This is a genomic window from Conexibacter sp. CPCC 205762 (assembly GCF_030646155.1).
GTDB lineage: Bacteria > Actinomycetota > Thermoleophilia > Solirubrobacterales > Solirubrobacteraceae > Conexibacter.
In genome coordinates this window covers 1-56,126 of sequence record NZ_JAUTDN010000039.1, presented here as the reverse complement: position 1 = coordinate 56,126, position 56,126 = coordinate 1, and the positions used below count along the sequence as shown (strand labels likewise).

The following is a 56,126-nucleotide window of genomic DNA, read 5'->3' as shown; positions in this document are numbered from 1 at the left end:
ACGGAGACCAGCTGGGCGAGCGCGTCGCCGATCCGATCGTGCAGCGACGTGGCGAAGACAGGCAGGCTCATCGGCTCACGCGCCGCTACTGACACGCCTCGCACTCCTCGCCGTTGCGCATCGCCTCGATCGAGCAGGCGAGCGCGGCGGCGTCCTGCACCGGAGCCTCTGCCAGCGCCGGCGCGGCCACCGTCGCCTTCTCGATCGCGCTCGCGCCGAGCGTGCGCAGGTAGTAGGTCGTCTTCAGGCCGGCGCGCCAGGCGCGGCGGTACATGTGGCTCATCGCCTTCATGTCGGGCGCCGCCAGGAAGAGGTTGAGCGACTGCGACTGGTCGATCCACTTCTGCCGGCGGGCGGCGGCGTCGATCAGCCGCTCGGGCTCGATCTGGAAGGCGGTGCGGTAGAGCGCGCGCAGCGCGGCCGGGATCTCCGGCACCTGCTCCAGGTCGCCGTCGACCGCTTTCAGCCGCTCCGCCAGCGCACGCGACCACTGGCCCGCCGCCTTCAGGTCGCGCACGAGGAACGGGTTCAGCACGACGAAGTCGCCGGACAGGTTCGACTTCGCGAAGAGGTTCTTGTACATCGGCTCGATGCACGGCGAGGTGCCCATGATGTTCGCGATCGTCGCCGTCGGCGCGATCGCCATCACGTTGCTGTTGCGCATCCCCTGCGCGGCGATCTTCTCGCGCAGCGGTGCCCAGTCCATCACGCCGCCGCGCGCGACCTCGACCGACTCCCCGCGCTCCTGCTCCAGCAGCTCGACCGTGTCCTGCGGCAGCAGCCCGCGGTCCCACTTCGAGCCCGCGTACGACTGGTACGTGCCGCGCTCGGCGGCGAGGTCCGACGACGCCTCGTAGGCGTAGAAGGCGATCGCCTCGGTCAGCTCGTCGCCGAATGCGACCGCTTCGTCAGAGCCGAACGCGAGCCCCTTGCGATAGAGCGCGTACTGCAGCCCCATCATCCCCAGGCCGACCGGGCGGTGGCGCGAGTTCGCCGTCCGCGTCGGCTCGGTCGGGTAGAGGTTGATGTCGATCACGTCGTCGAGCGCGCGGACCGCGACGCGGACCGTCTCGCGCAGCTTGTCGTGGTCGATCTCGCCGGCCGCGGTCAGGTGCTGGTCGACGACGATCGAGCCGAGGTTGCAGACGGCCGTCTCGTCGGGACCGGTGTTGAGCGTGATCTCGGTGCAGAGGTTGGAGCTGTGGACGACGCCGGCGTGGTCCTGCGGCGAGCGGACGTTGCAGGGGTCCTTGAACGTCAGCCACGGGTGGCCGGTCTCGAACAGCAGCTTCAGCATCTGCTTCCACAGCTCCAGCGCCGGGATCCGCTCGCCGTGCAGCTCGCCGGCGTCGACGCGCGCCTCGTAGGCCTCGTAGCGGGCCTTGAAGTCGGCGCCGTAGCTCTCGTGCAGGTCGGGCACGTCGTTGGAGCGGAACAGCGTCCACTGGCCGCGCGCCTCGACCCGCTGCAGGAACAGGTCGGGGATCCAGCACGCCGTGTTCATGTCGTGCGTGCGGCGGCGCTCGTCGCCGGTGTTGCGGCGCAGCTCGAGGAACTCGCGGATGTCGTTGTGCCAGACCTCCAGGTAGGCGCAGCCGGAGCCGGCCCGCTTGCCGCCCTGGTTGACCGCGACGAGCTGGTCGTTGTGCATCTTCAGGAACGGCACGACGCCCTGCGACTCGCCGTTGGTCGACTCGATGTGCGAGCCGGTGCCGCGCACCGCCGTCCACGAGCCGCCGAGGCCGCCGGCCCACTTCGAGCACATCGCGTTCTCGGCGATGCCGCGGCCGACGATCGAGGAGAGCGTGTCGTCGATCTTGTAGACGAAGCACGACGACAGCTGCGAGTGCGGCGTGCCGGCGTTGAACAGCGTCGGCGTCGAGGAGCAGAAGCGGCGCTGCTTGTAGACCGTGTAGAGGTCGATCGCGCGCTGCTCGCGCGCGACCGGGTCGTCGTCGCGCTCGCCGAGGCAGACGCCCATCGCGACCCGCAGCCAGAACAGCTGCGGCGCCTCGATCCGGCGCGGCGCCACACCGGTCTTGTCGATCAGCAGGTAGCGGTCGTAGAGCGTCTGCAGGCCGAGGAAGTCGAAGTCGAGGTCGGCGCTCGGGTCCAGCGCCGCGGCGAGCCGGTCGAGCTCGTAGGCGAGCAGCCGTGGGTCGATCCGCCTGATCGTCACGCCGTGCTCCAGCAGCGGCCGCAGCGCCCGCTCGTGCGCGGCCTTCAGCGCGCTGACGCCGTCGCGCTCGATCGACCAGTCGAGCGCCTCCTCGTAGACGAAGCTCAGCAGGATGCGCCCGGCGAAGCGCGAGTAGTCGGAGTCGCGCTCGACCAGCGCGCGGGCGTTGAGGACGATCAGCTTGCGCAGATCGGCGCGCGCGATCCCGGGCCGGATCGCGCGCCGCAGCTCGCGCTCCAGCTCGGCCGCGTCGCTCTCCAGCTCCAGCCCGATCGAGGCGAACGCGATCCGCGCGCGCAGGTCGGCGCCGTCCCAGCTCGTCTCGCCGCCGTCGGCCTCCAGCACCGGGACGGCCGGGAGCGCGGCGGCCCCCTCGCCGCCGCGCCCGCCGTCGTCGCCCGCCCCCGACTGCTGCGCCCGCAGCAGCGCCCGCTCGGCGCGGTAGACGATGTAGCGCTCGGCGACCCGCATGTGGCCGGCGAGCACGAGCTCCTCCTGGACGATGTCCTGCACCGTCTCGATCGGCACGTACGCGAGCCCGAGCGCATGGGCGCGCTCGGAGACCCTCGCCGCGAGCCTGACGGCCGGCTCGGAGTCGGCCTCGCGCGACAGGAACGCCTTGCGGATCGCGACCTCGATCTTGGCCGTCTCCCAGCTCGCGACCTCGCCCGAGCGGCGGATCAGCCGCAGCGTGCCGGTCGCGCGCGCGGCGGTCGCGGTCGGCTGCGCGCGCCGCAGCACGAGCGCCTTCGCCAGCTCGTAGTGGCCGGCGTCGATCAGCGCCGCCTCGACGACGGTCGAGAGGTCGGCGTGGGTGACGCGCGCGGTCCCCTCCAGGCGCGCGATCACGGCGGTCGTCGTCGCGCGCACGAGCGCGCGGCCGGCGGCGGTGTCGGCGCTCGCCTCGCCGTGCGCGAGCGCGAGCGTCGCGAGCGCGTCGGCGACGAGCGCCGCCGCCAGCGCAGGCGCGAACGGCCGCTCGCCGCCGTCGTCGTCGACGACGACGAGGTCGAGCGGCGCCGCGTCGTCCAGCTCGGCCAGCGCGGCGGCGACGTCGACCGCCGGGCTCTCGTCGCCGGGCAGCGCCGCCGCCCGCTTCAGCTCCAGGTCGCGCAGGATCTCGTCGAACTCGATCAGCATCGGTGTCTCCTCACAGCTCGTCGTCGGAGACGGCGGCCAGCGCCGACGCCTTCTGGTACTCGGTCACGCGTCCCTCGAAGAAGTTCTGCTCCTTGCGGACGTCCATCAGCTCGGCCAGCCACGGCAGCGGGTTCTCGATGCCGCCGTGCAGCGGCGCCAGCCCGACGCCCTCCAGTCGGCGGTCGGCGACGTAGTCGATGTACTGCGAGAACTCTTCGGCGCTGAGGCCGACGCCCTCGACCGGCAGGCAGTCGGCGATGAACGCCTGCTCCAGCCGCACCGCCTCGGCCATCAGCTCGCGCAGCTCCTGTCTGAAGGCCTCGGTCCAGATCTCCGGGTTCTCGGCGACCAGCTCGCGCAGCAGCCGCCGGAACAGCTCGATGTGGTTGGACTCGTCGCGCAGCGTGTAGCGGAACATCGTCCCGATGCCGGGCAGCTTGCCCTGGCGGTAGAGCGACAGGACCATCCCGAAGAGGCCGTAGAACTGCGTCCCCTCCATGCACTGGCCGAAGACGAAGACGTTCTTGGCCAGCAGCTGGATCGAGCGCGGATCCTGCATGTCGAGGTCGCGCCGCAGCTGCTTGGAGACGCCGGTCACGAACTGGTTCTTGGCGACGATCGTGGGGATGTCGTCGAACATCGCCTCGCACTCGTGCGGGTCGATCCCGAGCGAGGCGATCATGTAGAGCAGCGAGTCGGCGTGGATGTTCTCCTCGTGCGCGTGGCGGCCGAGCACGAGCTTCAGCTCCGACGCCGTCACCAGCTCGCGCACGACGTGGAGGATGTTGTCGCCGACGATCCCCTCGGCGGCGGAGAAGTAGCCGACCGCCATGCGCACGATCCAGCGGTCGATCTCGCTCAGCGCGCGCCCGTCGCGCCACTGCTCGATGTCCTTCGCCATCTGGACGTCTTCGGGCTCCCAGTGGTTGGCCTTCATCGTCCGGTACAGCTCGTACGCCCAGCCGTATTTGAGCGGCAGCAGGTTGAACGTCATCGTCTCGCGGCCGCCGACGACCCGCTTGGCCGCCAGCGCCGCCTCGGCCTTGGCACGGTCGAGCACGAAGCTGCGCTCGCCGATCGTGTAGGTCTTCTGCTCGCTGCCTGGCACCTGGGCCTCCTTCAGGTCGGCGGGAGGAGTGCCAGGTCTGCCGGCGGGCCGTCCAGGGGTGGACGAGCACGCGCGAGCTGCCGTGAGCGGTCCTTCTGCCGAGGACGTTCAACGCACGTGGGAGGTCAGGCGACCGGGCTCGTCCCCGTCGAGGCGGGGCTTCACCGTTGCGGGACAGCGCCGGAATCTCACCGGACTTCGCTGACCGCCACGTCCCGCGCTATCACGCGGGGATCGCCAAGCTACGCCCGCAGCCGGACGGAACCGGAGCGGCTCCCGGTTTCGCTTCCGCCCAACGCGGCAAGATCGCCTGCGTGCGACGGCTTTCGAAGCTCCTCATCACGGCGGCGCTCGCCGCCTGCGCGCTCGCGGGCGCGACGGCGGCGGCGCAGGCCGATCCGCGGCTGCAGTCGATCGGCCCCAGATTCGACACCCCGGTCCACGTCAGCGGCGCGCCCGGGGACGGCGAGCGGCTGTACGTGGTCGAGAAGGCGGGGATCGTGAAGGTCGTCAAGGGCGGCGTCGCGTCGACCTTCCTCGACCTCCGCGGCGTCGTCGACACCGCCGGCGAGGAGGGCCTGCTGTCGATCGCCTTCCCGCCCGACTTCCAGACCAGCCGGCTGTTCTACGTCTACTTCACCGAGAGAGGCGGCGACAACCGGATCGAGGAGCTGAGAGCCCCGACCGGCGACGCCGCCGACCCGGCCTCGCGCCGGCTCGTGCTCCACCTCCCGCACCCCGACGGCCCGACCAACCACAACGGCGGCCAGCTCCAGTTCACGCCCGACGGCCTGCTGTGGGCCGCACCGGGCGACGGTGCCCAGAGCGCCAACGCACAGGATCTCGACAGCCCGCTCGGCAAGGTGCTGCGGCTCGACCCGCGCGGCGGCGTCGCCGGCTCCTACAGCGTCCCGGCCGACAACCCGTTCGCCGCCGCCGGCGGCACGAGAGCGCTCGTGTGGGCCTACGGCCTGCGCAACCCGTTCCGCTTCTCGTTCGACCGCTCGACCGGCGACCTCGTGATCGGCGACGTCGGCGAGAGCACGACCGAGGAGATCGACTGGCTGCCGGTCAGCTCCGGCCGCGGCCGCGGCGCCAACCTCGGCTGGAGAACCTGCGAGGGCAGCTTCGCCTACGGCTCGAGAACGACGCCCTGCCCGCTCGCCGGCAGCACGCTGCCGCTGCTCGACCTCTTCCACAGCGACGGCTACGCGGCGCTGATCGCCGGCTACGTCGTGCGCGACCCGTCGCTGCCGTCGCTGTTCGGCCGCGTGATCTGGGGCGACAACGCCAAGCCGCAGCTGAGCAGCGCCGTCCCCGGCCCCGGCGCGGCCGCGACCGTCAGAGAGAGCGGCCTCTCGATCCCGGGCCTGACCTCGTTCGGCGAGGACGCCGGCGGCTGCCTCTACGCGACCGCGGGCGGCGGCAGCGTCTACCGGATCGTCGAGAACAGCACCGCCGTCCCCTGCGCTCCCGCCGCCCCGCCCGGCGGCGGCGACGGCACGACGCCCCCGCCGCCGGTCGGCGACGGCGGCGGCAGAACGACGACGCCCGGCGGCGCGAGAAGAGCCCCGGCCAGAAGCGCGCCGGTCCGCGGCGGCCTGCGCGCGACGAGAGCCCAGCGGCTGCTGCGCAACGGCGGCGTCGTCGTGCGCGTCCGCTGCGCGGTCGCCTGCCGCGCGACCGCCGGCGCGTCGTTCAGAAGCGGCAGACGGACGCTGCAGCTGCGCCGCGTCGCCGCGCGCGTGAGAGCGGGCAGAACGGCGACGCTGAAGGCGCGGCTGACGCCGAGCGCGCGGCGCGCGCTGAGCAGAGCCCTGCGCCGCGGCGCCCACCCGCGCGTCGCCGTCCGCGTCCGCCTCACCGCCGCCGGCCGCGCCCCGACCACGCTCCGCACTACGATCCGCCCGCGCTGAGCCCGATCCCCGTGAAGCTGCTGGTCCCACAGACCAGTGACTTCACGGGGATCCGGCGTTAGGGCAACCTAACCTTCGGGTAGGCACCTGTTAGGGTGCCCTAAGAAGTCGTCCCGAAGGAGTCCTCCTCTGTCCATGCCCGCCGCGCCCGCGCGACGTAGACCGTCGCCGCGGCCGTTTCCCCTGCGCACAGGCGTCGCCACGGTCCGCCACCTCACGAGGCTGACGCCGCGGATGGTGCGCATCGCCTTCCAGACGCCCGGCTTCGCCGACTTCCCGGTCGAGCAGCCGGGCGAGATCGTCACGCTGATCTGGCCCGACGACGGCGCCGAGGTCGTCCTCCCCGCCGACGGCTGGCGTTTCCCCGACGGCGTGCCCGAGCAGCACGCGCGCAACTACACCGTCCGCCGCCACGACCCCGCGACCGCGACGCTGGAGATCGACTTCGTCGTCCACGGCGACCACGGCACCGCCTCCCGCTGGGCCGCCCGCGCCCAGCCCGGCGACCGGCTCGGCTACGCCGGCCCGCGCTTCCACTGGCACCACGAGCACGGCGACGGCGCCGCCTGGAACCTGCTGATCGCCGACGAGACCGGCCTGCCGGCGCTCGCGGCGATCGCCGAGACGCTGCCCGCCTTCCAGCGCGCGATCGCGCTGATCGAGGTCGAGAACGCGGCCGAGCGCCAGCCGCTGCGCTGCGCCGGCCGGCTCGACGTCACCTGGGTGGAGCGCGGCGGCGTGCACGCCGGCGAGACGCTCGCGCTCGCCGACGCGGCGCGCACCGTCGCATTGCCCGACGGCGCCGGCCACGTCTGGGGCGCGGGCGAGTCGGGCGTGATGCGGGCCGTGCGCGACTGCCTGCGCGAGCAGCGCGGGATCGAGCGCTCCGCGATGCACATCCTCGGCTACTGGAAGTACGACGACACGAAGGACTGGATCGACGCATGACACTCCGCCCCACCCGCCGCGGCTTCATCGCCGGAACGGCCGGCGCCGCCGCCACGATCTTCCTCGCCGCCTGCGGCAGCGACGACGACGGCGGCAGCACCAACGCCTCCGCGACCGCGACGAGCCCGCAGGGCAGCGGCTTCCCGATCACCGTCAGCGACAGATACGGCGAGACGACCGTCGAGCGGATGCCCGAGCGCGTCGTCGTCTACGGCTACAACGACCACGACACCGTGCTCGCGCTCGGCGTCGTCCCGGTCGGACTGATCAAGTGGATCCCGGAGTGGAAGCGCGGCGTCGGGCCGTGGTCCCTGAGAGCGCTCGGCGACGCCAGACCGGAGCTGTTCGAGGGCCAGGAGATCCCGTTCGAGAGAATCGCAGCGCTGCGGCCGGACCTGATCGTCGCCGTCGGCCAGAACCTCAGAGACTCCGACCACGACCGCCTCAGACAGATCGCGCCGATCGTCTCGACGCCGGACGGCTATCCCGCCTGGGGCCTGCCGCCGACCGAGCAGGCGGTGCAGATCGGCACCGCGCTCGGGATGAGAGCGGAGACCGAGAGACTGGTCAGCGGGCTCGACGACCTGTTCGCCAGAACGCGCAGGGAGAACCCGGGCTTCGCCGGCAGAACGGTGATGGTCGTGACCCCGACCGCGGACGGCCAGATGTCGGTCTTCTCCGACACTGACGCGCGCGGCCGGCTGGTCGCCAGCCTCGGCTTCAGACAGCCGGCGGCGGTGGCCGACGTCGTCGGCGACGAGTTCTACGCCTACCTCAGCCCCGAGAAGTTCGACCTGCTCGACGTCGACGCGCTGCTCGTGCTCGGCTACGACAGACCGTCCGTCGCCGCGCTCGACAGAATGGCGACGTACCAGCAGCTCGACGTCGTCAGACGCGGCGGCGCCGTGATCGTCGGCGACATGGACACCGCGATGGCGCTCGCCGCCGGCACCGTCACGAGCATCCCCTACGCGCTCGGCAGAACCGTGCCGCAGCTCAGAGCCGCGCTCGCGAAGGCGTAGCGGCGCCTACCCCACGCGCGACCGGCGCGCCGCCGGGACGACCAGCGGCGTGCCGGTCTCCGGATCGGGCACGACGCGGCAGGCGAGCCCGAAGACCCGCTCGACCAGCGCCGCGTCGACGATCTCGCTCGGGTCGCCCTCGGCGACGATCCGCCCGTCGCGCATCGCGATCAGGTGGGTCGCGTAGCGGCAGGCGTGGTTGAGGTCGTGCAGGACCGCGACGAGCGTGCGGCCGTGGCGCTCGCGCAGGTCGGCGCAGAGGTCGAGCACCTCGATCTGGTGGGCGACGTCGAGGAAGGTCGTCGGCTCGTCCAGCAGCAGCAGCGGCGTCTCCTGCGCCAGCACCATCGCCAGCCAGACGCGCTGGCGCTGCCCGCCCGACAGCTCGTCCACGGCCCGTTCGGCGAGGTCGGTCGTGGCGGTCGCGGCGAGCGCCTCCGAGACGGCCCGCTCGTCGTCGGGCGACCACTGCCGCAGCAGCTTCTGGTGCGGGTAGCGGCCGCGGCCGACGAGGTCGGCGACGGTGATCGCGTCGGGCGCGGTCGGGCTCTGCGGCAGCAGCCCGAGCCGCCGCGCGACCGCCTTCGCCGGCTGCGAGCGGATGTCGGCGCCGTCGAGCAGGACGCTGCCGCCGCGCGGCTTCAGCATCCGCGACAGCGCCCGCAGCAGCGTCGACTTGCCGCAGGCGTTGGGCCCGACGACGACCGTGAAGGAGCCGTCGGGGATCGCCACGTCGAGCCCGTCGACGACGAGCCGGTCGTCGTAGGCGAGCCGCAGCCCGCTGCCGCTCAGGCGCGCGGGCGCGTCGCTCCCGCCCTCCGCGGGCGTCGCGCCGCCGTCGGCTTCCGTCATCCGCTCCTCCTTCCGCGCCACTCGCTCGCGAGCAGCCATGCCAAGTAGATGCCTCCGATCGCGCCGGTCACGATCCCGACCGGCAGCTGCTGCGCCGGCCAGACGCGCTGAGCGGCGCAGTCGCTCGCCTCCAGCAGCAGCGCACCCATCAGCAAGGACGGCAGCAGCCCCGGGCCGGAGCCGCGCGTGATCCGCCGCGCGACCTGCGGCGCCGCCAGCGCGACGAAGGCGATCGGCCCCGCCGCCGCGGTCGCGACGGCCGTCAGCGCGACCGCGACGCCGATCAGCGCCAGCCGGCCGGAGTCGACGCGCGCGCCGAGCGCCCGCGCCGCGTCGTCGCCCAGCTCCAGCGCCCGCAGCGTGCGGCCGAGCGTCAGCGCCAGCGGCACCAGCACGACCAGCGCCAGCGCCAGCGGCCGCACCTGCTCCCAGCCGCGCCCGTTGAGCGAGCCGGCGATCCAGACGGCCGCCTGCGCGGCGTCCTCGACTCTCGCGCGCGTCAGCAGGTACTCGGTGAAGGCGCGCGTGACGAGCCCGATGCCGATCCCGACGAGCACGAGCCGGTAGCCCTGGATCCCGTGGCGCCAGGCGAGCCCGACGACGAGCACCGCCGACAGCACGCCGCCGAGCACGGCGCCGCCGGAGACGGCCGCACCGGTGCTGGAGCCGATCACGGTGATCACGAGCACCGCGCCGGCCGCCGAGCCCCAGGTGAAGCCGACGATCTCGGGGCTGCCGAGCGGGTTGCGCGTGATCGACTGGAAGATCGCGCCGGCGAGCCCGAGCGCGCCGCCGACCAGCAGCGCGCAGACGACGCGCGGCAGCCGCAGCGTCTCGACGATGAACGCGCTGGAGGGGTCGCCGCCGCCGAGCAGCGTCTCGACCACCTCGCGCGGCGACAGCGGGTAGTCGCCGGTCGCGATCCCGACGATCGCCAGCAGCACCACCAGCACGACCAGCAGGCAGCCGACGACGAACGGCCGCCGCTCGACCCGCAGCGCCACGCGCCCGCGCGGCGAGCGCACGACGCGGCCGGGCAGGATCCGCGGCGCCTCGACGCTCACAGACGTGCCCCCGCCGGCCGGACGCTCTGCGCGCGTCGCTTCACAGCTGCGCGATCCGTCTGCGGCGCACGAGCGCGATGAACAGCGGCGCGCCGACGAAGGCGGTGACGACGCCGACCTGCAGCTCCTGCGGGCTGACGACGAGCCGGCCGAGCACGTCGGCGACGAGCAGCAGCAGCGGCGCGAGCACGAGCGAGTAGGCGAGCACCCAGCGCTGGTCGGGCCCGACGATCGCGCGCGCGACGTGCGGGATCGCCAGCCCGATGAAGGCGATCGGCCCGGCGGCGGCGGTCGCGGCGCCGCACAGCAGCGTGATCGCGATCCCGCCGAGCACGCGCGTGCGGCCGACGTGGGCGCCGAGCGCGCGGCCGGCGTCGTCGCCGAGCGCGAGCGCGTTGAGCGGCCGCGCGAGCGCGAGCGCGAGCAGCGCGCCGGCGATCAGGAACGGCGCGACCTGCGCGAGCGTCTCCGAGTCGCGGCCGGCGAGCGAGCCGACCCACCAGAAGCGCCACGTCTCGAACGCCTCTCTGTCGAGCAGCGTGACCGCCTGCGTGACGGCCAGCAGCGCGGCCGTGACGGCGGTGCCGGCGAGCGCGAGCCGGACCGGCGTCGCGCCGCCGCGGCCGGCGGCGGCGAGCAGGTAGACGACGACCGCCGCGGCGCCCGCGCCGGCGAACGCGAACCAGACGTAGCCGGTCAGCCCGCCGATCCCGAACAGCCCGACCGCGATCACGACCGCGGCGGCGGCGCCGGCGTTGACGCCGAGCAGGCCGGGGTCGGCGAGCGGATTGCGCGTGAGCGCCTGCATCAGCGCGCCGGCGAGCCCGAGCGCGGCGCCGACGCCGAGCCCGAGCAGCGTCCGCGGCAGCCGCAGCTCGTGGACGATCGTCGCGTCCTGCGACCCGTCCGGATGGAAGAGGTCGCCGATCACGTCGGCGAGCGGGATCGAGCGGGCACCGAGCGCGAGGCTGAGGAAGACCGCGAGCGCGAGAGCCGCGAGGGCGATCGCGAGGCCCACGCTGCGTGACGACGACTGCACGCGAGTTAGGCTACCCTAATTCCGCGCGGTCGATCCGCGTGCTCGAGAGCCTGACTCGCAAGGCGGGTTCTCAAACCGCCGGGGGGTGGTGAGCGAACGTTGCCGGGGCTGGGCGGCCCCGGCAACGCTCACCCGCCGTCCGCTCACCGGACCGTGACCGGCACGCCCGGCTCGATCCGCCGCGCGAGCCAGTCGGCGTCGCCGTTGGAGATGCGGACGCAGCCGTGCGAGCTGGCGGTGCCGAGCGGATCGGCCAGCGACGTGCCGCCGCGGCCGTGGATCGCGACCCGGCCGGGGCCGCCCTGATACTCGGTGTACGTGTCCGAATAGGCGGTCAGCGGGATCACGAGGCTGCCGTAGAAGCCGCTCGCCGGCCGCTGCGGCAGCAGCTCCGAGACCGCGAACCTGCCGCGCGGCGTCGGGCTCAACGGGCTGCCGACGACGGCGCGGATCGTCTTCACGCGTCTCCCGTCGTAGGCGACGGTGACGGTGCGGGCGCGCAGGTCGACCCCGATCCGCCAGCGGGTCCGGTCGAGCGCGACGTCGTCGCCCGCGACCCAGCCGGCGCTGCCGTTCGGCCGCCGCGCGAGCATCACCCGCACGTACAGCCTCCCGTCGACGACCTTCTGGCCGGTGACGGCGTACTGCGCCTCGCCGCCGCCGAGCGGGGCGACCGGGGTCAGCCGCGCCAGCAGCCTCCCCCGCCCCGGCTCGGCGGTCGCCTTGGTCGCGAACAGGATCCGCGCGACGTTGGCCCCGTGCACGACCTGCACGGGACCGCCGTCGACCATCACTACCCGGTCACCGCCGGGGGTCTGGTGGCGCCTCTCTGCTGGGCGGCGGCGACGCGCACGCCTGGGGAGGCGGCTCTTCTGCCGCCGTTGCCGGAGGCGAGCCCGATGCCGTTGCGCAGCAGCGCGCCGTTGCTCGCCGAGCCGGAGACGCGCAGCGTCACCTTCAGCGTGCGGCTGCTGTCGGCCTTGAGCGTCCCGAGCGTCCAGCAGGCGCTGCCGCGCGACTTCTTCGCGCCCTTCGGCAGCGAGGAGAAGGCGAGGCCCTTGCCGGGCGCGTCGCAGACGACGACCTTGCCGGCCGGGCCGGTGCCGCGGTTGGCGACCTTGATCGTGTACGTGACCGTCGCGCCGGGACGGACACGCGTCGTCGAGGCCTTCACGGAGAGCCGCAGCGACGGCTTCTTCGCGGCCGGTCTTCTCGGCGTCGGCGTCGGTCTTCTGGGGGTCGGGTTCGGCGTCGGCGTCGGGTCTCTTCTCGGCGGGTTCGGGTTGACCGCGATCGCGGGCGAGGCCTCGGTGCGCGTGATGCCGGTGCCGCCCGCGTTCGTCGCCGCCGGCTGGCAGGCGACGGTGCGGCCGACGTCGGCGTCGGTGAAGGCGTAGGTCGCGCTGGCGCCGCTCTGCAGCACCTGGCCGTTGCGCGTGTCGACGAACGTGTAGGTGAAGGTCGGCGCGCCGCTCCAGGTGCCGGCCGAGCACTCCATCGAGCTGCCGGACTGGAAGAAGCCTCTGGCGCTGACGTCGCGACCGCCGCGCGGGGCGACCGGCGGCGCGTCGTTGCCGAGCACGAAGTCGCGGATCTCGCCGGCGGCGAGGTTGCTGTAGCCGTTGACGGAGCCGACGCCGCACTCGCCGCTCGGGCCGTTCGTGCTGACGAACGAGGCGACGCCCGCGAGCACGGTGCCGACGGTCAGCGGGCCGCCGGAGTCGCCCTCGCAGGCGGAGCCGACCTGGCTGGCGATGCAGGTGATGACGGCGTTGACGTCGCTGCCGCAGGCGAGCGGGTCGCCGATCGTCGTGCCGACCGCGTAGAGCTGGCCGTCGGGCGAGGCGGCGCCGCCGGCCTGCAGGCCGAAGCCGCTGATGCCGGCGGGCGTGCCCTGCGGCGAGTAGGCGCCGGCGTCGACGAGCGAGATCGCTCTCGCGGCCGGGCCGCTGAGGTCGAGCGTTCTGCTGAGCGTCAGGACCGCCACGTCGTCGGGCGCGACGCCGCCGTTCTCGGCCGTGTACGCGTAGCCGGGGTGGATCCGGACCGCGGCGACGCCCGAGGGCTGTCTCGTCGACTCCGGCGTTCTGAAGTTGGAGATGCCGGCGACGACGGTCAGCTCCGAGGCGTCGAACGGTCTGACCGTTCTCGCGTTGTAGACGCAGTGACCAGCGGTGACGACATGCGTGCTGTCGAGGATCGAGCCGCCGCAGATGTAGGTGGATCTGGTGACGGCGTCCTCCGCGATCAGGAAGATCTGATGCGGCGCCTGCGTGATCGAGATCGGGTTGCCGCCGACGATCGCCGGCTTCTTGCCGACCTCCGTCTGCGGGCCGAGTCTGAGCGTTCCTTCGCTCGCCTGCGTGGCCGGGGCAGCCAGCAGCAGGGCGGCGAGCGAGACCAGCGCCACCGCGGTGCGGCGACCCGGAATCCGTGCCTTTGGTTCGTGCATGGCGCGGCAGAATACGGCCCGCGCGACACCTTTTTATCGGTGCGTCAACGTCGTCCCGGCGCCCTGACGTGATGCGTTTGGAGCGCTGCAACTGGCGGGTAGGACGCGCGATCTCGCCGCAAAGCTGCCTATTCCTCGGCAGACGCCCGGGTTGTGTCAGCGCACAGGCGTCCGCGCAGAGGTCCGCTGCCGCCGCGCTGTCAGCGCACGATCACGCGCGCGGTGACGCTTCTGCGGGCGGCGTTGGCCGCGCTCAGCGTGACGGCGTTGACGTGCGCGCCGCGGCTGGCGCGGCCGGCGACCTTCAGCGTCACCTCGACGCGGCGCGCGGCGCCCGGCTTGATCGTCCCGAGCGTCACGCAGACGCGCCCGCGGACCCGTCTCGCCTTGCGCGGCGCCTTCGCGACGGAGAGGCCCTTGCCGGGGCTGTCGCAGACGACGACCCCGCGCGCGGCGGCGTTGCCGCGGTTGACGACCTTGATCGCGTGCGTCACGCGCGCGCCCTTGCGGACCTTGCCGCGCGGGACCGTGACGGTCAGCCGCAGCGACGGGCGCGGCGTCGTTCTTCTGACCGGCGGCGCGGGCGGCGCCGGCGCGACGGCGATCGGCGGCGACGCCTGCGTGCGCGTCAGCGCGGTGCCGCCGGCGTTGGTGGCGCGCACCTCGCACGCGACCGTGCGGCCGACGTCGCCGTCGGTGAAGCTGTACGTGTCGCTGCCGCTCAGCTGCAGCAGCGTGCCGGAGGCGGTGTCGACGAAGGCGTAGGCGAAGGCCGGCGCGCCGTTCCAGGTGCCGGCGCTGCACGTGACCGCCTGGCGCGCCTGGAAGACGCCGCGGGCGCTCACGTCGCGCCCGCCGCGCGGGGCCTGCGGCGGCGCGCTGCTGCCGTCGACGAAGGCGCGGATCTCAGGCGCGGCGAGGTTCGTGTAGCCGTTCAGCGAGCCGACGCCGCACTCGCCGGTCGGCCCGTCGAGCTGCACGAACGAGGCGACGCCGAGCAGCACGCCGCCCGCGACGATCGGCCCGCCGGAGTCGCCCTCGCAGGCCGAACCCGCGGGGCTGCTGACGCACAGCACGATCGCGTTCGCGTCGGCCCCGCAGGCGAGCGGGTCGCCGATCGCGGTGCCGAGCGCGTACAGCCGTCTGTCCGGCGTCCCGCCGGCGACCTGACGGCCGAAGCCGGTGATCGTCGTCGCCGTGCCGACCGCCGGATAGGCGCCGGGCGCGACGAGGCCGATCGGCTGGATCGCCGTGCTGAAGGCGAGGCTGCCGCTGAGCGTCAGGACGGCGACGTCGTCGGGGGCGACTCTGCCGGCGGCAGCCTGGTAGTAGGGATGGATGCGGATGTCGGCGACGTCTCTCATCACGCCGCTTCTGCCGTCGGCCGTCGCCGTGCCGGCCAGCACCGTCAGTCTCGCCGCGGTGAATCTCTGGCCGGTCGCCGGGTCGATCACGCAGTGGGCGGCGGTCAGGATCGTCGTCGCGTTGAGGATCGAGCCGCCGCAGTCGTAGACCGACGTTCTGCTCGCGGTCGCCTCGACGAAGACCTGCCACGGCGCGGTCGTGACCGGGATCTGCTGCCCGCCGACGATCGCCGGCTTGACGCCGATGCTCGGTGCGGCGGCCGCGCCGAGCGTCTGCTCGGCGGCGCTCGCGGATCCGGCGCAGAAGAGGACGGCAAGGCAGGCGACGGCGAGCGTGGTGAGGCGGCGCAACGGCGTCATGCGGTCACCCCGCCGGCGGCGGCGTCGACCACCTGCCAGGGGCGATCGTCGGGGCCGGCGAGCGCGAGCGTCCAGCGCTCGGTCGCGGTCGTCTCGGTCTGCTTGCTGCCGCGCAGCACGGCGGCGGTGTCGCGGTCCTCGATGTAGCGACGGCCGCGCACCTCGGCCTCGACCGTCATCGTCGGCGGCTGCGCCGCCGGGTCCAGCGCGACGATCGTCAGCTGCCGCACGACCGGGCCGCGGATCACGAGCCGCGTCTGCCCGCTCGGATCGCCCGGGTGCAGCAGCACCTGCGCCGCCTCCGGCGTGGCGACGTCGAGCAGATCGCTGTCGGCGCCGTCGACCGCCTCGGCCCAGGCGGCGACCGCGCGCCGCACCGATGCCTCCAGCACGTCTGGCGCCCAGCGGCCGTCGACGAGCGACAGGTCGAGCGCGGCGGCGCGCCCGTTGCCGGCGTAGTCGAGTCTCGCGACATCGGCGGTCGAGACGCCCTCGGGCAGTCTGTCGAGCGCGGCGACCTCCAGCAGCGAGGCGTCCTGCATCCGCCGCTCGTCGCTCCACGGCGAGGCGACGATCTCGGCGTCGAGCACGTGCTGGCCCTCGGCGTCGGTCTCGATCGAGGCGACGATCCAGCCCTGCTCGTCGGCGCGCTTGGCGAGCGTCCAGAACTCGGTCAGCTCGACCGTGTCGCTCGTCTCCTCGTTGCGCTTCAGCACCATCCCGTTGCGCATCACGACGAAGTCTCTGAGGCGGGCGCAGATGCGGACCGTGACGCGGTCCTCGCGATGGCCCTCGCGGTTGGTCAGCCCGAGGTACTCGATCGATCTGATCTGCAGCACCTCGACGCGGTTGTGCCAGCCCTTCTTGCGGAAGTCCTCCAGCCGCCGGCGCCACTCGACCATCAGGTCGGGCACGAGCAGCTGCTCCAGCGTCTCGTAGTCGCGCTCGTCCCAGGCGTGCTGGGCGGCCGTGAAGATCTGCTCGGCGCTGGCGCGCACCGCGGCGGGCTCGAACATCGGGTCGTCGTCGGCCGCGACAGCCGCCGCCAGCTCGATTCTGCGCGCCCGCTCCTCGCGCCGCTTGCGGTAGCGGCGGACCCGCATCGCGGCCGAGATCGCCGCGACGACGAAGAAGCCGCCGACCAGCAGGAAGATGATCAGGATCACGATCGGGCTGCCGCCGGTGGTCGTGCCGCCCCCGCCGGAGAAGCCGCCCCCGCCGAAGCCGCCACCACCGCCTCCGCCCCCGCCGCTGAAGCCGGAGGAGCCGCCGCCGGCGGCGGCGAGCGCGGTCGGCGCGGACAGCAGCAGGACGGTGAGCGCGGCCATGAGCAGCGCGGCGATCTGACGGACGGCGCGGGTCATCGTCACGGGACGGTATCGCGCGCGGCGGCCGGGCCGCGCTCCACTCGCGCGCGCTTCCTGCCGATGTACGGGAACGGACCTGTTCCAACCCGAGGAGACCCTGCCCGTGTCCGCACGCCTGCGCCTTGCCCTGCTGCTCGTTCTCGCCGCGACCTTCGGCGCCGCCGCCAGTGCGCTGGCGCTGTCGGTCAAGCCCACCGCCGAGCCGGTCGTGCGGACGGTGCTGGCCGAGGACGTCGACCCGCCCGGCGCGCCCGGCCGCACGCTCGGCCTCAGCCGCGTGACGGTCGAGCCCGGGGCCCAGCTGGCGCTCCACCGCCATCCCGGCGTGCAGATCGCGAACATCGCGAGAGGGACGCTGACCTACTGGGTCGTCAGCGGCAGCGTCACCGTCCACCGCGGCGACAGAGCGCTGCGCACGATCAGAGCCGGCCAGCGCGGCGAGGTGCGCACCGGCGAGTGGATCGTCGAGCGCCCCGGCACGATCCACCACGCCGCCAACCGCGGCAAGGTCGAGATCGAGATCCTGATCGCGACGCTGTTCAAGGACGGCGCGCCGCCCTCGATACCGGTCAGAGGCTGAGTCGGGCGCCCGCCGCCTCCCCCGCGGCGGGCGCCCTTCGCGCCTCAGAGCACCCGTCTGCCGGGGAGCACCGTGTACGTCGAGGTGTGATCGCCGGAGGCGACGCGCACGCGCACGCGCTGCTTGCTCGACAGCGCCTGCTTGGAGCGCAGTCTCAGCGTCACGGCGCCGCGGCCGCTCTTGCTCGCGACGGCCTGCTTGCCGCCGCGGCCGAGCAGGCGAGCGCTCGCCTTCACGCGCGTCGCCTGCTTCGCGCTCGCGCGGGCGGCGGTTGCGTCGACCTCATCGGCAGCGTCACCGATGCCGACCGTGATGCGGCAGGTGACGCCTCTTCTTCTCGCCACATACCAGCAGCTGACGAGCACCGACGGGATCTCGCCGGGCTTGCCCTTGGGCCCGCGCGCGCCGGCCGGACCGGCCGGGCCGGCCTCGCCCGCGGGACCGGCCGGGCCGGGCTGACCCGCCGGGCCGGGCTCGCCGACCGGCAGCGCGACGCCGCTGCCGGCGAGCGCGACCGTCTGCTCGCCGTCGCCGAGGTTGCCGGCGAACGTCAGCGTGCCGGCGGCGGCGCCGAGCGCCTGCGGCGCGAAGCGGACGCGCACCGTGCAGGAGCCGCCGGCCGGCACGATCGCGTTCGTGCACGTGTCGCCGGACAGCAGGAAGGCGTCGGAGTCACCGCCGAGCTTCAGCGACGACAGCTCCAGCGCGCGGCCGCCGCGGTTGCTGACGACGACCGGCTTCGGCTCGCCGAGCGTGCCGAGCGCCTGCTCGCCGAAGGCCGGCGCGGCGATCTCGACGACCGCCTCGTCGCGCACGACGCGCAGGCGCGTCGCCGAGACGGCGGCGTCGCCGTCGAAGCGGACCTCGGCGCCGTTCCAGTCGCTCACGCCCGCGACCGCGTTCAGCGTCGCGCAGCCGCTGGCGGCCGTCGTGACCGTGCCGAGCTGGGCGCCGCCGGCGCTGACGACGAGCGTCTTGCCGGGGAAGCCCATGCCGTTGCCGCGGTTGACGAGGCAGGCCTGCTGCGGCACGCCGCCTGCGCGCTTGACCTTCAGCGCGGTGGCGACCTTGTTGCCGGTCGCAGCGACGACGACGTCGGGCTGGTTGGTCTGCACGCCGTCAGCGCCGATCGCGCGCGCGGCGAGGTACTGCTCGCCCTCCAGCTCCGGGCCCTGGTCGTAGGCGTGCGGCATCACGATGCCGCAGCCGTCGTGGATCGCGATGACCGACTCGGCCGTGTACTCCTCCAGCTTGGAACCGAAGACGCGCGCGATCGCGGTGATCTCGTTCATCAGGTACGGCGGCTCCCAGAGATCCCGGTTGTAGATCATTCTGGCGCCGGGCGCGGCCTGGAACATCTCCAGCGCGGAGCTGTTGAAGATCGACTTCTCGGTCAGCCCGTACTCGTCGACGAGCTGGGCGATCTGGCCGTGGTCGCCGGTCTTGATGTCCACCTCGACGCCGGCGCCGGCCTTTCTGGCGAGCGCGAGCACCTGCTCGAAGGTGGCGACTCTCGAGCCTCTGAAGGGCCCGCCGGCCCACGGCTCGTAGTCGGAGACGTCGAGCTGCTGGATCTCGGCGAGCGTCATGTCGGCGACGTCGCCGGTGCCGTCGGAGACACGGTCGACGGTCGAGTCGTGCCAGGCGATGAATCTGCCGTCCTTGGTCACGCGCACGTCGACCTCGATCACGTCGACGCCGTAGGCGAGGCCGGCCTCGTACGCGGCGAGGGTGTTCTCGGGCGCGAACGCGGTCGAGCCGCGGTGGGCCGAGATGAACGGCTTGTCGCTGCCCTGGTCGGCCGGAACCGCTCTCTCCCACAGCGCGGTGCGGTGCGGCAGGTTGCACGCGGGCTGCTGCGCCCACGGTCTCAGCACGGTGATCGCGCCACGGATGTTGGCGATCTGGTCGTCGATCGGGTCGGCGGACGCCGCCGGCGCGAGCACGCCCGCGAAGGTGGCGGCGGCCAGCAGCGCCGGAACGCCGAAGCGGGCGGCGCGGGGGCGCCGCCGCGAGGATGAGGACATCGAGGGGAACTCCTGATTGATTGGAACGGCGCTGCGCATCACAGCGCGCCGCCGTGCCAATTCCGTGACGCGCGCGTTACGCGCGTGTCACGGAACGGTCACCGCTGTGAAGCAGCGGTGACCGTCCTCCTACACGCTGTAGCAGAGCAACGTGCGGGCGCGGCTCATTGCTCCGCCGGCGCCTCGATCTCGCGCTTGAGGATCTTGCCGGTCGGGCCCTTCGGCAGCTCCGGCACGAGCCAGACGCGGCGCGGGTACTTGTAGGCGGCGACGCGCTCCTTGACGTACGCGCGCAGCTCGTCGGCGTCGGCCTGCGCGCCCTGCTTGAGCGCGACGGCGGCGCCGACCTCCTCGCCCCACTCGCTGTCCGGCACGCCGACGACCGCCGCCTCGGCGACCGCGGGGTGCTCGTAGAGGACCTCCTCGATCTCGCGCGGGTAGACGTTGTAGCCGCCGCGGATGATCATGTCCTTCTTGCGGTCGAGGATGAAGTAGTAGCCCTCCTCGTCGACCTTGGCGAGGTCGCCGGTGTGGAACCAGCCGTCTCTGATCGCGGCCGCGGTCGCCTCCGGCTTGCGCCAGTAGCCCTTCATCACGTTGTGGCCGCGGATCGCGATCTCGCCCATCTCGCCGGTCGGCAGGCCGTTGCCCTGGTCGTCGACGACTCTCATCTCGACGCCGCGGATCGGCGTGCCGATCGAGCCGACCTTGCGCGCTCTGTCGGGATGGTTGAAGGAGGCGACCGGCGAGGTCTCCGACAGGCCGTAGCCCTCCAGCACCTTCGCGCCGAAGACCTGGTCGAACGCCTTCAGCACCTCGCCCGGCAGCGCCGAGCCGCCGGAGACGCAGAGCCGCAGCGACGAGGTGTCGTATCTGGCGCGCACCTCGTCGGGCACCGAGATCAGCGCGTTGTACATCGTCGGCACGCCCTCGAAGACGGTCACCCTGTCGCGCTCGATGATCTCCAGCGCCTTGACGGGGTCGAACCGCGGCAGCAGCGTCAGCACGCAGCCGGCGGCGGTCGCGACGTTCAGCGCGCAGGTCTGGCCGAAGGAGTGGAACAGCGGCAGCGCGCCGAGGATCACGTCCTCCTCGCTGACCTGGATCAGCGTCTGCAGCGTCGTCTCGACGTTCGCCAGCAGGTTCCCGTGCGACAGCTCGGCGCCCTTCGGCGAGCCGGTCGTGCCGGATGTGTACAGCAGCACCGCCGTGTCGTCGTCGGCGACCTCGGCGACGGCGTGCTCGGGCTCGTGCCCGAACGCCGTCTGCGCGAAGTCGGCGCCGACGCGGATGTACTCGGCGCCGGCGGCGGCCGCGCCCGGCTCGGCGTCGGCCGCGAACAGCTCCCAGGCGAACAGCAGCTTCGCGCCGGAGTCCTCGAGGTAGTACTTCACCTCGCGCTCCTTCAGCAGCACGTTCATCGGCACGACGATCCCGCCGGCGCGCAGGATCGCGTAGTAGATCGGCGGGAAGAACGGGACGTTCGGCAGCATCAGCCCGACCCGGTCGCCGGGCTGGAAGCCCTTCGCCTTCAGCATCCCCGCGACGCGCGCGGAGCCTTCGGCGATGACGGCGTAGTTGAGCTCGACGTCGTCGAGCTTCACGGCGATCCTGTCACCGTGGCGCTCGGCCGTGTCGATCAACAGGCTCGCCAGATTGCGCCCCATGCTGCCTCCCGTCTCTTCCTCGTCTTCGTCAGTACCGGCGGCGGCTCACGCCTCGGCCACGCCGGACCCGATCGCGCGGGCGGGGGCCTCGCCCCACAGCTGCTCGAGCCGGTAGAACGCGCGCGTGTCAGGCGTGAAGAAGTGCACCACCACGTCGAGATAATCCATCAAGACCCACTGGGCTTGCGGCAGTCCCTCGACGCGGCGCGGCAGCAGGCCGTGTTCCTTCTTCATCCGTTCGTGGACGGCGTCGTGCAGCGCCTTCACCTGGCGGTCGGTGTTACCCGTCGCGATCACGAAGTAGTCGGCGTAGCCGAGCACCCCGCGCAGATCCAGCTCGACGATGTCGATCGCCTTTCTGTCGTCGGCGACCTCTGCGATCGCCTCGGCCAGATCGGCTCCGGTCAGTTCCTGTTGTGTCATATGTTCGTCACCTCCCCCCGCGTGCCACGGTAGAGCCCGTCGCGCTCGATCGCCGTCTGCACGGCGTCCGGCACGAGATATCTGATCGGCCGCCCGTCGGCGACCCGCTCGCGCACCAGCGACGAGGAGACGTCGATGCGCGGCATGTCGAAGAACCTGATCCGCTCCGCGCCCGCCAGCGGCGCCAGCTCGCGCTCGATCTGCGCCCGCTTGGCGCCGACGCGTTCGGCGACCGCGAGCGTCGCCAGCTCCAGCACCGCCTCCGGCTCGCGCCAGCTCGGCAGGCTCGCGGCCATGTCGCCGCCGACGATGAACGTCAGCTCCTCCTGCGGATTGTCGTCACGCAACAGACGCAGGGTATCGACCGTCCAGGACCGTCCCGGCCGGTCCAGCTCCGCGCGCGAGACGGCGAAGCGCTCGTCGCCCGCGATCGCCGCCTGGCAGAGCGCGAAGCGCTCCTCCGCCGACGGGTCGCCGTCGGCCAGCGCCTTGTGCGGCGGGACGCCCGCCGGCATCAGCACGACGCGGTCCAGCCCGAGCTGCGCGTGCGCCTCCTGCGCGCAGACGAGGTGAGCGAGATGCGGCGGGTTGAAGGTCCCGCCCAGGATGCCGACGCGCATCTGCGACAGCGGCGCGACGGCGCTCAGACGCGCACCTGACCGGTGCCCTCGATCAGGTACTTGAAGGTCGTCAGCTCGCGCACGCCGATCGGGCCGCGCGCGTGCAGCTTCTGCGTCGAGTTGCCGATCTCGGCGCCCATCCCGAACTCGCCCCCGTCGGTGAAGCGGGTCGAGACGTTGACGTAGACGCAGGCGGCGTCGACGCCGAGCTGGAAGGCGCGCGCGGAGTCGCTCGACTGCGTCACGATCGCCTCCGAGTGGCCCGAGCCGTAGCGGCCGATGTGGGCGATCGCCTCCGCGGCGCTGTCGACGACCTTGATCGCGATCGTCAGCGCGAGGTACTCGGTCTCCCAGTCCTCCTCGCCGGCCGGCGCGATCTCGACGCCGGGGCCGGCGAGCGCGCGCGTGCGCTCGTCGCCGCGCAGCTCGACGCCGGCCGCGGCCAGCGCCTTCGTCGCGCGCGGCAGGAAGGCGGCCGCCGCGTCGGCATGCACGAGCAGCGTCTCCAGCGCGTTGCAGACGCCGGGGCGCTGCGTCTTGCCGTTGAGCAGGATCGCCTCGGCGTCGTCGAGGTCGCCGCTGGCGTCGACGAACAGATGGCAGTTGCCGGAGGCGGCGTAGATCACGGGGACGGTCGCAACCGCCTTCAGCGCGTTCTTCAGCCCCTCGCCGCCGCGCGGGAAGATCAGGTCGACGACGCCGTCCTGCGTCGCCAGCTCGGCCAGCTCCTCGCGGCCGCCGCCGGCGACGAGCGAGATCGCGCCCTGCGGGACGCCGACCTCCTCGGCCGCCTGCGCCGCGATCTCGACCAGCACGCGGTTTGAGTGGATCGCGCTGGAGGAGCCGCGCAGCACGATCGCGTTGCCGGACTTGAGCGCCAGCCCGGCGGCGTCGATCGTCACGTTCGGGCGCGCCTCGTAGACGACCGCGACGACGCCGAAGGGGACGCGCACGCGGCGCACGTCGACGCCGTTGGGCAGGCGGTGGCCGTCGATCGTCTCGCCGACGGGATCGGGCAGCGCCGCGATCGCGCGCGTGCCGGCGGCGATCCCCTCGATCCGCTCGGGCGTCAGCGCGAGCCGGTCCAGCAGCGCGGCGCCGATGTCGTTGGCGCGGCCGGCCTCGAGGTCGAGCGCGTTGGCGGCGAGGATCTCTGACGTGCGGGCGATCAGCGCGTCGGCGATGGCGCGCAGGGCGCGGTCCTTGACGTCCGAGCCGAGCGCCGCGAGCGGCGCCGCGGCGGCCTTCGCTGCGATGCAGACGTCGGCGACGGAGGTGACGGGCGTGCTGATGGCCATCGCAACAGGGTACTCGACCCGCGCCAGCACGCCCGTCCCGGAATCAGCCGATCATCTCGCGCGCGGGGCCGCCCGGCTTGAACATCGGCAGGCAGTCGGCCTCGGGCGCGATCCGCACCTCCAGCAGCGACGGGCCGTCGGCGGCGAGCGTCTCGGCGACCGCGTCTGCGACCTCCTCCTGCTCGGTCACGCGGCGGCCGTCGAGGCCGAACGCCTGCGCCAGCAGCGGCCAGTCGGGCGACGTGCCGAGGTCGACCGACTGGCGCCGGCCGCCCCAGAACATGTCCTGCTGCTGACGGACCATTCCGAGCGTGCCGTTGTGCATCAGCACGATCTTCACCGGCAGCCGCTCCTCGACCGCCGTCGCCAGCTCCTGCACGTTCATCAGCAGCGAGCCCTCGCCGGAGACGCAGACGACCGTCTCCCCCGGCCGCGCGGCGGCGGCGCCGAGCGCGGCCGGCAGGCCGTAGCCCATCGTGCCGTGGCCGCCGCTCGTCAGCCACTGGCGCGGCTGCTCGAAGCGCAGCCGGTTGGCGGCCCACATCTGGTGCTGACCGACGTCGGTCGCGACGATCGCGCGGCCCTCGCTGGCGGCCTGGACGGCGTCGAGCAGGCCGTGCGGGTCGATCCCGTCGCCCGGCCCGCTGCCCTCAGACCACCCGGGCGCCGGCACGTCGAACGGCTCCGCCGCGCGCCACGCGTCGATCCGCTGCCACCAGGCGTCCAGCCGGGCCGTCGCGGGCTGCTCCGGCAGCGCCGAGTACGCCTCGGCGATCGCCGCCAGGCCCAGCCGCGCGTCGGCCGCGATCGGCACGTGCGCCGCGCGCAGCTTGCCGATCTCGCTCGGGTCGACGTCGAGGTGGATCACCTTCGCGTGCGGGGCGAACTGGTCCAGCGCGCCGGTGACGCGATCGTCGAAGCGGGCGCCGACGGCGATCAGCAGGTCGCACTCGTCGACCGCCCAGTTGGCCGTCTTCGTGCCGTGCATCCCGAGCATGCCGAGCCAGCGGCGGTCGGAGGCCGGGAAGGCGCCGAGGCCCATCAGCGTCGTCGTGACCGGCAGCCGCGCCAGCCGCGCAAGCGCCGCCAGCTCGCCCGCCGCCTCGGCGTGGACGACGCCGCCGCCGGCGTAGAGCACCGGCCGCTGCGCGGCCGCGATCGCCTGCGCCGCCAGCCGCACCTGCTTGCCGTTGGGCTTCGTGCGCGGCTGGTAGCCCGGCGTCTGCGGCGCGTGCGGCTCGATGTCGCGCGCCGGGCCGCGCGCGAGGTCGGAGGGCACGTCGACGAGCACCGGGCCGGGGCGGCCGGTGCGGGCGATGTGGAAGGCGTCGTGGATCGCCTGCTGCAGCTCGTCGGCCGACTGGACGGCGATCGCGTGCTTGACCATCGGCGCCGTCATGCCGATCACGTCGGCCTCCTGGAAGGCGTTCGTGCCGAGCAGGTCGGTCCGCACCTGGCCGGTCACGAAGACGGTCGGCGTCGAGTCCATGTAGGCGTCGCAGATCGGCGTCAGCAGGTTGGTCGCGCCGGGGCCGGAGGTCGCGAAGGCGACGCCGACGCGGCCGGTCGCGCGCGCGTAGCCCTGCGCGGCGTGGCCGGCGCCGGCCTCGTGGCGCATCAGCACGTGGCGGATGCGGGCGTCGACGAGCGCGTCGTAGATCGGCAGGTTGGCGCCGCCCGGGATCCCGAAGACGGTGTCGACGCCCTCGCGCTCGAGCGCCTTCGTCAGGGCGTCGGCGCCGCGCATCGTGCGCTCCCTTCATGACCGGCGATGGTGCGGGCGGTGGTGAGTACGACGAGCGTGAGACGCGGCATCTGGGGCTCCTGGGCGGTTCGGTGACGAGACGAGGATCCGCGCGCGGGCGCGGACGAGACGGGGCTGCGGCCGCCGCGGCGAGGCGGCGGCGCGTGGGCGGCGAGCGCGAGGCTCAGCCGGATACGCGTACGCCGACGAGGACGCGGTGGGCGTCCGTAAGTCGGTCGGCGTGCATGCGCGGGTGCGTCACGTCATCGATTGTGCCGCATAGGGCGGCCGGATGCCAGCCGGCCGCCCTGGGTGGGTCAGTCCAGCGTCGGGATGCGGAAGCCCTTCTCGTACCAGCCGCCGGCGATGTCGCTGCCGTTGTCGCCGACCATCGCGATCACCTCGTAGCCGCGGCGGCGCTCCAGCTCGGCCCGCTGCGACGCCTTCACGACGCCCTTGTCGGTGCCGTTCTCGGGCCGCATGTAGAGCCCCTCGACCTCGGTGTAGCCGGCCTCGGCGAGGTTTCTCTGCGTGATGCCGCGGTAGTCGTATCTGGTCAGGTCGATCCCGCAGAGGCCGATCGCGTCGTACGGCGCTCTGCAGAGCGAGCCGCTCTCGTACAGCGCTCTGTTGCTCGGGTCGGCGAGGATCGGGTCGAAGCGCGCGGTGATGATGAAGACCGACACCTCGTATCTGCGCGCCAGTCTGTACAGCTCCAGCACCGGGCCGAGCGCGATGCCGGTCCCGAGCGCCTGGTTGCGGATCGAGAAGAGGTCCTGGTAGTTCGCGGTGGGCGCGAACGCGTGGTAGTTCGAGAAGGCCGTCTCGTCGGCGTCGAAGCCGATCGCGAGCTTCTCGACGGCCGCGCACGACTTCTTCGTCACGTCCGGGTCGGGCGCCGGCGGCTGCTCGATCGGCGGGACGTCGTTGCCGAGGTCGGGCTTCGGCGTCGCCGGCGCGGGCGTCGTCGGGACCGGATTCGTGTTGCCGCCGGGCGCCGGCGTTCTGAGCGCCTTGTCGAGCGCCTTTCTGGCGGCGGCGAGCGCCTGCTGGGACTGCTTCAGCGCTCTGCGCGCCTTCGCCAGCGATCTGCGCAGCGCGGCCGTGTCGCGCTGAGCGCGAGCGAGTCTGCGCGACAGCGAGCGCACGCGGGCGCGGTCAGCGGAGACGGAGCGCTGCGCCCGCTTGACGGCGGTGCGCGCTCTCGCCGGCGTCAGCCGGACGGCGGCGACGGCCTCCGGCGCGGGCTCCGGGACGACGACGCTGTAGTCGGCCTGCGGGTCGGGGCCCGGATCGGCGCTGCCGACCGGGTAGCCGGCCGCCTCGCACGCCTGCGTCTGCTTCGCGTTCGCGGCGGCGCGGCGCGTGATCCACTGCTTGGCGGGATCGATCGCCGCCTTCAGCTCGGCGCTGTACGTGCCCGATTCGACGTAGGTCTGTCGCTCGGCGGGTGTCTTCGCCGCCGCGCTCCCCGGCAGCAGCGAGATCGCACCGGCGACGGTGACGGCTGCGCACGCGAACGCGCGCGCGGTGTTGCGGTAAGCCTGGTCCATCCCAGCAAGGTATGAGGCGGTCGGGCCAATTCTGTGACGGAGCGGTGAAGCGCCCACGCGCCATGTCAGGGGTCTTCACACGCCGCCCGGCGAGCGATCGAACTGCCGCGCTCCGGCCGATCGATCGACTACTTTCGCAGCAGTGGACAGACGCGTGACGACCGCACTGCAGCTGCTGGGCGCGCTGGCCGGCTTCGCCGCGCTCGCGACGCTCTCCGGCGGCGCCGTCCTGTGGATCCGCTTCGACGCGCTGCGGCTGCCGGCCGACCAGGCGATCGCGCTGCTGCCGAAGCAGCTGCTGCTGATCGTCGGCCTGCACGTGCTGGTGCTGCCGGTCGCGATCGCGACGGCCGCCGCCGCGCTGCTCGTGCTGCTGCTCTACCGCGACGCAAGAACGTGGTTCTGGTTCGCCTTCGGGCTCGTCGTGCTGGCCGCGCTCGTGACGGTCGTCGCACTGCTGCCGCCGCCGCTCGACGCGCCGCTCGGCTGGCTCGCGACGGCGGCGGTGCTGATCGTCTCCGGCCTGCTGCTGACGCTCGCGATCGTCTCGGGCCAGAAGCGCGCGCTCGCCGCCGCGCTGCTGACCGCCTTCGCCGTCGGCGGCGCGACGCTCGCGGTCGTGCGCACCCACGCCGACCCGCGGCTGGAGCCGGTCGCGCTGCTGCTCGACGGCAGACCGTCGAGCATCGCCGGCTTCTACGTCGGCCAGACGGCCGACAGCGTCTACGTCGCGCCGCTGCCCGGCCGCGGCGCCGCCGACGACCCGTTCGCCGACGCGCCCGTCGACCGCATCGCCGAGATACGCCGCAGCCGCGTGCTGGCGCTCGTGCTGCGCGCGCCGACCGGGCTCGGCGGCGACGACGACGGCCGCGAGCAGGCGCGGGCGCTGCTGGCCGACCTGCGCAGCGCGACCGAGGCGCCCGGCGGCGGCGCCGGTGCCGCCGTCCAGGCGGTCGATCCGGTCGCGACCTTCGCGCCGCTCGTCAGCCTCCACCGCAAGGAGCGCTCGCTGCCGACCTCGGCCGACGAGCTGCTCAGACACGCGACGCTGGTGTGGAAGCAGGACGGCTGCGACGCCGTGACGGTGCGGCCGATCGACCCGGCGCGGCTGGCCGGCGCCGCCCCCTACGCCCACCACCCGGCGGCGAGAGGCTGCGGCGAGGATCCGCGTGCGCCTGCGATCACCGCCGCCGACCACACGCGCCCGTTCGACACGAAGGACCGCCCGCCCGGCCTCGGCCCGCGCGAGGGCTTCGCGATCGACGTCGACAACGCCTGGCGCACGCCGCCGGCGAAGGTCGAGCGGGTCGGGCCGCAGGAGACGCTGAAGGGCGCGCCGGTCTACGTCGAGCAGGGGCGCGACCCCGACACGGGCGGCCTGCGCATCACCTACTGGTTCTTCTACGGCCTCAGCCAGCCGCCGGGGCCCGGCTCGGTCACGAGCCATCTCGAGCACGAGGGCGACTGGGAGCGGATCAGCGTGCAGCTGAGAGACGACGGCGGCGACCGCTGGACGCCGCTGTCGGTCCGCTTCCACACCCACGACGAGTCGCGCGACGTGCCGTGGGCGTCGGTCCGCAAGGTCGACGGCGACGGCGGCACGCACCCGTTCGTCTACAGCGCGCTCGGCAGCCACGCGACCTACTGGGCGGCCGGCGCCTACGAGTCGCTGCCGAAGGTCGGCGGCACGCCGGTCAAGCTGCCGATCTTCGACCGCGCGAGCGCCTGCACCGACTGCCCGCAGTGGCGCACCTGGGAGCAGGTCGTCGACGTCCGCACGCGGCCCTGGTACGGCTTCGGCGGCGCCTGGGGCAAGATCGGCGACATCGGCGGCACGACCGGGCCGCTGGGCCCGTCGCGATGGAAGATCCGCGACCCGCACAACTCGCCGACGGCGACCGTCCACCGGCCGCTGACGCCGACGCCGGTCGCCACGGGCGACTGACGCGGCACGCCACCGCTCCGCGTCCGGCCGCCTAGTCCAACACGAAGTAGTCGCGGTGGATCGCCTCTTCGGAGGCGCGCGGCAGCAGCTCGCGCGCCTGCGCCGACTTCATCCCCGCGACCCGTCTCAGCTCTCTGGCGGCGAGGTTGACGATCCCCTTGCCGACCTGCTCGCCGTCGTGCAGCACGAGCACCGCGTCGCCGACGTCGAACCTGCCGCTGACGCCGACGATCCCGACCGGCAGCAGCGACGTGCCGCCCTCGCGCAGCGCCCGCGCCGCGCCGGCGTCGACCTCCAGCTCGCCGTGCGACGGCTTCGCGTACTTGAGCCACAGCTTGAAGCTGGAGTACGACGCCTCGCGCGCCGGGAAGCGCGTGCCGATCGCCTCGCCGGCCGCGGCGGCGGCGATCACGCCGGGCGTGCGGCCGTTGGCGACGACGGCGGGGATGCCGGCGGCGGTCGCCATCTCGGCCGCGACGACCTTCGAGCGCATCCCGCCGGAGCCGAGCGTCGAGGTCGTCTGGCGGATGTCGAGCGTGCGCAGCTGCTCGAAGTCCTCGACCAGCGGCACGATTCTCGCGCTCGGGTCGAGCCGCGGATCGGCGGTGAAGAGGCCGTCGGTCGAGGTCAGCAGCACGAGCAGCTCGGCGCCGAGCAGGATCGCGACCTGGGCGGCGAGGAAGTCGTTGTCGCCGAAGGAGATCTCGTCGGTCGTCGTCGTGTCGTTCTCGTTGATGACCGGCACGACGCGCCAGTCGAGCAGCCGCTGCAGCGTCTGACGGGCGTTGAGGTAGTGGGTGCGGGCGCTGATGTCGAAGAAGGTCAGCAGCACCTGCGCGGTCGGCACGCCCTTGCCCGTCAGCAGCTCGTCGTAGACGCGGTAGAGCTGGCCCTGGCCGACGGCGCTGGCGGCCTGCAGCTCGTCGATCGCGCGCGGGCGCATCCCGAGGCCCATCACGCCCATCCCGCGGGCGATCGCGCCGCTGGTGACGATCACGACGTCGGCGCCGGCGCCGTGCAGCGTCGCGGCCTGCTCGCAGACCTCCTCCAGCACCTCGCGGCGCGGATGGCCCGCGTCGTCGCAGACGATGCTGGAGCCGAGCTTGATGACGACGGTGCCCATGAGCGACCCGGGAGCTTATTCGGCCAGCAGCCGCCCGAGCAGCTCCACGACGCGGCGGGCGTGGGCGCCGTCCGGGTCGAGGTCGGCGCGCAGGTCGCTGGCCGACAGGCCGATCAGCGCCGGCGAGGCCGTCAGCGGCTCCAGCAGCTGCTCCAGCTCGCCCCAGCTGAGCCCCTGCGGCTGCGGGTAGCTGACGGCCGGCAGCTCGCGCTCGTCGAGCACGTCGAGGTCGAGGTGCAGCCAGGCGGCCGCGCGGACGCCGTCGTCGGCGCGCTGGTCGGCGTGCGCGGGCGGCGCCTCCAGCCGCGCCGCCGCCTCGGCGCCGACGGCGCGCGGGCCGGCGGCGACGATCGCCGGCGCGTCGCGCCACCAGACCGTCTCGTCCATCAAGGCGAGGTCCTCGTCGTTGCCGGGGTCCATCCCCCGCGGCCGCAGGCCGAGCACGACCGCGCGCGCCGGCGGCAGCAGCGGCGCCGGCAGCGGCGCGGCCAGCTCGACCAGCGCCGCCGGGCCGCGGCCGCAGCAGATCGCGAAGTCCATGTCGGCCGCCTCGCCGGTCGGCGAGCTGTCGCCGTCCATCGCGTCGGGATGGCCGTCGACCATCCACAGCCCCGGTTCGAGGCCGGCGACGCGGGCGCCGGCGAGCGCGCCGGGCAGGAAGCTGCAGTCGCCGCCGAGCACGAGCGGGCGGCGCCCCTCGCGCAGCACGGCCGCGACCGCGTGACGGACGGCCTCGTTGGCCTTGAGAACCGCCGCGTAGGCGATCACGCCGGTTCTGGGGTCGCGGACGGGCGGGCGCAGCAGCGGGGTCACGTCGCCGCGGTCGCTCGTCGCGCCGACGGCGGCGGCGATCCCGGCCGCGCGCAGGGCGGCCGGCGCCAGCTCCTCCCCCTCGCCCGCGGCCGCCGAGTCGAGCGGCGCGCCGATCAGCGTCCAGCTCACGACGGGTCCAGCTCGAAGATGATCCCGCCGATGTGGACGTCGTCGCCGGCGATGAAGCCGGCCTCCTCCAGCGCTCTGATCACGCCGATCGAGCGCAGCCGCATCTCCAGGTAGGCCATCGCGTCCTCGTTCTCGACGTCGTATCTGGCGACGAGCCGGTCGACGCCCTCGCCGATCACCTTGAAGACGCCCTCCTCCAGCTCCTCGACCGTGAAGCCGCGCGGTCTCGCCGGTCTGAAGACGCGGTGCTCGGCGAGGTCGTCGACGACGGCGACCTCGGCCGGCGGCGTGATCGGCACGTGCGCCAGCAGCGCCTTGCGCAGCTCCTCGAGCCCGTCGCGGGTGGCGCTGGAGGTGCGGATGATCGGCACGTCGGGCCCGAGCTGCTCGCGCCACAGCTCCTCGGCCGCCTCGGCGTCGTCGGGCGTGACGAGGTCGGACTTCGACAGCGCGAGGATCCGCGGCAGCGCCGCCAGCCGCGCGTCGTGCGCCTTCAGCTCCTGCTCGATCGTCGCGTGGTTCTCGAACGGATCGGAGCCGTCCAGCGGCGCGAGGTCGAGCACGTGCACGAGCAGGCGCGTGCGCTCGACGTGCGCGAGGAAGTCGTGGCCGAGGCCGGCGCCGTCGCTGGCGCCCTCGATCAGCCCCGGGATGTCGGCGATCACGAGCTGGCGGTCGTCGGCCTGGATCGTGCCGAGCACCGGCGAGAGCGTCGTGAACGGGTAGCCGGCGATCTTCGGCCGCGCGGCCGTGATCGTGCTCAGCAGCGACGACTTGCCGGCGTTCGGGAGGCCGACGAGGCCGACGTCGGCGAGCAGCTTGAGGTGCAGCTCGACCCAGCCCTCGGTGCCGGCGGGGGCCTTCTCGGCGAACCGCGGCGCCTGCCGCGTCGGCGTCGCGAAGTGCTTGTTGCCGCGCGCGCCGGAGCCGCCCTTGGCGACGATCGCCCGCTGGCCGGGGACGACGAGGTCGTGGCGGGTGCCGTCCTCCAGCTCGACGACGGTGCCGGGCGGGACTCTCACGACGAGGTCGTCGCCGTCGGCGCCGTGGCGCAGTCTGCCCTGGCCGTGACCGCCCTTGCGGGCCTTGAAGTGGGCGGTGCGGCGGAAGAACTGGAGGTCGCGCAATGAGTCGTCGCAGAGCAGGATCACGTCTCCGCCGCGGCCGCCGTCGCCGCCGTCGGGGCCGCCCATCGGCACCCCGGCCTCGCGCCGGAAGGACATGCAGCCGTCCCCGCCGCGGCCGGCCTGGACGTGGATTCTCGCGCGATCGGAAAGCACCCCTCAATCCTGGCACAGCGCTGCGCAGGGCGAGTTCCACGGCGTCGCGCTGAGCTGCGCGACGCGCGTGGGAGCTCGCGGGGCGTCGCTGCTAGACCTCTGCCGGCTGCTCGGCGTCGGCGAGCGCGATGCGCTCGTTCGGCACGCAATGGGTCATCACCAGGCGGCTGACGTCGCGCGGGCCGTTTCTGCCGAGGTTGTCGAGCCGTGCCTGCTCGACCGGGCCCCAGCCCTGGGTCGGGACGGGACGGAGGTGCCTGACGTCGTCGGCCGAGATGCCGAGCGCGTCGCCGACGCGCGCACCGAGCTCGTCCTCGCACAGCAGGAAGTGCCACACCATCCGCTCCTGGATCGCGCGGTCGCACTCCTCGAGCTTCGCGACGAGGTTGGCGACGAGGTCGTCCTTCTCCCACTGCTCGGAGAGCAGGTAGCGCTCGCCCGGCTGCTGGTAGTCGTTCGTGCGCTCGATCCGCGCCCGCGTCAGCTGCCCTTCGATCACCGGCCCCTGCGTCTGCTGCGCCGGCTCGTCGGCCTCGCGCAGACCCGCTCGCAGCGACGGCTCGTAGTTGATCGACGGATCGGCGCCGTAGCCGTCGACGCCGTACGCCATCGGCGCGTCGCGCTGGTTGGTGTTGACGCCGTGCGCCGCGTGTCTGGGCTGGTTGACCGGCAGCTGCAGGTAGTTGGGGCCGACGCGGTGGCGCTGCGTGTCCGAGTAGGAGAAGGTGCGGCCGACCAGCATCTTGTCGTCGGAGAAGTCGAGCCCGTCGACGAGGACGCCCGTGCCGAAGGCGATCTGCTCGCTCTCGACGAAGAAGTTCTCGGGCGCGCGGTCGAGCGTCATCAGGCCGACCGGGAGCAGCGGGAAGTCCTGCTCCGGCCAGGTCTTCGTGTCGTCGAGCGGGTCCCAGTCGAGCTCGGGATGGTCGCGGTCCTCCATCAGCTGCACGTTCAGCTCCCACTGCGGATGGTCGCCGCGCGCGATCGCGTCGTAGAGGTCTCTCGTGTGGACGCCCAGCTCTCTCGCCTGCGCCACGGCGGCGTCATCCTCGGTCCACGACTGGACCGGCTGTCTCGGCAGCCAGTGGTACTTGACGAGCTTCGTCTCGCCGGCCGCGTTCACCCACTTGTAGGTGTTTACGCCGAAGCCCTGCATGTGACGGTAGGAGGCCGGGATCCCGCGCGGTCCGAACACGAGCGTGACCATGTGCAGCGCCTCGGGCGACTGCGACCAGAAGTCGAAGACGCGGTTGGCGACCTGCCGCTCGAAGGTGACGGGATCGGGCTTCTGCGAGTGGATGAAGTCGGGGAACTTGATCGCGTCGCGGATGAAGAAGACGGCGAGGTCGTTGCCGACGAGGTCCCAGTTGCCGTCCTCCGTGTAGAACTTGACGGCGAACCCGCGCGGATCGCGCACCGCCTCCGACGAATCGCGGCCGCCGGCGACGGTCGAGAAGCGCACCGCGACCTCGGTCCGCTTGCCCTGCTGCTGGAACAGCTTCGCGCGGGTGTGCGCGGCGATCGGCTCGTCGCCGACCGTGCCGTAGGCCTCGAAGACGCCGAATGCGGTCGCGCCGCGCGCGTGGACGACGCGCTCCGGCACCCGCTCGCGGTCGAAGTGGGCCATCTTCTCCAGGAACTGGTAGTTCTCCAGCGTTGCCGGCCCGCGCGCGCCGATCGAGCGCAGGTTCTGGTTGTCGGCGACCGGATGCCCCTGGCGGGTGGTCAGCACTCTGCGGTCATCGCTCATCGGTCGTGTCCTCTCGTGGGGGATGGTCGGTCGCGCGGCAGCCGGAGCAGACGCCCCAGTACGTCACCTCGACCTCGTCGAGGCGGAAGCCGGGCGGGGCGGTCGCCGGGTCGAGACAGGGCGCGCGGCCGGTCGCGCAGTCGACGTCGTGGGTCTCGCCGCAGACGCGGCAGACGAGGTGGTGATGGTTGTCGCCGGTGCGCGCCTCCCAGCGGGCGGGTGCGCCGGGCAGCGCGATCCGCTGCGCGAGGCCCGCCGTGCGCAGTGCTTCGCAGACGTCGTAGGCGGCCTGCTTCGACATGCTCACCCCGCGCGCACGGACACGCTCGATCAGCTGGTCGACGCGCGGGTGGTCCGCGGAGGCGGCCAGCACGCCGAGCACGGCGGCGCGCGATGCCGTCACGCGCAGGCCGGCGCTGCGAAGGCGTTGCTCGGCGACGTCGACGTCCATGCCGCTTTCCGCTACCCGACCGAGCCCAACTCCAGACTGAGTCCAGATCGACCGGTCACCCGTCCGACCGCCGTCGACGGCGGGCGAGCCGAGCGCGCGCCGCCTCGATCGGGGAGCATCGACGGCATCCGACCTTGGAGGCATCCATGCCCGATCCCGTCTTCCTGATCACCGGCGCCTCGACCGGCATCGGCGCCGCGACCGCGCGCCACGCCGCCAGAGCCGGCTACCGGCTCGTGCTGGCGGCCCGCTCGCAGGGGCCGCTGGAGCAGCTCGCCGCGGAGCTGGGCGGCCCCGAGCGCGCGCTCGCCGTCCCGGCCGACGTGACCGAGTGGGAGCAGCAGCAGGCGCTCGTCGCGCGCGCGCTCGACGCCTTCGGCCAGCTCGACGTCGTCTTCGCCAACGCCGGCTTCGGCGCGCCGCGCGGCTTCCTCGAAGGCGATCCGGAGCAGTGGAGAGCGATGGTGCTGACGAACGTGCTCGGCGCCGCCTACACGATCCGCGCCGCGCTGCCGGCGCTGAAGCAGAGCAGAGGCCACCTGCTGCTGACCGGCTCGGTCGCCGGCCGCAAGGCGATGCCCGGCTCGCTCTACTCGGCGACGAAGTGGGCGGTGACGGCGATGTCGGAGGCGGTCCGGCAGGACCTCGACGGCAGCGGCGTGCGCACCACGCTGCTCTCCCCCGGCGCCGTCGAGACGCCGTTCTGGGACACGAGCGCCCCGGGCGCCGCGCCGCTGACCGACGACGACGTCGCCGAGGCGGTGATGTGGGCCGTCTCGCGCGCGCCGCACATCGACGTCAACGAGATCCTGATCCGCCCGACCGAGCAGGAGCGCTGAGGGCCCGCGCGCCGGCGAGCGCCGCGCCCCGCAACGACGAAGGGCCCGGCGCAAGCCGGGCCCTTCGCAAAGCTGATGTGGCGGGGTCGCTACTCCGTGGGAGAGGCGGCGACCTCGACCGGCAGGATCGAGATCACGCGGCCGCGACGGCCTTCTCTGAAGTCGACCTTGCCGGCCGCCTTCGCGAAGATCGTGTCGTCCTTGCCGATGCCGGTGCCTTCGCCCGGCTTGAATCTCGTGCCGCGCTGGCGAACGATGATCTCGCCGCCGTACACGGTCTCGCCGGCGAACACCTTCACGCCGAGGCGCTTGGCGTTCGAGTCACGGCCGTTGCGGGAGGAGCCGAGGCCCTTCTTATGCGCCATTACGCAGCCTCCGTCTTTCTGGCGGCGGCGCCGGCCTTGATCGTCGTGATCTCGATTCTGGTCAGATCCTGACGATGGCCGTTGCGGCGCTTGTAGCCGCGCTTGGGCTTGAACTTGACAACCCGGAGCTTCGGTCCGCGCTCGTGGGCGACGATCTTCGCCTCGACCGAGACCTTCGAGAGGTCGTCGCCGTCGAGGATCTCGTCGTCACCGCGGTAGAGCAGCGGCTGGAGCGGCACCGTGGCGCCCTCGTCGGCGGCGAGGCGCTCGACGAGGAGGTACTGGCCCTCTTCGACGCGGTACTGCTTACCGCCGGTCTTCACGATCGCGTACATGGATTCTCTGGTCACTCGGTCGCAGCGGAAGAGTCCGCCGTTGCACGGGAACGGCGCCGTCCGCCTCTGCGGCCGCGGCGCCGAGCAGATGAGTCTACGCCATCTGCCGATTCGCCGCCGTCTTCCTTGTCCGCCGTGGCGGACGGGCCGCCGTCGACGAGCGTCGCGGTCGCCGCCGTGCGGCCGACCTCGTCGATCCGCACCAGCCGCTTCTCGCCGACATGACGGCCGCCGCCGGTGACCGAGACGATGTAGCCGTCGATCTTCGCGACCGCGTCGTCGACGTTGTACATGTGCGGCTCGACGATCGAGACGAGCACCTCGTCACCCTCGCGGAACGGCAGCGCGCGCTCGGCGACGTCGTCGCGCGAGCCCTCGTAGGTGATCGCGAAGTGGTCCAGCGGAAGGCCCTCGGAGCCCTCGAAGTGGAACCACTTGCCGGTCTCCTCCTCCAGCGAGCGGAGGATGCGGGCGCCGTTGCCGGTGAAGATCGCGCCGACGCGCGGGTTGATCTGCAGCAGCAGCGCCTCGGACTCGTGCTCCTTGGCGAGGTCGCGCAGTCTGCGCTCGAAGTCGATCGCGATCGTCTCCTCGGAGCGGATCACGCCCTCGCCGCCGCACGTCGGGCAGTGGCGGGTCATGATCTCGCGCACGCCCTCGGTGACGTTCTGGCGCGTCATCTCGACCAGGCCGAGCGGCGAGATCTCGACGACGAACGTCTTCGTGCGGTCCTCGTCGAGCGCCTTGCGCAGCGTCTTCAGCACGGCGTCGCGGTTACGCGCACGGGCCATGTCGATGAAGTCGATGACGATGATGCCGCCGATGTCGCGCAGACGCAGCTGGCGCACGGCCTCCTCGGCCGCCTCCAGGTTCGTTCTCGTGATCGTGTCCTCCAGCCGCGCGCCTCTGCCGCGGCCGATGAACGAGCCGGTGTTGACGTCGATGACCGTCAGCGCCTCGGCGTAGTCGACGATCAGGTAGCCGCCGCTGGGCAGGTCGACGCGTCTGGTGAGCGTCCCCTGGATCTCTCTCTCGACGCCGTAGCGGTCGAACAGCGGCGCCGGCTCCTCCCACAGCTCGACGCGGTCGACCAGCTCCGGCGCGGTGCGCGTGAAGAACGAGACGAGCCGCTGGTACTGCTTCGGGTCGTCGACGACGGCGCGCTCGAAGTGGTCGGAGAAGACGTCGCGCACGACGCGGATCGAGAGGTCGGCCTCCTGGAAGACGAGGTCGGGCGCCTGCGTCTCCTCGACGCGCTTGCCGAGCACCTCGTTGAGCTTGAAGAGGTACTGCATCTCCCGCTCGAAGTCCTCGCGTCTGGCGCCGTAGGCGGCCGTGCGGATGATCGCGCCGCCGCCCTGCAGGTCGAGTCTCGCGGCCTCCTTGCGGAGCCGGTCGCGCTCCTTGTCGGGCAGGCGCCTGGAGACGCCGACGCCCTCGCCCTGCGGCGTGTAGACCATGTAGCGGCCCGGGATCGTCAGCTCCATCGAGAGCCGCGCGCCCTTCGTCTTGAGCGGGTCCTTGACGACCTGGACGACGACTTCCTGCCCCGGTCTCAGCAGCTCGTGGATCTTCTGGCCGTCTCTGCCGCCGCCGCGGCCGCGCTTGGCGACCTCGACGCCCGGCAGCACGATCTCGTCGACGTGCAGGAAGCCGTTCTTCTCCAGGCCGATGTCGACGAAGGCGGCCTCGAGGCCGGCCAGGACGTTGTCGACCTTGCCCTTGTAGATGTTGCCGACGATCGAGCGAGCGCCGCGGCGCTCGAGGTACAGCTCGGCGACGCGGTAGCCGGCGGCGGGGTTGGCCGGCTTGCGGCGCCGGCGACCCGATCTCGCCGGTCTCGTCGGGGCGGCGACGTCTCCCGTCGCCTCGAGCAGCGCGACGCGGGTCTCTCCGCGGTCGACGCTGACAAGCACTTGCTTCTTCACGATTGGGTCATTCCCTCATGAAAGGACGAGCCCTCGGCCCTTCGATCCTTGTGCGATCCGAGCTTGGACGTGGATCGACTGGAGAAGGCCGAGAGCGATGAATGTTGTCAAGTAGGAGGCTCCGCCGTAGCTCATCAGCGGGAGCGTGACGCCGGTGATCGGCATGATCCCGATCGTCATTCCGACGTTCACGAGAAGCTGGTACATCAGCATCGCGAGAATTCCTGCCGCGATCAGCGTCCCGAACAGGTTCTTCGCCATCGTCAGCAGCCGCACGGTGCGCCAGATCAGCAGCGCGAACAGCGACAGCACGGCCGCCGCCCCCGCGAAGCCCCAGCGCTCGCCGACGACGCTGAAGATGAAGTCGGTGTGGTGCTCGGGGAGGAAGTTGAGGCCGGTCTGGGTCGCTCTGTCGAGCCCGCGGCCGGTCTTCTCCCCCGAGCCGATCGCGATCTTCGACTGGTTCAGCTGGTACGTCGTCTCGTTGTTGCTCTCGTTCGGGTGCAGGAAGCCGGTCAGGCGGTCGACCTGGTACGGCTTCAGCAGGTCGACGCCGACCGCCGGGGCGACGCCCAGCACGAACACGAGCGAGACCGCGAACAGCGCTATCAGGCCCATGATGTGGCGCCCCGGCGTGCCGGCGATGAACAGCATCGTCAGCGCCGCGACGACGTAGACGGAGGCCGAGCCGAGGTCCGGCTGCACCATCACGAGCGCGGCCGGCGCGAGCGCCAGCAGCATCAGCCGCGCCGTCGTCTCGCGTTCTCCGAGGCGGCGGTAGCGATCGACGATGAAGCCGGCGAGCGCCACGATCAACAGCACCTTGCCCAGCTCCGACGGCTGGAATCTGAAGAATCCGAGCCCGATCCAGCTGCGCGCGCCGCGCGTCGCCGCGGCCAGCAGCAGCGTCAGCACGTTGAGCCCGATCATCAGGCCGTAGACGCCGATCTTGAACTCGCGCAGGCGCGAGTAGTCGAAGCGGCTGATCACGACCATCAGGATCGTGCCGATGACGGCGAAGGCGATCTGCCGATGGGCGTAGAAGTTCGGGTTGCCCGCTATGTCGGTGCGCGTCGAGCCGCCGATCGCGATCACCGAGATCACCGCCAGGCCGATCGCCGCCAGCAGCAGCAGCGGGTCGAACAGCAGGCGCGGCCCCGACCCGCCGCGGGTCGTGCGCTCGACGCTGCGCTGTATCGGTGTCGCGCTCAATACGACGCCGATCTGCCCGCGACCGCTTCGCCGGCTCTGCCGTAGAACCACTGCGACAGGATCTGCCGCACCGCCGGCGCGGCCGCCTGCGCGCCGAAGCCGCCGTTCTCGATCACCGCGGCGACGACGATCGGCCGCTCCGCGTCGGGCACGTAGGCGACGTACCACGACTGGTCCGGTCTGTTGGTGATCTGGGCGGTGCCGGTCTTGCCGTAGACGGGCTTGCCGAAGCCCTGGAAGACGTCGACCGAGGTGCCGCCGGACTGGGTCGTGGAGTCGAGCAGGCCCTGACGGATCGTGTCGATGTCCGGGACGTCGATTCTGCGGACCGGTCTCGGCGATATCCGCTGCTGCACGCGGCCGTCCTCGTCCAGCACCGACATGCCGATGTGCGGCCGCACGATCGTGCCGCCGTTCTCGATCGCGCCGTAGGCGACCGCGAGCTGCAGCGGCGAGGCGAGGAAGTCGCCCTGGCCGATCGCGAGCGAGACGTTGTCGCCGATCGTCCAAGTGTCGTCGAGGAAGGCGTAGTTGCAGTTCGCGACTCTTCTGACGCGCCGGCATCTGCGCTCGGCCGCCTTCAGCGCATCGCTCGATCTCGAGTCGGGCACGACCCCTCTCATCTCGCCGCCGAGGTCGATCCCGCTGCGCTCGCCGAAGCCGAAGTCGCGCGCCCATCTCTGCAGCTCGCCGCCGCGCGGATGGGTCGCCGGATCCTCGTTCAGTCTCGCGCCAAGGTCGTAGAAGAAGGTGTCGACCGAGACCGCCAGCGCCTTCTCCAGGTTGACCGAGCCGAATATCGCGCCGCCGGCGTTTCTGCGTATCTGCGTGCCGCTTCTCCACGTGCCGGTGTCGTTGTAGTACGTCCCCGGCGTGATGATCCCGGAGGCGAGCGCGGCGGCCGCCGTGACGATCTTGAAGGTCGAGCCGATCGCGAAGCCGCCGCTGATCGCGCGGTTGAAGAGCGGTCTGTTGGCCGACTCCGAGGTGAACTTCTGCTCGTAGACTCTCGTCGGGATCGGTCTGGTGAAGTCGTTGGGGTCGAACGTCGGGTTGGAGCCCATCGCCAGCACCTCGCCGTTGCGCGGGTCAAGCGCCACGAAGGCGCCGCCGTCGGCCGGGTTGCCGTTTGCCTGCGCCATCGAGATGCCGGTCGCCAGCGCCTGCTGGCCGACGCGCTGCAGTCTCGAATCGATCGACAGCTGCACGTCGCTGCCCTTCACGACCGGGACCTCTCTCAGCTTTCTCTTCGGCCGGCCCTGCGCGTCGACCTCGATCCGCTGCGCGCCGTTGGTCCCGCGCAGGTACTTGTCGTAGGTGTACTCCAGGCCGCTCTTGCCGACGATCGAGCCGCCTCTGACGCCTCTGAAGTTCGCGTCTCTGAGCCCGTTCTCGTCAATCTGGCCGACCGTCCCGAAGAGGTGGGCGCCGACCGTCTTGAACGGGTACTCGCGCAGCCAGGCGTTCTGTATCTCCACGCCGGGGAACTCGCCCGCGCGCTCGGCCAGGTAGGAGTAGACCGGGCGCGAGGCATCCGGCTCGACGACCACGTCGGCATACGGCGTGACCGCCGCCTGCTGGTCGATCGTGCACTCCAGCGGCATTCTTCTGAACGTTCTTCTGCCCAGTCTGCATCTCTCGGGCCTGGTCGACTCGCCCAGCACACGGCTCAGTCTTCTCAGCAGCGCAAGCCGCGGGCCCTCGTCCTCGGGCAGCCGCTGCGGCGCCACCGTGACCGCGACCGCGTTGCGGTTCTCGACCAGGACGGTGCCGTTGCGGTCCAGCAGCTCGCCGCGCGGCGCCTGCACCGTCACGTCGCGGACGCGGTTGCTCGACGCCTGCGCGAGGTACTGATCGCCCGAGAGCACCTGCAGGAACCAGAGGCGGAAGAAGATGATCGCGAAGATCGCCAACGCGATCCCGCCGAGGATCGCGACGCGCATCGCCAGCTGCGGCGACAGCTGGCCGCCGGGACGCTGATCGGGCGGATCGATCATCAGCGGCTCCCCTGCGACGGTCGCGAGAGCGGCGAGAGGCCGCCGGTCGTGTAGGCGCGGCGGCGGCGCCGGCGCGGGTCGTCCGGCAGCGCGCCCTCGACGACGCGGCGCACGAGCGCGTGGACCGGCAGCGCGAACAGCGCGCCGAGCAGGATCGCGACGACGACCTGGCGCAGCAGCAGCCAGCTGACCGGCGCGTCGACGCCGAGCAGGAACTGCAGCAGCGCGAAGCCGACCGTGGCGATCGCCGTCGCGGCGGCGCCGACGAAGACCGGCACGAGCCCGTGGGCGGGGTCGCGCAGCTCGCGGAAGCGGCCGGCGGCGTAGCCGATCAGGATGTACAGCAGCGAGGTCACGCCGAGCGTCTGCACCAGCGCGAGGTCGACGAACAGCCCGATCGCGAAGCCGAAGACCGCGCCCGGCAGCGAGCCGGCGACGAGCCCGACGGAGGCGACCAGCAGCGGCGCCAGGTCGATGCTGACGCCGAAGATCGTCACCTGCGAGACGGCCGCGATCTGCACGATCACGGCGACGAAGCCGAGCGCCGCGAGCCGCAGCGGGAGCTGCCAGTTGGTCTCGCTCATGGACCTGCCTGCGCGCGGGCGGTTCCGGCGGCGCCGCTGTTGGTCAGCACCTGGACGAAGTCGAGGTGGCGGAGGTCGGCGAGCGGCGCCAGGTGGATGCGGTTGTCTGAGGCCAGCTCCTCGGGATCGACTCTCGTCACCGTGCCGATCGGGATCCCGGGCGGGTAGGGCGAGTCGAGTCTGGTCGCGATCGTGCCGGAGGTGACGACGATGTCGTTGACTCTCGCCTCCGCTCTGCGCGGCAGCTGGCTCATCTGCAGGTCGAGCGGGTCGCCGAGCGACGGCCGCACGAGCCCGAGGTCCTGGCTGCGCGCCAGACGCGCGCCGACGGTGCTTCTCTGGTCGGTGATCAACGTCACGATCGAGGCATTCCCCGTCGCGGTGCTGACGTGACCGACGAGGCCGCTGCCGGAGATGACGGCGTCGCCGACGCCGACCCCCGCACCGGTGCCGACGTCGATCCCGATCGTGTCTCTGAAGAGGTTGTTCGGGTTGCGGAAGGTGACACGACCCGTGACAGGTGTGTACGCGTCGGTGTCGTATCTGTCACCGAGACCGACGAGGCCGCGCAGCTGTCTGTTCTCGGCCTGCGCCGTCTGGAGGCCGACGACGTCTCTGAGCAGGCGGTCGCGCTGCGCTCTGAGCTGGTCGCGCTCCTTCTTGGCGTCCATCGTGTCGCCGAACCAGCCGAACAGGTCGCGGGCCGGCTTGAGCGCGCGGCTGGCGCCCTCCTGTATCGGCGACAGGACCGCTATGACCCCGCGCTGCACGCCGTGGAGCGGGCTGCCCTCGTCCTCGCCGAAGTATGCGGTGAGGAGGATCAGGGAGACCACGACGAGCACGATGAGCGTGACTCGTCGGCGGCGTACTTGTCTGTCATACACGGGTCGCGTGTCTCCAAGGGGGTTGAAGCTCCTGCGCGGCTGGCCATCTAGTAGCGCCGGCGCCGGTTGTTCTTCGAATTCTTGTGCGAGCGGTGGATGGCTTCGAACTCCTCCAGCGAACGGCCGGACCCGACCGCCACGCACGTCAAGGGAGATTCCGCCAGGTGCGCGGGCATCTGCGTCTCGTGACGCAGCCGCTCGTCGAGGCCCTGCAGCAGCGCACCGCCGCCGGCCAGCATGATGCCGCGATCCATGATGTCGGATGCGAGCTCGGGAGGAGTGCGGTCGAGCGTCTCCTTGACCGCGTCGATGATCTGCGAGATCGGCTCCTCGAGCGCCGCGCGGATCTCCTCGCTGGTCAGCACGACCGTCTTCGGCAGGCCGGAGACCATGTCGCGACCGCGGATCTCGGCCTGCACCTCCTCCTCCATCTCGAAGGCGGAGCCGATCTCCAGCTTCACTTCCTCGGCCGTCTGCTGGCCGATCAGCAGCTTGTACTCGCGCTTGACGTAGTTGATGATCGCCTCGTCCAGCTCGTCGCCGCCGACGCGGATCGACTGCGAGACGACGATGCCGCCGAGCGAGATGACGGCCACCTCGGAGGTGCCGCCGCCGATGTCGACGACCATCGAGCCGGTCGGCTCGCCGACCGGCAGGCCGGCGCCGATCGCGGCCGCCATCGGCTCCTCGATCAGGTAGGCCTGGCGCGCGCCGGCCGACAGGCAGGCCTCCTCGACGGCGCGCTTCTCGACTCCGGTGACGCCCGACGGGACGCACACTACGACCCTCGGGTGCGCCCACCGGTTCTGGTGCACCTTCTGGATGAAGTGACGCAGCATCTCCTCCGTCACCTCGAAGTCGGCGATCACGCCGTCCTTCAGCGGGCGGATCGCGGAGATCGTGCCGGGCGTGCGCCCGAGCATCCGCTTCGCCTCGATCCCGACCGCGTGCACCTCGCCGGAGCGCGAGTCGACGGCGACCACCGACGGCTCCGACAGCACGATGCCGCGGCCGCGCACGTAGACGAGAGTGTTGGCGGTGCCGAGGTCGACGGCCATGTCGCGGCCGCCGAACCCGGTCAAGTAGCTGAAGATGCCCATGAGGTAAGGAGGGGGAACGCGGTCGGGGGCCCCTGGGTGCGCCGGATCCCGGCGGTCGGCTGCGGGGCCCCGTCCCGGCGGGGAGTGTAGCGGACGCGTGATCCCGGCCTACGGCGCGATCGTGCCGTTGCTGGCACGAAGACGCTGCAAATCACGGCTTCAGACGGCTTCTTGCAAGAGCGCTGGCAGCAGCTCCAGCAGTGCCGCGACCGGCAGGCCGACGACGTTGAGGTAGTCGCCGTCGATCTCGGCGATCAGGGCGGCGCCGCGCTCCTGGATCGCGTAGCCGCCGGCACGTCCCTCCCACTCGCCCGTCGCGACGTACCAGTCGAGCGTCGTGTCGTCGAGCTGGCGGAAGCGCACGCGCGTCTGCGCGAGCGCCGTGCGGGGCGTCGCGGCAGCCGGGTCGACGACCGCGATGCCGCTCAGCACGTGGTGGTCGCGGCCGGCGAGCGCGGCGAGCGTGCGGCGCGCGTGCGGCGCGTCGTCGGGCTTGCCGTGGATCTCGCCGCCGATCACGACGATCGTGTCGACGCCGAGGATGGTCTGCCCCGCGGCGACGACCGCGGGATCGCCCGCCAGCGCCGTCGCCTTGCGCAGCGCGTTCTCGACCGCGACGACCGCCGGGTCCCCGGCGGCCAGCTCCTCGACGTCAGCCGGACGGACCGCGAACGGCACGCCCAGCTGCGTCAGGATCGCTCTCCGCTGGGGAGAGCGGGATGCGAGCAGGAGTCTCAGAGGTTGGGGAAGAAGATCGCGGCCTCGCGCGCGGCCGACTCGTCCGAGTCGGAGCCGTGGACGAGGTTCTGGCCGACCTCGGTCGCGAGGTCGCCGCGGATCGAGCCGGTGGCGGCCTCGAGCGGGTTCGTCGCGCCGATGATCTGACGGGCGGCCTTGACGGCGTCGTTGCCCTCCAGCACGGCGGCGACGAGCGGGCCCGACGTGATGAACTCGACCAGCTCGCCGAAGAAGGGGCGCTCCTTGTGCTCGGCGTAGTGCGTCTCGGCCGTCGCGGCGGTCAGCGTCTGCTTCTCCAGCGCGACGATCGAGAGGCCCTTGCGCTCGAAGCGGGCGAGGATCTCGCCGGTCAGGCCACGTGCGAAGGCGTCCGGCTTGACCAGGATCAGGGTCCGGCTCATCGGTAGCAATGCTCCTTGGGAATGTTCGGTGCGGGAGGGTGCTGCTCTGCTATTGCGTCGGCTCGGCGATGTCCTCGACACGCCGGCGTCGCGTGCGCCGCGGGTTCGCGGCGGCGGTCGACTCGACCTCGGTCTCGCAATAGGGGCAGACCTTCCACATCGGGTCGAGCGGCTTGCCGCAGCTGCGGCACGGGTCCTTCAGCTTGCGCATGCAGTTCGGGCAGCGCAGGAAGTCCTTCTCGACCTCGAAGTCGCAGTGCGGGCAGAGGTGGTAGCCCAGCTGCGCCAGGCGGGCCTCCGCGGCCTGCATCTCCAGTTCGCGCTCGCGCACGTCGTCGAGGTACTCCGGCGGCCGCACGATCATGTAGACGAGCGTCCCGACGAGCGGGAACAGCGACGCAGCCGTCGCGCAGCCGATCAGCATCGGATCCTCGATCCGCCGCCGGGCGTCCGCGAACGTCCAGTAGAGCAGGGCGATCCAGAGGACGATGAGGAAGAGGAGCACGAGGTTGACAGCCAGGTTGAGGCTGTCGTTCTCGATGCCGAAGATTGCGAACGGGGTCATGAGTGCGGGCTGAGTTTAGCCGGGGTCCGGTTGCGGGGGCAGCACGTAGGCGCATCCAGACGATTCGCTGACCATCGCGAACCTCCTGCAAAGCGGCGCGTCGGATGCGCGCCGATCACGCCAGGAACATCTTCCCGAAGAAGTAGCCGATCGCGAAGAAGACGAGGATCACGACCGCGACGATCACGGCGACGAGGCCGATCATCGGCAGGAACTTCGGCGGCGGACGGTCTTCGGCGGCCATCAGAGGATCGAGGCGCTGCGCTGCCCCGCGGGCCGCAGCAGGTCGGCGATGAGGTAGATCGAGCCGGTCGCGAGCACGACGCCGCCGGCGCCGGCCAGCTCGCGCGCCCGCGCCAGCGCGGCGCGCGGGTCGGAGACCAGCTCGCTCGGCGGGCCGCCGAGCTGACGCGCCAGCGACGCCAGCGTCGCCGGCGGCAGCGCGCGCGGGCTGTGGTTGCGCGTGAAGACGACCTGCTCGCAGCGGGGCAGCAGCGCCCTCAGCATCTCGGCGGCGTCCTTGTCGTCGAGCACCGACAGCACCGCGACGAGGCGACGGCCGGCGGTCAGCTGCGGCAGCGACTCGGCGATCGCGTCGAAGCCTGCGGGGTTGTGGGCGCCGTCGAGCAGCGTCAGCGGCTCATGGCCGACGACCTGCATCCGTCCCGGGACTAGCACAGCCGCGGCGGCGGCACGCACGGCGGCGAGGTCGAGCGGGATCCCGGCGATCTCCAGGTAGGCGGCCGCGGCGGTCCGCGCGAGCGCGAAGTTGCGGCGCTGGAAGGTGCCCGGCGCGGCGACCTCGACGCCCGGCTCGGCCGTCGCCTGGATCAGCTTGGCGCCGTGCCGCTCGGCCGCCAGCTGCGCCTCGTCGAGCGCGTCGGGATGCAGGTCGGGGCCGATCACGAGCGTCGCGCCGTCGCGCACGACGGCGAGCTTCTCGCGCGCGATGTCGCGCACCGTCGGACCGAGCCAGCGGGTGTGCTCCAGCCCGACGTTCGTCAGCACCTGGACTCTGCTGGGCAGCACGTTGGTGGCGTCCCAGCGGCCGCCGAGGCCGGCCTCGATCACGGCGACGTCGACCGCGCGCGCGGCCAGCTCGCTGAAGGCGGCGGCGGTCAGCGCCTCGAACTGGGTGACGGTGTCGTCGCCCTGCTGCGTGCGGTCGACCAGCGCGGCCGCGTGGGCGGCGCGCTGGACGGCGGCCGCGAACGCCTGCGGATCGGCGTCGCGGTCGTCGATCCGCACCCGCTCGGTGAACGAGACGAGGTGCGGCGACAGGTAGGCGCCGGCGCGCAGGCCGTGGCGCTCGAGGATCGCCGCGATCATCCGCACGGTCGAGGACTTGCCGTTGGTGCCGACGACGTGGACGGTGTCGAAGCGGCGCTCCGGCTGGTCGAGCGTCGTCATCAGGCGGCGCATCCGGTCGAGCCCGAAGCGCATGCCGAACAGCTCGAGGCCGAGCAGGTAGCGCTCGGCGTCGTCGAGGGTCCAGGCTCCGCTCACAGCGCAGCCAGCTCCTCGCGCAGCGACGCCAGCTTCTCGCGCTCGGCGTCGACGACGGCCGGCGGCGCCTTCGCGACGAAGCCGTCGTTGGAGAGCTTGCCCTCGCAGCGCTTGATCTCCGCCTCCAGCGTCTTGCGGCGCTCCGCCAGCTTTCTCTCGGCGGCGCCGAGGTCGACCGCGTCGCTGGCGAAGATCGCCACCGCGCCGCCGGGGATCGCCACCTGCGCCACCGGCTGCTCGCCGAACTCCGCCGGGTCGCTCAGCTCCAGCCGTGACAGGCGCGCGACGTGGGCGGCCGTCTCGCCGTAGCCGTCGGCGTCGATCCGCGCCGGGATGCGCGCGCCGGCCGGCGCGCCGACCGAGTCGCGCCAGCCGCGCAGCGCCTGCACCGCCTCGATCGCCTCGGCGATCGCGCGGTCGGCGCCGGGGTCAGCCGCGCTCGCGTCCGCGGGGGTCGTCTGACGGGCCGCCAGCAGCCCCTTCGCGCCAGGCACGTGCGACCAGATCTCCTCGGTCACGAACGGGATCACCGGATGCGCGAGCTGGAGCGTCTCCGTCAGCACGTGCAGCAGCGTCGCCTCGAGGTCCGTGCGCTCCTCGCCCTCGGCCTCGTAGAGGCGCGGCTTGACCAGCTCCAGGTACCAGTCGCACAGCTCGCCGTAGACGAAGTCGTAGAGCGCCAGGACGGCGTGCGAGAAGTCGTACGCCTCGATCCGCTCCTCGACCTCGGCCTGCGTGCGCGCGAGCCGCGAGAGGATCCAGCGGTCCTCGACGGCGCGCGGCTTTGGCGCGGCGGCCGGCGGCGCGTCGCTGACGCGCGTGAGGATCAGCCGCGAGGCGTTCCACAGCTTGTTCGCGAGCTGCTGGCCCTGCTGGACCTTCTCGGCGCTGTAGCGGACGTCCTGCGAGGAGGACATCGCCAGCAGGCCGAAGCGGACGCCGTCGGCGCCGTGCTGGCCGATCTCGTCGAGCGGGTCGATGCCGGTGCCGAGCGACTTCGACATCCGGCGGCCGTCGGGCGCCTGGATGACGGAGTGGATGTAGACGTCTCTGAAGGGGATCTCGCCGACGAACTCGAGGCCCATCATGATCATCCGCGCCACCCACAGGAAGAGGATGTCGCGCGCCGTCGAGAGCACGTCGGTCGGGTAGAACGCTCTCAGCTCGGGCGTCTGCTGCGGCCAGCCGAGCGTCGCGAACGGCCACAGCGCGGAGCTGAACCAGGTGTCGAGCACGTCCGGGTCGCGCTCCCAGCCGTCGCCCTCCGGCGCGGTCGTGCCGACGTAGGTCTCGTCACCGCGGTACCAGACGGGGATCTGGTGGCCCCACCACAGCTGGCGCGAGACGCACCAGGGGCGGATGTTCTCCATCCAGTCGAGGTAGACGCGGGTCCAGCGCTCGGGATGGATTCTGACGCGCCCGTCCTTGACCGCGTCGATCGCCGGCTGCGCCAGCTCGTCCATCCGCATGAACCACTGGAGCGAGATCAGCGGCTCGATCCGCTCGCCGGAGCGATGCGAGAACGGCACCACGTGCGGGTACTCCTCGGTGCGCGCGAGCGCGCCCTCCTCGCGCAGCGCCGCGACGATCGCGTCCTGCGCCTCCTTGATGCGGAGGCCGGCGAAGCGCTCGCCGGCACCTTGAGTCATGCGGCCGTCCTCGCCGATCACCGTCAGCTCCTCGAGCCCGTGGCGGCGGCCGATCTCGAAGTCGTTCGGATCGTGGCCGGGCGTGATCTTGAGCGCGCCGGTGCCGAACTCGGGCTTGACGTAGTCGTCGGCGATGATCTTCAGACGGCGGCCGACGAGCGGCAGCACGGCCTCCTCGCCGATCAGGCGGGCGTAGCGCTCGTCGTTCGGGTTGACCGCGATCGCCGTGTCGGCCAGCATCGTCTCGGGACGCACGGTCGCAACCGTGATCGAGCCGTTGCCGGAGGCGAGCGGGTAGTCGACGTAGAAGAGCGTGTCGACGACCTCGCGGTCCTCGACCTCCAGGTCCGAGATCGCCGATCTGGAGCCGGGATCCCAGTTGACCATGTAGTTGTCGCGGTAGATCAGGCCCTTCTCGTACAGGTCGACGAAGACCTTCAGGACCGCCTCGACGTAGCGCTCGTCGAGCGTGAAGCGCTCGTCGTCGTAGTCGAGCGAGGCGCCGAGCCGCTGGAACTGGCCGATGATCGTGTTGCCGTACTGCTCGCGCCACTGCCAGACGCGCTCGGTGAAGGCCTCGCGCCCCACCTCCTCGCGACTGGTCCCCTCCCCTCTGAGCCGTCTCTCGACCTGCTTCTGCGTCGCGATGCCGGCGTGGTCGGTGCCGGCGATCCACTTGGCGCGCGTGCCGCGCGCGCGGTTGAAGCGGATCAGCGCGTCCTGGATCGACCCGTTGAGCGCGTGCCCCATGTGCAGCGCGCCGGTGACGTTCGGCGGCGGGACGGCGATCGAGTAGTTCTCGTCGGCCGTGCCCTCCGGCTCGGGGTGGAAGAGGCCGGACTCGAGCCAGCGGCGCAGGATGCGCGGCTCGGCCTCGGCGGCGTCGTAACGGGTCTTGGTCTCCAGCTCAGACATGTATGGCCGGAAGTGTATTGCGGCGCGCCGATTCGACCGCCGCAGGTCGCCGGCCGACCCGGTTGCGCCGCCGCACCTCGCCGCCCGCTCCCGCTCTGCCGTGCCTCTCGCCACATTTGTATTGCATCAAAGGCATATGCTGTAGACGCTATGCCTGCCCCGAGAGAGCATGTCGCCATGACACCGGCCGCCCTCGTTCGCGACGCCCGCCGCAGCGCCGGCCTCACCCAGGCCCAGCTCGCCGAGCGCCTCGGCACGACCCAGCCTGTGATCGCCCGCCTCGAACGAGCCGACGCGAACCCCACCTTCGAGACGGTCCAGCGGGCGCTCGACGCCGCCGGCTTCGAGATCGAGCTGCGCGCAACGCAGCGCAGCGCGCTTCCCGAGGTCGACGAGTCGCAGATCCTGGCCCGACTGCGACTGTCGCCGGCGGAACGGCTGCGTACGTTCGAAGCGTCTCATCGCAACCTCGCCGCGATGCTCGCGGCCGCGAGACGGGTGCCGCGCGATGACCTCGACTGATTTCAGACCGAGCTTCATCCTCGGCCTGCTCACCACACATGGCGTCGACTTTGTCGTGATCGGCGGCGTCGCCGCAATGCTCCACGGCTCTGGGCGCAACACACACGATCTCGACATCTGCTTCGCCCGCGATGACGCCAACCTGACCGTGCTCGGCCGCGCGCTCATCGAATTGGAGGCGAGACTGCGGCGCGTGGACGACGACGTGCCGTTCGTCCCCGATGGCGCGACGCTGAGACGCGTGCAGACGCTCACGATGGACACGAGCGCCGGCGAGTTCGACATCCTCGCGAGACCGGACGGATCACCGCCGTACGCGCGACTGCGGCAGAACGCCGAGCGCTACGACCTCGGCGCCTTTGCCGTGCTCGTGGCGTCGATCGACGATCTGATCGCGATGAAGCGCGCCGCCGGCCGGCCCAAGGACCGGGCCGACATCGGCGAGCTGCAGGCGATAGCGCGCCTGCGCGGGAGCGGCGGTTAGGCCGACTCTTCGCGCAGGCCGTCGCTGCCGGTGTCGTCGTCGACGGCCTCGGTGACGAGTGTCGGCGAGAGGCCCTTCTCGATCGTCTCCTTGGTCACGACGCACTTCTTCACGTCGCGGCGGGAGGGCAGCTCGAACTGGACCTCGAGCAGCACCTCTTCGATGATCGAGCGCAGGCCGCGGGCGCCGGTCTCGCGCTCCAGCGCCTTGTCGGCGACCGCATGGAGCGCCTCGTCGGCGAAGACCAGCTCGATCCCGTCGAACTGGAAGAAGCGCTGGAACTGCTTGACGAGCGCGTTGCGCGGCTCCGTCAGGATCGTCATCAGCTCGTTTCTGGAGAGCTGATGGACGGCCGACATCACCGGCAGGCGGCCGATGAACTCGGGGATCAGGCCGTAGTGGACGAGATCCTCCGGCAGGCAGTCCGCGAACGTGTTGCCGAGGTCGCGGTCGGCCTTCGCGTTGATCTCGGCGCCGAAGCCGATGCCCTGGGCCCCCACCCGTCGTTCGATCACCTTGTCGAGGTTGGCGAACGCGCCGCCGCAGACGAACAGGATGTTCGTCGTGTCGATGGTGAGGAACTCCTGGTGGGGATGCTTCCTACCGCCCTGCGGCGGCACCGAGGCGGTCGTGCCCTCGAGGATCTTCAGCAGCGCCTGCTGCACGCCCTCGCCGGAGACGTCGCGCGTGATCGACGGGTTGTCGGCCTTGCGGGCGATCTTGTCGACCTCGTCGATGTAGATGATCCCGGTCTCGGCCTTCTTGACGTCGTAGTCGGCCGCCTGGATCAGCTTCAGGAGGATGTTCTCGACGTCCTCGCCGACGTAGCCGGCCTCCGTCAGCGCGGTCGCGTCGGCGATCGCGAACGGGACGTTGAGGATCTTCGCCAGCGTCTGCGCAAGCAGCGTCTTGCCGCAGCCGGTCGGGCCGAGCAGCAGGATGTTGGACTTCTGCAGCTCGATGTCGTCGTCGTCCGACTGCATCATCTGCACGCGCTTGTAGTGGTTGTAGACCGCCACTGACAGCGTGCGCTTCGCCGCTTCCTGACCCACGACGTACTCGTTGAGCACGTCGTAGATCTGGCGCGGCTTCGGCAGGTTCTCGATGTCGAAGGTCGGCGGGGCCGTCAGCTCCTCATCGATGATCTCGTTGCAGAGATCGATGCACTCGTCGCAGATGTAGACGCCAGGGCCGGCGATCAGCTTCTTCACCTGCCGCTGCGACTTGCCGCAGAAGCTGCACAGAAGCTGTTCGTTGGAATCTGTCGGTCGCGCCATATCGGTCACTCCCCCGGGATCGGCACCTGCACCGGAATACCTTAGTGCTGCGTGATCACGCGGTCGATGATCCCGTAATCCCTCGCCTCTTCCGAGCTCATGAAGTAGTCACGCTCGGTGTCCTTCTTGACCTCTTCGACCGGCTTGCCGGCGTGGAAGGCGATGATCTCGTCGAGGCGACGACGGATGTCGATGATCTCTCTCGCGTGGATCTCGATGTCCGTCGCCTGGCCCTGGAAGGACGAGGAGACCTGGTGGATCAGGATCTTGGCGTTCGGCAGCGCCATGCGCTTGCCTCTCGCGCCGCCGGAGAGCAGCAGGGCCCCCATCGACATCGCGATGCCGACGCAGATCGTCTGCACGTCGGGCTTGATGAACTGCATCGTGTCGTAGATCGCGAGACCCGCGTACACGGAGCCGCCCGGCGAGTTGATGTAGATCGAGATGTCCTTGTCGGGATCCTCTGACTCCAGGTGGAGCAGCTGAGCCACGATCAGGTTCGCGATCTGGTCGTCGACGGGCGTGCCGAGGAAGATGATGCGCTCGTTGAGGAGGCGCGAATAGATGTCGAAGGCGCGCTCGCCACGAGACGTCTGCTCTACGACCATCGGTACCAGGGGGCTCATAGTCCTCGCTTTGTTTCGCTTCCTCGGCTCGAATCCTTCCGGGGAGAGCCGAGTGCTCTGACGCCCGTCCGGTTGGGCGAGTCTAGCAACCGGTTTCGAGCGGCTTTCCAGGTCTGCAGGAGTTGGTCGCAAAGCTGCGCACGCAGGCGCGCAGCGACCGGCGCGCCGGCCCTCGGGACCGGCGCGCGGAAGCGCTCGGGCGTGGCCCGCAGCGCGTCAGTCGTCGGCTCTCGCCGCTCTTCTCGCTCTCGCTCTGGCGGCTCTTCTCGCCGGAGCTCTTCTGGCCGCGGCTCTCGCTCTGGCCGCTCTTCTGGCGGGCGCTCTTCTGGCGGCCGCGTCGTCGGCGTCGGCGGGCTCGTCGTCGGCCTTCGCGACCGGCGTGGCGGCCTCGACGATCAGGTCGAGCGCCTTCGTCGTCGCGACGTCCTCCTTGAGGGCGTCGACGTTGCCCTGCTTCTTGACGCGCTCCAGCAGCTTGGCGCCGGTCGTTCTCTCGTGCGACGCGGTGTGCTCCAGCGCGGCGGCGAGCTCCTCGTCGCTCGGCTCGATCTGCTCGGCGACGACGATCGCGGCCAGGACGGCGTCGCGCTTGAGCGCCTGCTCGGCGTCGGGCTTGGCCTCCTCGAGGATCTCCTCCTCGCTTCTGCCCGACATCTGCAGGTAGGCCTCTCTCGAGATGCCACGCTGGGCGAGCGTGAGCGCCGTCTGGTCCCACAGCTCTCTCGCGCGCGCCTCGGTGAGCGCGTCCGGCACGTCGACGGTCGCCTGCGCGACGACGGCGTCGAGGACCGCCTCGCGGAACTCGTTCTCGATCGCCTGGCCGTCCTGCTCGACGATCCGTCTGCGGATGTCGTCCTTCAGCTCGTCGAGCGTGTCGAAGCCGGCGGCGTCGGAGGCGAGGTCGTCGTCGATCTCGGGCAGGACTCTCTCGCGCACCTCCTTCACCGTGAGCGCGAACTGCGCCTCTCTGCCGGCGAGGTGGTCGGCGCCGTAGTCGGCCGGGAAGGTGACGTTGATGATCCGGTCCTCGCCGGCTCTGGCGCCGGCGAGCTGCTCCTCGAAGCCCGGGATCAGGCGGCCGGCGCCCAGCTCGATCAGCTGGTCGCGCCCCTCGCCGCCCTCGAAGTTCACGCCGTCGATCGAGCCGACGTAGTCGGCGACGACGAAGTCGCCCTCGCGCGCCTCGCGCTCGGCCGTCTCGAGTCTGGCGAGGTGCTCGCGCAGGTGCTCCAGCTCGTGCTCGACGCGGTGGTCGTCGGCGACCGCCTCGCGGCGGCCGACCTCCAGGCCCTTGTAGTCGCCGAGCGTCGCGACCGGGCGAACGCCGATCTCGACGCTGAACGACAGCGGCTGGCCCTGCTCGGGCATGTCGCCGAGATCGACGTCCGGCTCTCCGACCGGGTGGATCTTGGCGGCGTCGACGGCCTGGGAGTACCAGCCGTTGATCGAGCTGCGGATCGCCTCGTCGAGGACGTAGGGACGACCGACGCGGCGGATCACGACCTGCGCGGGGATCTTCCCCTGACGGAAGCCCGGGACGCGCATGTCGCGGGCCAGCTGCTTCGCGGCGCGGGCGAGACTCTTCTCGACCTCGGCGGCGGGGACTTCCGCCTCGACGCGGACGCGCGACTCGGGCAGCTCGGTGACGGTGGTCTTGAGGGCTTCAGGCATGTGGCCGCGAACGATACCGTGGGCGGATGATCTCCAGGCTACTCGCGCGCCTCGTGACCGGTCCCGCCGGCTTCTTCGTCGCCGGCGCGATCGATCTCGGCGCCGCCTGGGGCGGTTGGGCGCTCGCGCGTGGGCGTGCGCGCGCCCGCGCGCGCTTGCCGTTCAAAGCCAGGTAAGCCTCCCGTTTTTCTTCTATTTTGGGGACGCCACCGAGCGCGACGACGGAGGTCGCATGAGCGTCACCGATGAGCTGCTGCGCAGCGCCGAGGACCGTATCTCCGACCATGCCCACGCGGAGCTGGACGCGATCCCGCGCCGCCGCGTCGCGGTCGTCACGTGCATGGATCCGCGGATCGACCCGGCCGCGCTGCTGGGGCTGTCGCCGGGCGACGTGCACGTGCTGCGCAACGCCGGCGGCGTCGTCACCGACGACACGATCCGCTCGCTCGCGATCTCGCAGCGCAAGCTCGGCACGGAGGAGGTCGTCCTGATCCACCACACCGACTGCGAGCTGCAGGAGCTGGACGACGACACCTTCCGCGACCAGATCCGGCGTGAGACGGGGATCAAGCCGAGCTGGTCGGCGGAGGCGTTCCACGACCTCGATGCCGACGTGCGCCAGTCGATCGCGCGCGTCGAGGCGAGCCCGTTCCTGTCGCAGACGGCGCTCGTGCGCGGCTTCGTGCTGGACGTGCGCTCGGGGCGGTTGCGGGAGATCTCGTAGGCCGGCGCGGCGCGGGCGTCGGGCGCGGCACGGGCGTCGGACGCGGCACGGGCGTCGGGCGCGGCGCGGGCGTCGGACGCGGCACGGGCCTCGGGCGCGGCACGGCGCGGCGCCCGCTCGGGGCGACGCGGGGGTTCCCGCTTGGCTGGCTGGCCAGCTTGGGGGATGATGCCGGGATGGGCACAGCAACGCTCGATCCGACCATCACCGCCCTGCCGACGCCGCCGCGGCGCGCGCCGGCGCGCGGCTCGAAGCTGCCGCCGCTGGTGCAGATCGCGCAGATCGCGCGCGACCCGATCGGCGCCGGGCTGCGCGCGCACGCCCGCTTCGGCGAGCCGTACGCGATGCGCGTGCCCGGCTTCGCGCCGTCGCTCGTCTTCAGCTCGCCCGAGCTGGTGCGGCAGGTCGTGACGGGCAGACCGTCGTCGTTCCTGGCCGGCGTCGCGAACAGACCGCTGGCGCCCGTGCTCGGCCGCTGGTCGCTGCTGACGCTCGACCGCGCGCCGCACATGAGCCAGCGCAAGCTGCTGCTGCCGCCGTTCCACGGCGAGCGGCTGCGCGACCTGGCCGAGCGCGAGGTCGCCGGCTGGCCGCTCGGACGGCCGTTCCGGCTCGATCACCAGCTGGAGCGGCTGACGCTGGAGGTGATCCTCGACGTCGTCTTCGGCATCTCCGACGAGGGGCGCAAGGACGCGCTGCGGCGGCTGCTGCCGCCGCTGGTCGCGTCGAGCCGGCGGGTCGTCTTCTGGGGGCCGCTGGCGAACTTCGACCTCGGGCCGATCCGGCTGCGGCAGACGTTCCTCGCCCGACAGGCGGCGGTCGACGAGCTGCTGCGGGCGGAGGTCGCGGCGCGACGGCGTGAGCCTGCCGCCGTGCTCGACGCGCGGCGCGACATCCTCTCGATGCTCGTGCAGGCGACCCACGAGGACGGCTCGCCGATGGGCGACGAGGAGCTGCGCGACGAGCTGATCACGCTCGTGATGGCCGGCCACGAGACGACCGCGACAGCGCTGACGTGGGCGGTCGACCTGCTGCTGCGCAACCCGGCCGCGCACGCGCGCATGCGGGCGGCGGGTGCCGAGGGCGACGCCGAGTGGGTCAACGCGCTCTGCCAGGAGGTGCTGCGGATCCGGCCGGTCGTGCCGTTCGTCGCGCGCGTGCTGAGCGAGCCGGCGCGGATCGGCGACGTCGACTGCCCGGCCGGCATCGCGCTGACCGCCTCGATAGCGACCACGCACCACCGGCCCGATGTCTTCCCGTCGCCGTCGCTCTTCCGGCCGGAGCGGTTCCTCGGCGACGAGGCGCCGCCCTCGTATGCCTGGCTGCCCTTCGGCGGCGGCGTGCGGCGCTGCATCGGCGCGTCGTTCGCCCAGTTCGAGATGGCGACGATCCTGCGCGTGCTGGCGCGCGCCGACGTCCGCCTGGCGGTCCGCCGCCCCGAGCCCGTCCGCGCGACCGGCGTGACGCTCGTGCCCGGACGCGGCGTGCGCCTGGTGCGCGAGCACGCGTAGGGGCGAGCCGCCTCGCGGGGCGGCGGCGCGGCGGGCCGCGGCGGAGGCGGCGCGGCGGGAGCGGCACGGCGGCGCGGCG

49 protein-coding genes (1 of these 49 running past the window's edge) are annotated in these 56,126 nt (G+C 72.1%); 10 read left to right on the top strand and 39 right to left on the bottom strand.

What is annotated here, in order from left to right; all coding sequences use genetic code 11:
- The 3 genes in view from Q7L73_RS23150 to Q7L73_RS23140 are tightly spaced (at most 14 nt apart) and all read right to left on the bottom strand, a layout consistent with a single transcriptional unit that may run on beyond the window.
- Positions 1-71 carry the 5' end (the start) of a MotA/TolQ/ExbB proton channel family protein gene (locus Q7L73_RS23150; protein WP_304692541.1) on the bottom strand. Its footprint begins 592 nt before the window's first position, so only the first 71 of its 663 coding nucleotides appear in the window; it begins with the start codon at positions 69-71; the stop codon falls past the left edge of the window.
- 14 nt (positions 72-85) lie between these two features.
- On the bottom strand, positions 86-3,319 hold the full coding sequence (locus Q7L73_RS23145; RefSeq protein ID WP_304692543.1) for a ribonucleoside-diphosphate reductase subunit alpha: 3,234 nt from the start codon (positions 3,317-3,319) through the stop codon (positions 86-88).
- A 10-nt stretch (positions 3,320-3,329) separates the two neighbouring features.
- Entirely contained in the window at positions 3,330-4,427 is a 1,098-nt protein-coding gene (locus Q7L73_RS23140; protein ID WP_304692545.1) for a ribonucleotide-diphosphate reductase subunit beta, read from the bottom strand.
- A 314-nt stretch (positions 4,428-4,741) separates the two neighbouring features.
- Here Q7L73_RS23140 and Q7L73_RS23135 point away from each other — a divergent pair, with 314 nt between their 5' ends.
- The 3 genes from Q7L73_RS23135 (at position 4,742) to Q7L73_RS23125 (ending at position 8,313) form a co-directional block, all read left to right on the top strand.
- Positions 4,742-6,343 (top strand): sorbosone dehydrogenase family protein, encoded by a 1,602-nt coding sequence (locus Q7L73_RS23135; protein ID WP_304692547.1) that lies wholly within the window; start codon positions 4,742-4,744, stop codon positions 6,341-6,343.
- Positions 6,344-6,478: 135 nt separating this feature from the next.
- Positions 6,479-7,291: a siderophore-interacting protein gene (locus Q7L73_RS23130; protein ID WP_304692549.1), complete on the top strand. Its 813-nt coding sequence runs from the start codon at positions 6,479-6,481 to the stop codon at positions 7,289-7,291.
- Complete coding sequence (locus Q7L73_RS23125) at positions 7,288-8,313, top strand: ABC transporter substrate-binding protein (protein WP_304692551.1); 1,026 nt, start codon at positions 7,288-7,290, stop codon at positions 8,311-8,313. The genes Q7L73_RS23130 and Q7L73_RS23125 overlap by 4 nt, the downstream gene beginning before the upstream one ends.
- Positions 8,314-8,319: 6 nt before the next feature.
- Here the strand turns inward: Q7L73_RS23125 and Q7L73_RS23120 are convergent, their stop codons facing one another.
- The 7 genes from Q7L73_RS23120 to Q7L73_RS23090 form a co-directional block, all read right to left on the bottom strand.
- Positions 8,320-9,165: an ABC transporter ATP-binding protein gene (locus tag Q7L73_RS23120; RefSeq protein WP_304692553.1), complete on the bottom strand. Its 846-nt coding sequence runs from the start codon at positions 9,163-9,165 to the stop codon at positions 8,320-8,322.
- Positions 9,162-10,229: an iron chelate uptake ABC transporter family permease subunit gene (locus tag Q7L73_RS23115; RefSeq protein WP_304692555.1), complete on the bottom strand. Its 1,068-nt coding sequence runs from the start codon at positions 10,227-10,229 to the stop codon at positions 9,162-9,164. The genes Q7L73_RS23120 and Q7L73_RS23115 overlap by 4 nt, the downstream gene beginning before the upstream one ends.
- Positions 10,230-10,269: 40 nt before the next feature.
- Complete coding sequence (locus Q7L73_RS23110; RefSeq protein ID WP_304692557.1) at positions 10,270-11,268, bottom strand: iron chelate uptake ABC transporter family permease subunit; 999 nt, start codon at positions 11,266-11,268, stop codon at positions 10,270-10,272.
- 143 nt (positions 11,269-11,411) lie between these two features.
- Positions 11,412-12,059: a L,D-transpeptidase gene (locus Q7L73_RS23105; RefSeq protein ID WP_304692559.1), complete on the bottom strand. Its 648-nt coding sequence runs from the start codon at positions 12,057-12,059 to the stop codon at positions 11,412-11,414.
- A gap of 2 nt (positions 12,060-12,061) precedes the next feature.
- Complete coding sequence (locus tag Q7L73_RS23100; protein ID WP_304692561.1) at positions 12,062-13,720, bottom strand: trypsin-like serine protease; 1,659 nt, start codon at positions 13,718-13,720, stop codon at positions 12,062-12,064.
- A 200-nt stretch (positions 13,721-13,920) separates the two neighbouring features.
- A complete protein-coding gene (locus tag Q7L73_RS23095; RefSeq protein WP_304692563.1) occupies positions 13,921-15,444 on the bottom strand; it encodes a trypsin-like serine protease in 1,524 nt (507 codons plus the stop codon).
- Entirely contained in the window at positions 15,441-16,808 is a 1,368-nt protein-coding gene (locus Q7L73_RS23090; RefSeq protein WP_304692565.1) for a Tim44-like domain-containing protein, read from the bottom strand. Before Q7L73_RS23090 ends, Q7L73_RS23095 begins: the two co-directional genes overlap by 4 nt.
- A 106-nt stretch (positions 16,809-16,914) precedes the next feature.
- Here Q7L73_RS23090 and Q7L73_RS23085 point away from each other — a divergent pair, with 106 nt between their 5' ends.
- Positions 16,915-17,391: a cupin domain-containing protein gene (locus Q7L73_RS23085; RefSeq protein ID WP_304692567.1), complete on the top strand. Its 477-nt coding sequence runs from the start codon at positions 16,915-16,917 to the stop codon at positions 17,389-17,391.
- Positions 17,392-17,435: 44 nt separating this feature from the next.
- Here the strand turns inward: Q7L73_RS23085 and Q7L73_RS23080 are convergent, their stop codons facing one another.
- The 7 genes from Q7L73_RS23080 to Q7L73_RS23050 form a co-directional block, all read right to left on the bottom strand.
- On the bottom strand, positions 17,436-19,418 hold the full coding sequence (locus Q7L73_RS23080; RefSeq protein WP_304692569.1) for a glycerophosphodiester phosphodiesterase family protein: 1,983 nt from the start codon (positions 19,416-19,418) through the stop codon (positions 17,436-17,438).
- Between the two features lie 164 nt (positions 19,419-19,582).
- Positions 19,583-21,085 (bottom strand): long-chain fatty acid--CoA ligase, encoded by a 1,503-nt coding sequence (locus tag Q7L73_RS23075; protein ID WP_304692571.1) that lies wholly within the window; start codon positions 21,083-21,085, stop codon positions 19,583-19,585.
- A 45-nt stretch (positions 21,086-21,130) separates the two neighbouring features.
- Positions 21,131-21,508 (bottom strand): ribosome silencing factor, encoded by a 378-nt coding sequence (gene rsfS, locus Q7L73_RS23070; RefSeq protein WP_304692573.1) that lies wholly within the window; start codon positions 21,506-21,508, stop codon positions 21,131-21,133.
- Complete coding sequence (gene nadD, locus Q7L73_RS23065) at positions 21,505-22,128, bottom strand: nicotinate-nucleotide adenylyltransferase (protein WP_304692575.1); 624 nt, start codon at positions 22,126-22,128, stop codon at positions 21,505-21,507. The genes rsfS and nadD overlap by 4 nt, the downstream gene beginning before the upstream one ends.
- Positions 22,129-22,151: 23 nt before the next feature.
- Positions 22,152-23,426, bottom strand: a complete 1,275-nt coding sequence (locus Q7L73_RS23060) for a glutamate-5-semialdehyde dehydrogenase (RefSeq protein ID WP_304692577.1) — start codon at positions 23,424-23,426, stop codon at positions 22,152-22,154.
- Positions 23,427-23,469: 43 nt separating this feature from the next.
- Complete coding sequence (gene ilvB, locus Q7L73_RS23055) at positions 23,470-25,173, bottom strand: biosynthetic-type acetolactate synthase large subunit (RefSeq protein WP_304692579.1); 1,704 nt, start codon at positions 25,171-25,173, stop codon at positions 23,470-23,472.
- A gap of 314 nt (positions 25,174-25,487) precedes the next feature.
- Positions 25,488-26,723 carry an HAD family acid phosphatase gene (locus Q7L73_RS23050; RefSeq protein WP_304692581.1) on the bottom strand — a complete coding sequence of 412 codons (1,236 nt, stop codon included), beginning with the start codon at positions 26,721-26,723 and terminating at the stop codon, positions 25,488-25,490.
- 142 nt (positions 26,724-26,865) lie between these two features.
- On the opposite strand from Q7L73_RS23050, the gene Q7L73_RS23045 reads away from it, so the two are divergent.
- Complete coding sequence (locus Q7L73_RS23045) at positions 26,866-28,668, top strand: hypothetical protein (RefSeq protein ID WP_304692583.1); 1,803 nt, start codon at positions 26,866-26,868, stop codon at positions 28,666-28,668.
- A 31-nt stretch (positions 28,669-28,699) separates the two neighbouring features.
- Here the strand turns inward: Q7L73_RS23045 and proB are convergent, their stop codons facing one another.
- From proB to Q7L73_RS23020, 5 genes are all read right to left on the bottom strand, one after another.
- Positions 28,700-29,791, bottom strand: coding sequence for a glutamate 5-kinase (proB, locus tag Q7L73_RS23040; protein ID WP_304692585.1), 1,092 nt, complete (start codon positions 29,789-29,791; stop codon positions 28,700-28,702).
- Between the two features lie 15 nt (positions 29,792-29,806).
- Positions 29,807-30,733 (bottom strand): arginase family protein, encoded by a 927-nt coding sequence (locus Q7L73_RS23035; RefSeq protein ID WP_304692587.1) that lies wholly within the window; start codon positions 30,731-30,733, stop codon positions 29,807-29,809.
- On the bottom strand, positions 30,730-32,013 hold the full coding sequence (gene obgE, locus Q7L73_RS23030; RefSeq protein WP_304692589.1) for a GTPase ObgE: 1,284 nt from the start codon (positions 32,011-32,013) through the stop codon (positions 30,730-30,732). The genes Q7L73_RS23035 and obgE overlap by 4 nt, the downstream gene beginning before the upstream one ends.
- 91 nt (positions 32,014-32,104) lie before the next feature.
- A complete protein-coding gene (locus Q7L73_RS23025; RefSeq protein ID WP_304692591.1) occupies positions 32,105-33,763 on the bottom strand; it encodes a catalase in 1,659 nt (552 codons plus the stop codon).
- The gene (locus tag Q7L73_RS23020) at positions 33,753-34,214 is read right to left on the bottom strand and encodes a Fur family transcriptional regulator (protein ID WP_304692594.1); all 462 of its coding nucleotides are present in this window, start codon (positions 34,212-34,214) and stop codon (positions 33,753-33,755) included. The genes Q7L73_RS23025 and Q7L73_RS23020 overlap by 11 nt, the downstream gene beginning before the upstream one ends.
- Before the next feature lie 146 nt (positions 34,215-34,360).
- Here Q7L73_RS23020 and Q7L73_RS23015 point away from each other — a divergent pair, with 146 nt between their 5' ends.
- Positions 34,361-35,053: an SDR family oxidoreductase gene (locus tag Q7L73_RS23015; RefSeq protein WP_304692596.1), complete on the top strand. Its 693-nt coding sequence runs from the start codon at positions 34,361-34,363 to the stop codon at positions 35,051-35,053.
- Positions 35,054-35,142: 89 nt separating this feature from the next.
- On the opposite strand, the gene rpmA is transcribed toward Q7L73_RS23015, so the two are convergent.
- The 14 genes from rpmA to Q7L73_RS22945 all read right to left on the bottom strand — a co-directional run bounded on the left by rpmA (position 35,143) and on the right by Q7L73_RS22945 (position 49,232).
- Positions 35,143-35,418 (bottom strand): 50S ribosomal protein L27, encoded by a 276-nt coding sequence (rpmA, locus tag Q7L73_RS23010; RefSeq protein ID WP_304692598.1) that lies wholly within the window; start codon positions 35,416-35,418, stop codon positions 35,143-35,145.
- Complete coding sequence (gene rplU, locus Q7L73_RS23005) at positions 35,418-35,753, bottom strand: 50S ribosomal protein L21 (protein WP_370552430.1); 336 nt, start codon at positions 35,751-35,753, stop codon at positions 35,418-35,420. Before rplU ends, rpmA begins: the two co-directional genes overlap by 1 nt.
- 11 nt (positions 35,754-35,764) lie before the next feature.
- On the bottom strand, positions 35,765-37,681 hold the full coding sequence (locus Q7L73_RS23000; RefSeq protein ID WP_304692602.1) for an Rne/Rng family ribonuclease: 1,917 nt from the start codon (positions 37,679-37,681) through the stop codon (positions 35,765-35,767).
- Positions 37,682-37,696: 15 nt separating this feature from the next.
- On the bottom strand, positions 37,697-38,893 hold the full coding sequence (rodA, locus tag Q7L73_RS22995) for a rod shape-determining protein RodA (protein WP_304692604.1): 1,197 nt from the start codon (positions 38,891-38,893) through the stop codon (positions 37,697-37,699).
- Positions 38,890-40,890 (bottom strand): penicillin-binding protein 2, encoded by a 2,001-nt coding sequence (gene mrdA / locus Q7L73_RS22990; protein WP_304692606.1) that lies wholly within the window; start codon positions 40,888-40,890, stop codon positions 38,890-38,892. Before mrdA ends, rodA begins: the two co-directional genes overlap by 4 nt.
- Positions 40,890-41,474, bottom strand: coding sequence for a rod shape-determining protein MreD (mreD, locus tag Q7L73_RS22985; protein WP_304692608.1), 585 nt, complete (start codon positions 41,472-41,474; stop codon positions 40,890-40,892). Before mreD ends, mrdA begins: the two co-directional genes overlap by 1 nt.
- On the bottom strand, positions 41,471-42,307 hold the full coding sequence (gene mreC, locus Q7L73_RS22980) for a rod shape-determining protein MreC (RefSeq protein ID WP_304692610.1): 837 nt from the start codon (positions 42,305-42,307) through the stop codon (positions 41,471-41,473). The genes mreD and mreC overlap by 4 nt, the downstream gene beginning before the upstream one ends.
- A gap of 98 nt (positions 42,308-42,405) precedes the next feature.
- Positions 42,406-43,458 carry a rod shape-determining protein gene (locus Q7L73_RS22975; protein WP_304692612.1) on the bottom strand — a complete coding sequence of 351 codons (1,053 nt, stop codon included), beginning with the start codon at positions 43,456-43,458 and terminating at the stop codon, positions 42,406-42,408.
- Between the two features lie 159 nt (positions 43,459-43,617).
- Positions 43,618-44,187, bottom strand: coding sequence for a nucleoside triphosphate pyrophosphatase (locus Q7L73_RS22970; RefSeq protein ID WP_304692637.1), 570 nt, complete (start codon positions 44,185-44,187; stop codon positions 43,618-43,620).
- 5 nt (positions 44,188-44,192) lie between these two features.
- Positions 44,193-44,597, bottom strand: coding sequence for a nucleoside-diphosphate kinase (ndk, locus tag Q7L73_RS22965; RefSeq protein WP_304692614.1), 405 nt, complete (start codon positions 44,595-44,597; stop codon positions 44,193-44,195).
- Positions 44,598-44,646: 49 nt separating this feature from the next.
- A complete protein-coding gene (locus Q7L73_RS22960) occupies positions 44,647-45,162 on the bottom strand; it encodes a zinc ribbon domain-containing protein (RefSeq protein ID WP_304692616.1) in 516 nt (171 codons plus the stop codon).
- Positions 45,163-45,277: 115 nt separating this feature from the next.
- Positions 45,278-45,406, bottom strand: a complete 129-nt coding sequence (locus Q7L73_RS22955) for a hypothetical protein (RefSeq protein WP_304692618.1) — start codon at positions 45,404-45,406, stop codon at positions 45,278-45,280.
- Complete coding sequence (locus Q7L73_RS22950; protein WP_304692620.1) at positions 45,406-46,668, bottom strand: folylpolyglutamate synthase/dihydrofolate synthase family protein; 1,263 nt, start codon at positions 46,666-46,668, stop codon at positions 45,406-45,408. Before Q7L73_RS22950 ends, Q7L73_RS22955 begins: the two co-directional genes overlap by 1 nt.
- Positions 46,665-49,232: a valine--tRNA ligase gene (locus tag Q7L73_RS22945; RefSeq protein WP_304692622.1), complete on the bottom strand. Its 2,568-nt coding sequence runs from the start codon at positions 49,230-49,232 to the stop codon at positions 46,665-46,667. The genes Q7L73_RS22950 and Q7L73_RS22945 overlap by 4 nt, the downstream gene beginning before the upstream one ends.
- Positions 49,233-49,409: 177 nt before the next feature.
- On the opposite strand from Q7L73_RS22945, the gene Q7L73_RS22940 reads away from it, so the two are divergent.
- Complete coding sequence (locus Q7L73_RS22940; protein ID WP_304692624.1) at positions 49,410-49,754, top strand: helix-turn-helix domain-containing protein; 345 nt, start codon at positions 49,410-49,412, stop codon at positions 49,752-49,754.
- A complete protein-coding gene (locus Q7L73_RS22935) occupies positions 49,741-50,238 on the top strand; it encodes a nucleotidyl transferase AbiEii/AbiGii toxin family protein (RefSeq protein WP_304692626.1) in 498 nt (165 codons plus the stop codon). Before Q7L73_RS22940 ends, Q7L73_RS22935 begins: the two co-directional genes overlap by 14 nt.
- Here the strand turns inward: Q7L73_RS22935 and clpX are convergent.
- The 3 genes from clpX to tig all read right to left on the bottom strand — a co-directional run bounded on the left by clpX (position 50,235) and on the right by tig (position 53,812).
- Positions 50,235-51,515: an ATP-dependent Clp protease ATP-binding subunit ClpX gene (gene clpX, locus Q7L73_RS22930; RefSeq protein ID WP_304692628.1), complete on the bottom strand. Its 1,281-nt coding sequence runs from the start codon at positions 51,513-51,515 to the stop codon at positions 50,235-50,237. The two genes, Q7L73_RS22935 and clpX, sit on opposite strands and share 4 nt — an antisense overlap.
- Positions 51,516-51,556: 41 nt before the next feature.
- Positions 51,557-52,141 carry an ATP-dependent Clp endopeptidase proteolytic subunit ClpP gene (gene clpP, locus Q7L73_RS22925; protein ID WP_304692630.1) on the bottom strand — a complete coding sequence of 195 codons (585 nt, stop codon included), beginning with the start codon at positions 52,139-52,141 and terminating at the stop codon, positions 51,557-51,559.
- Between the two features lie 216 nt (positions 52,142-52,357).
- On the bottom strand, positions 52,358-53,812 hold the full coding sequence (gene tig, locus Q7L73_RS22920) for a trigger factor (RefSeq protein WP_304692632.1): 1,455 nt from the start codon (positions 53,810-53,812) through the stop codon (positions 52,358-52,360).
- 232 nt (positions 53,813-54,044) lie between these two features.
- Between tig and Q7L73_RS22915 the strand changes: the two genes are divergently transcribed.
- Both Q7L73_RS22915 and Q7L73_RS22910 read left to right on the top strand, forming a co-directional pair.
- Complete coding sequence (locus tag Q7L73_RS22915; RefSeq protein WP_304692634.1) at positions 54,045-54,536, top strand: carbonic anhydrase; 492 nt, start codon at positions 54,045-54,047, stop codon at positions 54,534-54,536.
- A 176-nt stretch (positions 54,537-54,712) separates the two neighbouring features.
- Complete coding sequence (locus Q7L73_RS22910) at positions 54,713-56,047, top strand: cytochrome P450 (RefSeq protein ID WP_304692636.1); 1,335 nt, start codon at positions 54,713-54,715, stop codon at positions 56,045-56,047.
- Positions 56,048-56,126: the final 79 nt, after the last annotated feature.

What these genes read in the sequence shown, in the direction of transcription:
- Q7L73_RS22960 (WP_304692616.1), bottom strand. Translation starts at nt 45,162, where the DNA reads ATGACCCCGTTCGCAATCTTCGGCATCGAGAACGACAGCCTCAACCTG.
- Q7L73_RS23105 (WP_304692559.1), bottom strand. Translation starts at nt 12,059, where the DNA reads ATGGTCGACGGCGGTCCCGTGCAGGTCGTGCACGGGGCCAACGTCGCG.
- mrdA (WP_304692606.1), bottom strand. Translation starts at nt 40,890, where the DNA reads ATGATCGATCCGCCCGATCAGCGTCCCGGCGGCCAGCTGTCGCCGCAG.
- rpmA (WP_304692598.1), bottom strand. Translation starts at nt 35,418, where the DNA reads ATGGCGCATAAGAAGGGCCTCGGCTCCTCCCGCAACGGCCGTGACTCG.
- mreD (WP_304692608.1), bottom strand. Translation starts at nt 41,474, where the DNA reads ATGAGCGAGACCAACTGGCAGCTCCCGCTGCGGCTCGCGGCGCTCGGC.
- Q7L73_RS22910 (WP_304692636.1), top strand. Translation starts at nt 54,713, where the DNA reads ATGGGCACAGCAACGCTCGATCCGACCATCACCGCCCTGCCGACGCCG.
- Q7L73_RS23025 (WP_304692591.1), bottom strand. Translation starts at nt 33,763, where the DNA reads ATGAGCGATGACCGCAGAGTGCTGACCACCCGCCAGGGGCATCCGGTC.
- nadD (WP_304692575.1), bottom strand. Translation starts at nt 22,128, where the DNA reads ATGCGCGTCGGCATCCTGGGCGGGACCTTCAACCCGCCGCATCTCGCT.
- tig (WP_304692632.1), bottom strand. Translation starts at nt 53,812, where the DNA reads ATGCCTGAAGCCCTCAAGACCACCGTCACCGAGCTGCCCGAGTCGCGC.
- Q7L73_RS23100 (WP_304692561.1), bottom strand. Translation starts at nt 13,720, where the DNA reads ATGCACGAACCAAAGGCACGGATTCCGGGTCGCCGCACCGCGGTGGCG.
- proB (WP_304692585.1), bottom strand. Translation starts at nt 29,791, where the DNA reads ATGGGCACCGTCGTCATCAAGCTCGGCTCCAGCATCGTCTGCGACGAC.
- ndk (WP_304692614.1), bottom strand. Translation starts at nt 44,597, where the DNA reads ATGAGCCGGACCCTGATCCTGGTCAAGCCGGACGCCTTCGCACGTGGC.
- Q7L73_RS22975 (WP_304692612.1), bottom strand. Translation starts at nt 43,458, where the DNA reads ATGGGCATCTTCAGCTACTTGACCGGGTTCGGCGGCCGCGACATGGCC.
- clpX (WP_304692628.1), bottom strand. Translation starts at nt 51,515, where the DNA reads ATGGCGCGACCGACAGATTCCAACGAACAGCTTCTGTGCAGCTTCTGC.
- Q7L73_RS23015 (WP_304692596.1), top strand. Translation starts at nt 34,361, where the DNA reads ATGCCCGATCCCGTCTTCCTGATCACCGGCGCCTCGACCGGCATCGGC.
- Q7L73_RS22935 (WP_304692626.1), top strand. Translation starts at nt 49,741, where the DNA reads ATGACCTCGACTGATTTCAGACCGAGCTTCATCCTCGGCCTGCTCACC.
- Q7L73_RS22940 (WP_304692624.1), top strand. Translation starts at nt 49,410, where the DNA reads ATGACACCGGCCGCCCTCGTTCGCGACGCCCGCCGCAGCGCCGGCCTC.
- Q7L73_RS23130 (WP_304692549.1), top strand. Translation starts at nt 6,479, where the DNA reads ATGCCCGCCGCGCCCGCGCGACGTAGACCGTCGCCGCGGCCGTTTCCC.
- Q7L73_RS23090 (WP_304692565.1), bottom strand. Translation starts at nt 16,808, where the DNA reads ATGACCCGCGCCGTCCGTCAGATCGCCGCGCTGCTCATGGCCGCGCTC.
- Q7L73_RS23095 (WP_304692563.1), bottom strand. Translation starts at nt 15,444, where the DNA reads ATGACGCCGTTGCGCCGCCTCACCACGCTCGCCGTCGCCTGCCTTGCC.
- Q7L73_RS23050 (WP_304692581.1), bottom strand. Translation starts at nt 26,723, where the DNA reads ATGGACCAGGCTTACCGCAACACCGCGCGCGCGTTCGCGTGCGCAGCC.
- Q7L73_RS22945 (WP_304692622.1), bottom strand. Translation starts at nt 49,232, where the DNA reads ATGTCTGAGCTGGAGACCAAGACCCGTTACGACGCCGCCGAGGCCGAG.
- rsfS (WP_304692573.1), bottom strand. Translation starts at nt 21,508, where the DNA reads ATGACACAACAGGAACTGACCGGAGCCGATCTGGCCGAGGCGATCGCA.
- Q7L73_RS23145 (WP_304692543.1), bottom strand. Translation starts at nt 3,319, where the DNA reads ATGCTGATCGAGTTCGACGAGATCCTGCGCGACCTGGAGCTGAAGCGG.
- Q7L73_RS23020 (WP_304692594.1), bottom strand. Translation starts at nt 34,214, where the DNA reads ATGGACGTCGACGTCGCCGAGCAACGCCTTCGCAGCGCCGGCCTGCGC.
- Q7L73_RS23125 (WP_304692551.1), top strand. Translation starts at nt 7,288, where the DNA reads ATGACACTCCGCCCCACCCGCCGCGGCTTCATCGCCGGAACGGCCGGC.
- Q7L73_RS23120 (WP_304692553.1), bottom strand. Translation starts at nt 9,165, where the DNA reads ATGACGGAAGCCGACGGCGGCGCGACGCCCGCGGAGGGCGGGAGCGAC.
- Q7L73_RS23060 (WP_304692577.1), bottom strand. Translation starts at nt 23,426, where the DNA reads ATGGCCATCAGCACGCCCGTCACCTCCGTCGCCGACGTCTGCATCGCA.
- Q7L73_RS22955 (WP_304692618.1), bottom strand. Translation starts at nt 45,406, where the DNA reads ATGGCCGCCGAAGACCGTCCGCCGCCGAAGTTCCTGCCGATGATCGGC.
- ilvB (WP_304692579.1), bottom strand. Translation starts at nt 25,173, where the DNA reads ATGCGCGGCGCCGACGCCCTGACGAAGGCGCTCGAGCGCGAGGGCGTC.
- Q7L73_RS23080 (WP_304692569.1), bottom strand. Translation starts at nt 19,418, where the DNA reads ATGTCCTCATCCTCGCGGCGGCGCCCCCGCGCCGCCCGCTTCGGCGTT.
- rplU (WP_370552430.1), bottom strand. Translation starts at nt 35,753, where the DNA reads ATGTACGCGATCGTGAAGACCGGCGGTAAGCAGTACCGCGTCGAAGAG.
- Q7L73_RS22915 (WP_304692634.1), top strand. Translation starts at nt 54,045, where the DNA reads ATGAGCGTCACCGATGAGCTGCTGCGCAGCGCCGAGGACCGTATCTCC.
- Q7L73_RS23075 (WP_304692571.1), bottom strand. Translation starts at nt 21,085, where the DNA reads ATGGGGCGCAATCTGGCGAGCCTGTTGATCGACACGGCCGAGCGCCAC.
- clpP (WP_304692630.1), bottom strand. Translation starts at nt 52,141, where the DNA reads ATGAGCCCCCTGGTACCGATGGTCGTAGAGCAGACGTCTCGTGGCGAG.